The organism is Turicibacter sp. T129 (genome assembly GCF_025594975.1).
GTDB lineage: Bacteria > Bacillota_I > Bacilli_A > MOL361 > Turicibacteraceae > Turicibacter > Turicibacter bilis.
In genome coordinates this window covers 1-45,063 of sequence record NZ_JAMQUU010000076.1, presented here as the reverse complement: position 1 = coordinate 45,063, position 45,063 = coordinate 1, and the positions used below count along the sequence as shown (strand labels likewise).

The following is a 45,063-nucleotide window of genomic DNA, read 5'->3' as shown; positions in this document are numbered from 1 at the left end:
TGGTGGCTGAATAGTTACTTAGAAAATATTAATTTTTTAGCACAAAAATGGGTTGATATTGTAAATGAAAGTTACGAAAGTGATAAATCATTTTACACAGTTGATGAAGAGTCAAAAATTATTTATATTAATGTTGATGTACCAGAAATGAGAAGTGTAGTTGAAGCATTAGCTATGTATCCATCTCTATATGCAGAACAATGGAACGAAGTAGTTGTTGGAATGGGTGAAGTACCAACAATTGCTAAACAAACATTAGATGATTTGGGATTAAATTCCTGGTCTGTTGCTTATAATTACGGCGATGCTTCTGGTGACTGTTATTGGGTTTCATATTATAATGACGTATTAATTTATAATGCATATGATAAAATTGCAGAGTCTTTATAATATAAAGTAGAATGATAAATATGTAAAAAAGTTAAAAGTTTTTATGCGCTTTTTTTGGATTAGTTGTTGTCATTTTAACTGTTGTATGTTTATTAGTTTAGTATAAGAGCCATAAGGCTCTTTTTTAGGTTAAGTATATATTCACACAATCTAGGCAATTAACATACAATATCATATCTTTTGCGAACGAAGTGATTGATGTGAAAATGTCAAGCTTGGATAAATTTATGTGTGGCGTCTCTGCTTTGTTATTCTTAGCTTTAACTTTAGTTTGTTTATTCTATACGTCAGATACGAAAACATTTGATCACGATCAGTTGGAGCAATTGAAAACACATCTTGAAGAAAAAAATTATGATTGGAATGAAATCCTAGAATAGAATCTAGGATTTTTTTATTTGTCGCACTTAATATTACAATCTGCAAATAAAAAGGAAATAAACGGTGATTAACGTAAGTTAAAATGAGGTGATACTCATGAAAAAGCAAATAATCATTATTGGATTAGCTTCGTTAATCATGATGACGATTTTTTATTTGAATCCATCTCCTTCTTCTGTTGATTCAGTTTCATTAGATCGTTATGTAGAAAATGAACGCGAAGTCACTGAAATAGAAGAGATAGAAAACGTTGAAGAACAGGTCAACCATTATATTGTGGATGTTAAAGGTCAAGTTAAATTTCCAGGTGTGTATGAGGTTGAAGAGCATTTAAGAGTTCATGATGTGATTCAATTAGCTGGAGGCTTTTTAGAGATGGCTAATGAAACAGCCATTAATTTAGCACAAAAAATTAGTGATGAAATGGTCATCTATGTTCCACATCTAGATGAAGAAATAAATAATACTTCAACTGATGCATGGAGTCCTTCGCAAGACGAGAAAAAAGTCTCTCTTAATCAAGCAACTACAGGAGAACTTGAAACATTACCCGGAATTGGTCCCTCTAAAGCAGCAGCTATTATTAAATATCGGGAGGAAGTTGGCGCGTTTCAATCGATTGATGAGTTAACGAATGTGAGTGGAATTGGAGAAAAGACATTAGAAAAGTTGCGTGATTCGCTTGACCTTTAAATTTCGGCAACATGTGATTTATATTGTTTTAAGTATCATTGTCGGATTACTCATAAAGGAGGGCGTTTTTGTCCTACTTTTAATGGGTTTTGTCTACTTTAAACGATTTCCTAAGACATACTGGATTTATTTCCTTATCAGTCTCATATCTATGATTTACATTGATGTTGCGTTAACATCCGTCCAGGTCAAAAGTGATGATTTAATCTATATAGATAAAGCAAAAGTAATAGAAGTGAAAAAGCAAAATGAAGAAAAGCAAATAGCTAAAGTACAAACAGAAGCGGGTCTTTATTATTTAACACTTACCAACTCAACGCCACGATTAATGCCAGGTGATTGGATCGACGTCAATACGGAAGTCTCAGAAATCACTAATCCGACGGTTCCTCATGCCTTTAACTTTAAACAATATCTACAATCTAATGGAATGAAAGGAACCATTTATCTGTCTTCAACACGAGTGATTGATCAAGAGTGGTCGGTTAGAGCCTATCAGTTTGAATTGGTCAATTGGATCAAAGAACATTATCCCCCTTTAACAGCTACTTATCTTCAATCTTGGTTTTTAGGAGTCCGAAATGACTTATCTGAAGACATCAGTGACAGTTATGCGACCCTTGGCATTATTCATTTGTTTGCGGTCAGTGGATTACATGTTGGGTTATTAGCAGGGATTGTCAGTTATCTGCTCAAGCGTTTGGGAGTGATACAAGAATTAGCCGATTTAATGGTAGTGACGTTACTTTTTTGTTTCATGATGATTAGTGGAGCAAGTCCATCGATTGTCAGAGCAGCCAGTATGGCAATTCTAGCAAAGATTAATTCAAGATTTAAATGGAATCTTTCTTCACTCGATATTTTCTCTATCGTCTTTTTAATCAATTTCGTTGCTTTTCCACTACAAGTGTATCAAATCGGTTTTATTTATTCTTACTGGTTAACGTTTTGTTTAATTATATGCCAGTCATTTATTAACCCCCTTTCACCCAAGGTCACTTTTTTTATCATCCCCTTTTTAGCTCAACTTGCCATCTTACCGATTCAAATATCGCAAGATTATTCTATTAATCTGTTAAGTTACGTGTCTAATTTAGTTTTAATTCCAGTTGTGACGACTCTTTTGATTCCTTGTTTATTGATAACGTTATTGATTCAACCATTCGCTTTTATCACAGAGAAAATTCTAAGTGTCTTTGAACAGGTCATTCTCGTAGCGGGAAAGTCCTTGAATCTTCGTTGGGTGATTGGGAGTCTTAATTTATCAATGGTCATTTTAATGATTTTATTGCTCTTTTTAGCAGGTTGGTTCGTTGAAAAAAATAGTCAGTCTAAAAAATGGATGATTGTTTTGGTGTCAACCTTTGTTCTTTTAGAGATAGTCAGAGGTGCCAAACCGACAAGTAAAGTTACCTTTTTAGATGTTGGACAAGGCGACAGTACGATTATTCAGTCTCCCTATCAACGTTGTACGATTGTTGTTGACACAGGAGGAAAAGTTTCGTTCATAGGTGAGAAGACTTCCATTTTTAATCAAACATTAGAGCCGTATTTGTTAGGGGAAGGGATTAGAGCGATTGATTATTTAATCTTATCTCATGGTGATGTTGATCACATTGGAGAAGCTACTTCATTAATGGAAACGTTCAATGTTAAACATTTAGTCGTCTCTAAGTATTCAGAGAGTGAACAGTTAAAGGACGTCATTAAATTAGCTAAACAATTAAATGTGAATGTTTTAACACCCAAAACGAATGATACATTAACTTGTGGAAATCAAACATTAACCTTTTTACAACCTGATGAGAAGCAAGCTAATGAAAATGATCAATCACTCGTATTGACGGTTGACATTTCTGATTTAACTGTTTTATTAACAGGAGATATAAGTACAGAAGTGGAGACAGATATTCTTTCCCAGTATCCAGGATTAAAGCTAGATGTTTATAAAGCGGCACATCATGGTTCAAAGACATCGAATTCATTATTCTTTCTAGAACAACTCGCGCCCTCTATTAGTGTCGTTTCCAGTGGGAAAAATAATCGCTATGGCCATCCTAGCCAGGAAGTTTTATCGACCTTATCCACCTTAAACATTCCAGTCCTTAATACGCAGGTCGATGGAACCATTCAATTTGAAATGGTGAATGGCGAAACCCTAATTCATCGATTTCATTAATTCTTTTATTTAAAAATTAAAAAATTAGATAATACTCTAAATATTTCGTTTTATAAAAACGGTAGCTCCATAAATCCATAAAGAAGCAATCCATCGCGTCATGATTGAAAAGAACTTACGGTCATCTTGTTTGAAGAATTTGTTTTATGTTAAAATAAGAGTGAGGTGAAGCCATGGCGATTTATACAATCCTCGGCGAACAAACGGTTTTGTGCGAGAAAAAAATTAGTGATTTATTAACGAAACATCAAATTGAGTCATTCGATGTGGTGTCCTATGACATGAAAGAAGCGACCATTCAAGAAGCACTTTTTGATTTACAAACAGTCGCCTTCTTAAGTAATAAAAAAGCGGTGATCGTTCGTAACCCATCCTTTTTAACTGGTAAGGAGGGGAAGGGTGATCCCGCACATGATTTAAATGCTTTTATAAATTTTTTAGAACATCCCGTGACAGAAAATATCCTCATTATTTATGCTCCTTATGAAAAACTCGATGAGCGTAAAAAAGTGGTGAAGATTTTAAAGAAGCAATCAGAAGTGTTTACATTTGAAACTTATTCAGAGCAATCACTCAAACAGTGGGCAGAGAAGAAGTTAAAAGCTGAAGGAATTGAATGTCATCCAAAAGCCATAGAATTATTGATTAAATTGACCCATGCTAAAATTGATGTGCTGTACCATGAAATTGAGAAGATTTATCTTTATTTCATTGATCAACCATCAAAAATTTTATCAGTAGAAGTCGTTGAGTTGTTAGTGGCCCGTCAATTAGAAGATAACGTCTTTTTACTAACAGATGCACTGGTTCAACGTAAGATTAAAGAGGCTTATCTCATCTATGAAGATTTAATGACACAAAATGAAGAGCCATTTAAGTTACTCATTTTAATTGCGAATCAATTTCGATTAATGTCTCAAGTGATTGGGCTAAGTAAACAAGGCTATCGTGAGACTGATATTGCAAAAACACTTAATGTGCATCCGTATCGTGTGAAGTTAATTCATGGACAATCCCATCGTTTTGAACAAGAGACGATTGCAAAGTATTTATATCAATTAGCGGATATTGATTATAAGATTAAATCTGGTGTACTACAAAAAGAGTTAGCACTAGAGATGTTTATCCTAAATTTATAAGATGAGCGTATTAGCTCATCTTTTTTGGTTGTCTAGAGTTGGAAGTAAAGTTTATGGATATTCTAAGTGACAAGCGTCATGATAATAAAGGCGTTGATCATGTAGAAGTGACATCGATTTGAAAAGGCTTTTGAAAATTTTTCATAATTTTAAGTCAAATTTCGATACAGGAACTCTTATTTTGTTGTATAATATTTCAGTATGAAATTTTAAATTTACCAGACAGAGGTGCCTATATGAATATTAAAAATATTGCCATTATTGCCCACGTCGATCACGGTAAAACGACGTTAGTCGATCAGTTATTACGTCAAGCGGGAACATTCCGTGAAAATGAAGCAGTAGCTGACCGTGTCATGGACTCTAACGATTTAGAGCGTGAGCGTGGAATTACGATTTTAGCGAAAAATACTGCGATTGATTATAAAGATTATCGTATTAACATTTTAGATACACCAGGACATGCTGACTTCGCGGGAGAAGTTGAACGTATTATGAACATGGTAGATGGTGTTTTATTAGTTGTTGATGCTTACGAAGGAACAATGCCTCAGACTCGTTTCGTATTAAAGAAAGCATTAGAGCAAAAATTAACACCAATCGTGGTGGTTAATAAAATTGACCGTCCAGCTGCAAGACCTGAAGAAGTTGTTGATGAAGTATTAGAATTATTCATCGAATTAGGAGCTGACGACGATCAATTAGAATTCCCTGTTGTTTATTGTTCAGCATTAAACGGAACAGCAAGCTTAAGCTCTGATCCAGCTGATCAAGAAGAAAACATGGAAGCAATCTTCGAATCAATTTTAGAAAATATTCCAGATCCAGGAATGGATCCAAATGGAACATTACAATTCCAACCAGCTTTATTAGACTATAATGATTATGTTGGACGTATTGGGATTGGACGTATCGTTCGAGGAACAATCAATGTTAACCAAATGGTTTCAATCTGTCGTTTAGATGGATCAACGCAACAATTCCGTATCACAAAATTATTTGGATTCTTAGGATTAAAGCGTGTTGAAATTGAATCAGCACAAGCTGGAGATATCGTTGCAATCGCTGGTTTACCAGATATCAACGTTGGGGAAACGGTTTGTGAAATCGGTAAAGAAGAAGCGTTACCAATCTTACACATTGATGAACCAACATTAAAAATGACATTCTCAACAAACTCTTCTCCATTCTCAGGACAAGAAGGAAAACACGTGACAGCATCTAAAATTGATGAACGTTTATACAAAGAAATTCAACGTGACGTTTCATTATTAGTTGAACGTGTTGGAACAAAAGAAGAGTGGGTTGTTTCAGGACGTGGAGAACTTCACTTATCAATCTTACTTGAAAACATGCGCCGTGAAGGATTCGAATTAGAAGTTTCTAAACCAGAAGTTATCATTCGTGAAATCGATGGTGTATTATGTGAACCATATGAGTATGTTCAAATCGAAGCACCTGAAGAACATGTTGGAAGTGTCATTGAAGCGATGGGATACCGTAAAGGTCAATTACAAAATATGATTCATAACGAAAATGGACAAGTTCGTTTAATTTATGATGTACCATCTCGTGCTTTAATCGGATTCATGACAGAATTCTTAACATTAACAAAAGGTTACGGAATTATCAACCATACATTCTCTGAATACCGCCCAATGGAAAAAGGATCAGTTGGAGAACGTAAAAATGGTGCTTTAGTTTCTATGGAAAATGGAAAAGCAACAAACTACGGTTTAATGGGATTAGAAGATCGCGGAATCATGTTCATTGAACCAGGAGCTCCTGTTTACGAAGGAATGATCGTTGGTGAAAACAACAAAGATTTAGACTTAGCAGTCAATGTTACACGTGCAAAACAATTAACAAACTGCCGTTCAGCGGGTAAAGATAATACAGTTGTATTAAAGAAACCACGTCTAATCACATTAGAGTATGCCTTAGAATATATTAATGAAGACGAATTAGTAGAAATTACTCCTACATCAGTTCGCTTACGTAAGAAAATTTTAGATACAAATGAGCGTAAAAAATTCGATAAACGTAAAAAATACGCTGATCAATAATTATTTTTTAACTCAATCGATGAAGAAAATCCTTCTTCATTGATTGGGTTTTTTTATTTTTAACTTAAGTTAGAAATAGGTTTTGAATGTGACGAAGAATTAAATTAGAAAGGCACATAGCTTTATAGAAGAGGAAAAGAGGAGTCACTAAAAATGATTTTTCATTTTAAGTGAGGATTTGTATAAATTGTCGAGCATCTCAAACAATAAGGAATGAAGCTCACCTTAAAAAATGTAAAAATTGATTAAAAAAAGGTATATTTTTGACTGATATAATATTGACAAAATCACGAATCATATTATAATAGAAGAGGTTTATTATAAGTAAACAAATTGTTTATTTATTTAATAGAAATTTGAGGTGTAATTATGATTATAGGAGAAAAAATAAGGCGCCTAAGAATGGAACTTCAATTAACTCAAGAAGAGTTAGCTGATCGTACTGAATTAACTAAAGGATATATTTCTCAAGTAGAACGTGATTTAGCTTCTCCATCCATTGCAACACTTGTTGACATTTTAGAAGCTTTAGGAACAACATTGGGTGAATTTTTCTCAGATGAAAAATCAGATGAAAAGATTGTTTTTAAACAGGACGATGTTTTTATAAAAGAAGAACCAGATTATAATATGACCATTCGTTGGATTATTCCTAATGCCCAAAAAAATGAAATGGAGCCTATCATTATTGATCTCGAACCTGGAGGGATGTCTTACGATGATGAGCCACATCACGGAGAAGAGTTCGGTTATGTTTTAAAAGGTGAGGTAGAACTTGTTTTAGGTGCCAAAAGATATAAAGTTAAAAAAGGTGAGAGCTTTTATTATAAAGCGGATGTGGATCATAAATTAAAAAACAATTCAAAAGTGCCCGCATCTGTTCTTTGGGTTGCAACACCCCCAACATTCTAGCATTATTTAAGGAGGGTCAAGTATGACTAAAGTACCATTAATTGAAATCAAAAACTTAACTAAAGAATACGATGGGGATATCGTTTTAAAAGGGATTGACTTAACCATTCATGAGAATGAGTTTGTGACATTACTTGGGCCATCTGGGTGTGGGAAAACAACATTATTACGTATTATTGGTGGATTCGATACACCAACATCGGGTGAAGTTGAATTCAACGGAAAAGATTTAATTCAAATCCCATCGTATAAGCGCGAGATTAATACGGTCTTCCAAAAATATGCCCTTTTTCCGCATTTAAATGTGTTTGATAATATCGCGTTTGGTTTACGTATGAAAAACGTCCCTGAAGCAGAGGTGACAGAACGTGTAAACCGCATGTTAAAAATGATTAAACTTACTGATTATGCCAAACGAAGTATTGATTCATTATCAGGTGGACAACAACAACGTATTGCCATTGCTCGTGCATTAGTTAATCGCCCTAAAGTTTTATTATTAGATGAGCCTCTAGGTGCATTAGATTTAAAATTACGTCAAGATATGCAATATGAATTAAAAGAGATTCAACGTGAAATGGGAATTACATTCATCTTCGTTACTCATGATCAAGAAGAAGCTTTAACCATGTCAGATACGATTGTTGTTTTAAATGATGGATTAATTCAGCAAATTGGAACACCAGTTGATATTTACAATGAACCACGTAACCGATTTGTTGCTAACTTCATTGGTGAAAGTAATATTATAAATGCAACGATGATTGAAGATTATAAAGTTGAGTTTGAAGGACATATCTTTGATTGTGTGGATCGTGGATATAATGCCAATGAATCAGTTGAAGTTGTCATTCGTCCAGAAGATTTACAAATTGTTTCGAAAGAAAACGGAGCCTTTACTGGAATCGTTGATAGTGTTATTTTTAAAGGTGTTCACTATGAAATTATTGTCATGGTAGAAGGCCGTGAATATATTGTTCACAGTACACAAAGTGCTGAAGTCGGAGTAGAAGTAGGGATGACAGTTGCACCGACAGATATTCATGTAATGGAAGTTGGTGTTTAGTTATGCATGAATCAACAAAGCGTTTAAGTTATCCATATATCATCTGGATTTCTATTATGATCATTGTTCCAATGTTACTGATTTTCTTATATAGTATCATTGATCCAAGTGATGGAAATCCGCTGGCTTTTCGTTTTACATTAGATAATTATATTAATTTTTTCAATCCAATTTATATGGCGACCTTAGCACGTTCATTATGGATTGCATTAATCTCAACTATTTTTTGTTTAATTTTGGGATATCCGTTAGCATGGGTTATTTCACAATGCTCACCTAAACGTCAATCTTCATTGCTTTTATTATTCATTATGCCAATGTGGATTAATATGTTACTTCGTACATATGCATGGATTTCAATTTTAGGGAAAAATGGAATTTTAAATTCTATTTTAGAGTTCTTTAATATTGCACCAGTTGATATTATGTATACGGAATTTGCCATTGTGTTAGGGATGGTTTATAACTTCTTGCCATTCATGGTGTTACCAATTCATACAGCACTAACAAAAGTGGATAAAAATTTAATCTATGCTGCTCGTGATTTAGGAGCAAATAATCGACAAGTATTTACACGTGTCGTTTTCCCATTAACATTACCTGGTATTATTACAGGAGTGATTATGGTATTCTTACCTGCGGTAAGTACATTCGTCATCCCACAATTATTAGGGGGCGGACAGTATATGATGATTGGTAACTTGATTGAGAAACAATTCTTATTAACAGGGAATTGGTATTTTGGATCTGCGTTATCAATGATCTTAATGATCTTTATCTTACTTTCTATCTGGTTAATGAAACGATTTGATTCAGATGGACAAGCAGGAGGTGCACTACCTTGGTAAATAAATGGTTATCTAGATTTTATTTAGCAATCATGTTCTTATTCTTATATGCACCGATTGCTGTATTAATTGTTTTCTCGTTCAATGAATCGAAATCAAGTGGGAAATGGACAGGATTCTCTTTACAATGGTATGAAGAGTTATTCCAAGATAGTCAAATGCAAACGGCTGTCTTTTATACAGTAATCGTTGCTGTTTTAGCAACTGCTATTTCAACGGTTGTTGGAACATTCACTTCAATTGGTATTTATAAGTTAACAAAAAAAACAAAAGCATTTGTTTTAAATATTAATTATCTACCAGTTATTAGTCCGGATATTGTTTTAGCCGTAGCATTAATGATGTTATTTAAGACATTTAAAATGAACTTTGGATTTACAACCATGTTATTAGCTCATATTATGTTCTGTATTCCTTACGTGGTTTTATCAGTTTTACCACGTTTATATGCGATGAATCCCAATATGGCAGAAGCAGCGATGGACTTAGGGGCAACTCCAATGCAAGCAATCCGTAAGGTTGTGATTCCTGAAATTATGCCTGGGATTATGGCAGGGGCCTTAATGGCCTTTACGATGTCTATTGATGATTTTGTTATCAGTTATTTTACTGCCGGAAATGGAGTAACAAACTTATCTATTGAGGTTTATTCAATGGCTAAACGTGGGATTCGCCCAACGGTTAATGCGCTAGCAACGATTATGGTTAGTTTAATCCTAGTTTCCGTTTTAATTTCAAATAATTTAGCAATTAGAAAGAAAAAGGAGGTATAGTCATCTCATGAAAAAAATAATGATGATGTTTGTAGCCTCAGTTGTTTTACTTTTAACAGCATGTTCAGGTGATGCTCAAGAAAAGCTTTATGTTTATAATGTTGGTGAGTATATTGATCGTGAAGTATTAAAAATGTTTGAAGAAGAGTTTAATTGTAAAGTGGTCTATGAATTATACGATTCAAATGAAACGATGTATCAAAAAATTAAAGCAGGAGGAACAAACTACGATGTAGCCTTCCCTTCTGATTACATGGTTGAAAAAATGATTAAAGAAGAGTTAGTACTTCCTTTAGATTATAGTAAGATTCCTAACTTTAAATATATTAGTGATGAATATAAAAACCTTCCATATGATCCTCAAAATCTATACACAGTTCCATATTTCTGGGGAACTGTTGGGATTTTATATGATACAACGGTAGTAGATGAACCAGTGGATTCTTGGTCGATCTTATGGGATGAAAAATATAAAGGTAATATCTTTATGTATGATAGCCAACGTGATTCATTAATGGTGGCATTAAAGTTATTAGGGTACTCGATGAATACGCAAAATGTTGAGGAATTAGAAGAAGCGAAACAACTTTTAATTGAGCAACGTCCATTAGTATATGCTTATGTAACCGACCAAGTCATTGATAATATGATTGCAGGAAATGCAGCATTAGCTGTTGTTTATTCAGGAGACGCAACCTATATCATGGATGAGAATGAAGATATGGAGTATGTGATTCCTAAAGAAGGATCTAACATGTGGGTTGATGCAATGGTTATTCCATCAACCGCTCAAAATGTTGATCTAGCTCATGAATTTATTAACTTCATGCAACGTCCTGATATTGCTCAAATGAATACAGAATATGTCATGTATTCAACACCAAATACAGAAGTATTAGCAAATGTATCTGAAGATGAATGGACACAAAATGAAGCATATAGCCCATCACAAGAATTATTAGATTCTTTACCAATGGAGACCTTCCGCGATCCGGGAGAATTCATTAAAGAGTATGACGATATTTGGACACAAGTATTGGCTGCCTCTAAACGATAAATTTAAAATCCCTAAAACAATCTGTTTTAGGGATTTTTTGGGTTCTTTGTCAAATAGTGTTGCTGATTAAATAGTGACCTATTACTATGAATGACTAAGGTGAAATCTTAGTAGCTATGCTATTAGGATTTTTCTTTTTAGTTGAGTGAACTTAAACGACAATCTTCTATGATGTTAATAATCTATTTTATGTCAGCATCACAAAACATAAAAGACATAAGTTTCATTCTTACCGGTGGAGGAGACATCGCATTTTATCCTTTCCATTGTTTTCTTCATCGTTAACATTGTAATTTGCTCTCTCTTTTTACGTCATGAAAAAAGGCATTGCTTATTCAGCAACACCCAATATTATAGAATCTGAAATTAAAAGGAATAAGCCCTATTGGGAATAGAAGCTGATTTCTGAAACAAATTAATTAGAGTTACCTCTTTTAGGGATTATAAACGCTGCATTTATTAGCTTATTATTTTGACTTTTTATGTCAGCATCAGAGAGAGTTTTTTAGATATTTTTCTTGATGCTCCAAGTAATATTGATGATTAGATAAAAGTCTTGGATCATGTGGTGAAAGTATTAGTGCTTCATTTGAATAATTAATTGCTTGCTGATAGAGGCCCAGGTAATAGCAAGCGAGTGCACCTAAATCATAAGGCGTTGCGTCCCAAGCAAATCCTTCATTAACATAACCATAACTTTTTTCTTTAATTTTTAATGCTTCATGGATAAAGTAATAAACAGCAGGCCAATCTTGTTCTAAATAAGATAACTGTGCTCTTTCAACATAAGGTTCTCTCGCATTTGGCGTTTCAGCCATCGCCAAATAAAGCCATTTTTTTGATTTAGAATAATCCTTTTTTTCTCTGTATGCCCGAGCAATAAATCTCATAGAAGCTGATCGTTCTTCATCCCAAGTAGAGTTTGGATCGTCTAAATATCGCTTTAACATATCAATTGCTTTATCCCATTCTTGGTAAAATAGATATTCTCGACCTAGATAATGTAGATTTCGATTACTATTTGGATTTTCTTCTACAGCAAGCTCTAATAATGGTAAATTTAAACTGCGATCTTTTGCTCCATCAGGATAATGATTATAAACTACACCTGTAAGGAATACTGGTTTTTCTTCTCCTTCTCCAATATATTCTACAATTTCATGTGTTGGATAAATCCAATGATAACCGTGTCTCGCATGTATTCTATTATGTGTGTATTGAACAAGTGGTTGTCCCTCTTCATTGAACGACCAATTATATAGATAAAAGCCTCTAGTCGTATCCTTTTTCCACGCCTTCTCTAAGTTTTTTCTCCAACCATATTCAATGACATCATCAACATCTGCCGAAACACAAATATCAACATCTGTAGGAATATATTCGAGACACTCATTTCGTGCAGAATCGAATCTAAATTTATCTGCTTTCGATTGATAGACAAGAGCACCCCTAGATTTAAACTTTTCTATTGTATGGTCCGTTGACCCCGTATCAAGCACAACAACTAAATCAGCTTCACTTACATGATCCATCCAACGATCTACAAATTGTTCTTCATTTTTAGCTATTGCATAGACACATACTTTATATTTATTCATTTAATTAACTCCTTTATATGAATAGTTAGTAATACCCTTAATTTAGAAATTAAAAATAGGCATATGATGGAATTAAAAAGAAAAATTATGACTGAATAAAATAAAAGATGATTTAACGTCTACGATAACCTGAAAAAAATCATGCATTTAGTTGAATGATAGTAGTGTTAATCTATTTTAAGATAGGATGAGTGTAAAACTTGTGTTAATGTATGCTAGTATATAGAGTTAAATATTCTCTTATTTTTAGTATAATATATGCAATATATTAAAAAAGGTACAATTTTGTTTGAGTAGGTAAATCATTCATTATGCCTGTAGAGAAGAGTTGAAAAAATATAGTGGTGCACTTTTCAACCTATAAATAGGTGTCATCTTTTTTAGGAATTCATAGGATGAGCAGAGAAGTATCCATTCGACTGAAGTAGGGAATGGGAACGATATAGAATTTAGAAAAATATTAAGTTCCTGTATAGCTATAAAAATGAGGAGCCTGTCTTGCCCATAGTCTAAATCGTATCGTTAATATTGTCGCTATAGGATCAGACCAGAAAACGGTTAAAATCCCCGATACATTGCCAGGTACATGATTTTTCTGTGGAGCGAATAAGGCTGAAAGTTGTATGATTAATTTAAATCATGATTTGTTTAAAAACATAAAGGCTTTTACTATGGTGGTGCGATTTATGAGTAATTACAGTGCTGCATCAGTTGAAATAAGTGGGACATAAACAGTGTCTACTAGGGAACGGTATCAGTGAGTGAAAATGTTGGAATCTCAAGTGGCACCAATAAACTAATAAAACAGATAACAATTTACTCCAATACAGTCAGTTAGCACTTAAGATCCTAGCCATTAAAATACTTGGTGGATTAGTTGGCGTAACTGTATATTTGCAAGGACAATATCAATTAGTTGCTTTGTCTAACCAAGCCTTGTTAAGGCTTGGTTCTGTTATTTATGTTCTATCGAGACATAAATAAAAAAAGGAATATCCTCTTATTATTTCCTATGATACAATAGGATTAAAATGATATTGGTTTCAGGGGGATTGCTTCATGAATGAACAGAAAAAGACATTAGAATTTCTACCATCGTATTTATTAGATATACTCTGCTTTTTAGAGCTTTTATGCTCTGATGCACCTATTCAAACGACAAGTGATGATGAGCGAATCATTTATTATTTTGAGGAATGTTTGACACAAGACGCTAGGAATGAGATTAAACGCATTCAGAAGTTAATTCCTAAGGAAGAGACCCTAACTTCACTTGTTTTTCCATTAGTTTTAGCTGATCAAGATTTTGAAAACCTTCAAGTAGCAGAACTACTAGGCAGTCCAAAGTTTTTAATTTCTATGTATAAAAAGTCAGATGATTATCAAACAGCAACTAAAGGATACAAAAAATTTGTCAAGCGTGATGCACAGTTATTGCTAAGTTCCTTAGTTAAAATTGTAGCAGAATTAGAAAAAGTAAAGTTTAAAGTGTTCTGGATAGAAGAACGTTTACCACGAATTAAGCAAAGAATTAAGCAATATGAAAAAGAAATAGGGACGAATGTATTAATTGAAATGATTAATGAACGGCTAACTGAAACATATTTAACTGATCAAAAGGTTTATTTATTAAGCTTTAATCTCAATCATTCAGTTTCACGTGTCAATGAGCATCTGATTGGTTCACTTCAGTTAGATTCAAAAATGTTTATTCATTCATTAGTTGAGCAATTATTCAAGACACTTTCAATTGAACAGGCATTAAAACCATTATATCGTTCATTAAAGAAAAATAAAGAGCTTATGATGACGTATAAAGAGGTGAAATCAACGTATAAGTCATTACTTGCATATATTGATTTTAATGTTAAATTAGCATTTATCACTTCAATTTGTTCTCATTTAAAGGTGTTGTCACAACCCTATGAGTATTTGGGGCGTTATGAGTTTGAGACGTGTAAACCAGCTGTCTTATTTTATGATTACATGAACAGTTTCCCAAAACCTCAAGGACAACAGATTGAGGATTATTTATTAAATGTTGTTCAAGCCGTTGAATTAGACTCATTTGAGCAGCGTTCAATCGCTATTTTAAAACAACAAGGATAAGAAGGTGTTTGAACAATGCCATCACCGATTGTGCACTTAGAAATTTTATATCGATTATACGAGGAGTTACAGCAACCATTAAATTCGGAACTTGTTTTAGGTGTGATTAGTCCGGATGCCATTCACATGAGAGCAGGACAAACATGGGAAGATAAAGCGACTACCCACTTTTATCATGAAGCCGATCGAAGCTATGAGGAAGCCATTTTAACGGCACGTCAGGTCATTTCAACTCACTCTCAATGTTTTTTATTAGGATATCTCATTCATATCTATACGGATTATTTATGGCGAGACCAAATTTATGCTCCATATTTTCATCGAGAAAAAGAACGAATACCTCGGACACAACTATATTCGCTTTATTATAGCGATATGGGGATAATAGATGAGCAGGTTCTTCTTAGGGCAACTTGGATTCACGAAATTAGGGATTTACTAAGTGATCCGATGGCTATAGCTGCTCATCCCTTGTTAACTGAACATGAAATTACAGCGTGGAAAGAAAAAGTGTTGTGCGCTGATTTAATCAAGGGAACGGAAGAAAAAGGCGTCCAACCATTACAGGTCCTATCTGAACTCGAGATTAAAGAATTTATGAATCGAGCTTGCCAAGAACTTAAAAGGATTTTCTTTTAAACCTAGTGCTCATCACTAGGTTTTTTTCGATGAGTTGTTCTTGCAGACACGAGGGAAGAGTGATAAACTAAAAAGGCAAAAGACAGCAAGAGGATATGACTGTCTAATTAGATGAGGTCATAAAAGTCGGAGGATTGACATTTGAAAAAATATGATGTGATTATTATTGGTGGTGGACCAGCTGGGTTATTTGCTGCTATCATGTGTGCAAATAAAAAACAGCGCATTGCTATTTTAGAAAAAAATAAATCGTGTGGTCGTAAGTTATTAATGGCGGGTGCAGGAAAATGTAATATTACACAGGCAGGTGATATTCATCATTTTTTAACGTGCTATGGAGTAAATGCCAAATTTTTAAAACATGCTCTATTGTCTTTTCAAAATGAAGACTTATTAAACTTCTTTAAAAAACGTGGATTAGAGTTTATGACAACTGAGAAGGGGAAAATTTTCCCAAAGTCGTTAAAATCTCAAGATGTATTAAATGTTTTACTTGAGGAATGTCGACGACGTTCGATTGAGATTCATTATGAATCAGCGGTTGAATCATTAGTAAAAGAAGAGGAACTATTCCATTTAGAGACAGTAAAAGGGAGTTTTGAAAGCCCGGTTGTTGTTGTTGCAACCGGTGGTTTAAGCTACCCGCATACTGGATCAACGGGTGATGGATTCGTGTGGGCGAAAACGTTTGGGCATAAAATTGTTCCAACAAAGCCAGCGTTAACCCCATTAAAAATTAAGAATTATGAACTATCTGATATGTCAGGAACATCATTTGAGGAGCTACCTTATACGTTATGGCGTGGAGGGAAAAAAATTGGAGCTTATCAAGGTGATTTCTTATTAACACATACTGGTGTATCAGGACCTGGGATTATAAATAACTCACGTTATATGCAATCAGGTGATGTCATCAAATGTAATTTCGTAGCTGCTGAATCGATTGATGAGTTTAGAAGCCAATTAACGAAAAAATTAAATAGTGGTGGAAAGACCTTGGTAAAATCAGTGATTCGAGAGTTGAATTTAACGAAACGATTTGCAGATAAGCTATTAGAATTATGTGGAATTGATGAAAGCTTAAAGTGTGCCGAACTTAATAAAGCGACTCGACAAAAGTTATTAACCACTTTAACTGAATATGAGATGGAAGTGAAAGAACTGGGAGGTTATCATGTCGCGATGGTAACGACTGGAGGAGTTTCAATAAAAGAGATTTCTCCTAAGACGATGGAATCAAAAAAAGTAAGCAACCTTTATTTCATTGGAGAAGTTTTAGATATAGATGGAGACACAGGTGGATATAATATACAAGCAGCTATGTCAACGGCCTATATTGCCTCACAAGCTATCAATAAATAACCATTAGACACTGTATTAAACAGTGTCTTTTTTCTTTAGCACTAAATGATATTCATCTGATAGTAAATTTCGTTTTACTATCAATCAATTTATAAGTTTGTTTATTGACACTGAACAGCTCTCCTTATATACTAAATAATGGACAAAGTTTGACAAAAATTTCGAAGGTATAAACTAGATAACAGTATGAACAAATAACAATTAAGGAGATAGTTAAATGAATAAAAATCGATCAATTCAAACCATTGTAGCGATTGGTATTGGAGCAGCCATTTTTGTTGTTTTATCACGATTTGCTTCTATTCCAACAGGAATTCCAAATACAAGTCTAGAAACTTCTTATGCTGTATTAGCTTTAATTGCACTGTTATATGGTCCTTTAGCGGGATTTGCAACTGGATTAATCGGGCATTTCTTAAAAGATGTTTTAATTTTTGGTTCTCCTTGGATGAGTTGGATCATTGCATCAGCTATGATTGGACTTGTCATTGGACTTATTTCTAAAAGTATTAACATTGAAGATGGAGTATTTGGGGTTAAGGAGTTAATTAAATTTAATGTTGCACAAATTGTTGCTAACATTATTGGATGGTTTATCATCGCTCCTACACTAGATGTTTTTATTTATGCAGAACCTGTAGATAAAGTTTATTCACAAGGAATTGTTGCTGGATGTGTCAATATGGTGACAATTGGGATATTAGGCTCTTTATTAGTGACAACTTATGCAAAGACACGTACAGAAAAAGGAAGTTTAACAATGGAAGACTAAAATTGAGGGATGTTTCCCTCAATTTTTTTGAAACAGTTGTAAGATTTTTCAAACATTATTCGACAAAAAATATGTTATAATATAAAAGTTGGCCATTTTTGAGATGAGTTAAAATGAGTTTTATAAAAGAGATAAAGTTGATTTTAGTTCATCTCATGATTAAAGAGAGAGAGAAAGGATGAAGCGCATGCGAAAGCCAGTTATTGAATTCGAAAATTTTAGCTTTCAATATCGAGTTCAGTCAAGCCCAACTCTTAAAAATATTAATTTAACGATTTATGAGGGCGAGAAGGTTGTCATTGTCGGTCCTTCTGGATCAGGAAAAAGTACCATTGCACACTGTATTAATGGTTTAATTCCGAATATTTATAAAGGGACTACAAGTGGGACATTTAAAATTAAAGGTCAAAATGCTTTAAAACATAACATTTTTGAACGTTCAGCTCATGTTGGAACTGTTTTGCAAAATCCTGATGATCAGTTTATTGGATTAACGGTTGGTGAAGATATTGCTTTTAAATTAGAAAATTTAGTGGTGCCTCAACAGGAGATGTTGACAACTGTTAATCAAGTCGCACATTTAGTGGATATTAATTCTCATTTAACTCATTCACCACATGAACTTTCAGGTGGACAAAAGCAACGTGTAACACTTGCGGGTGTAATGGTTGATGAGATTGATATTTTATTGTTTGATGAACCATTGGCCAGTTTAGATCCAGCTGCTGGGTTGCATACGATGACATTAATTGATGACATTCATCAAAAGACTGGAAAAACAATCGTTATCATTGAACATCGTTTAGAGGATGTTTTATATAAAAAAGTTGATCGAATTGTTGTCGTTAATCAAGGTGAAATTATTGCTGATATGACACCAAATCAACTATTAGCTTCAACATTACTTGAAGAGGTCGGCATTCGTGAGCCTCTTTATGTGACAGCCTTAAAGTATGCAGGTTGTCAAATTACTGAAGACATGAATCCACAATCGTTAGAAGAGATGAATCTTACTTCTTGTATCGAACCTGTCATGACGTGGTTTAATGAATCTCAAGGATTAACGCCATATGAGAATCAAGAGGTAGCCTTGGAATTTAAAGATGTCACATTTGGCTATCAGGTAAATCTGCCAATTCTTAAAAATATGTCATTTAAAATTCATCAAGGTGAAATGGTAAGCATTGTTGGTAAAAACGGTGCTGGTAAATCAACCATTTCAAAACTTATTAGCGGCTTTTATAAACCGACATCAGGGACGATTGAATTTAAAGGTGTTGATTTATCATCACATACGATCAAAGAACGTGCTGAAAAAATTGGATTAGTCATGCAAAATCCAAACCAGATGATTTCAAAAACAATGATCTTTGATGAAGTCGCATTTGGCCTGCGAGTTCGTGGAATTGAGGAAGAGGAAGTGAAACGTCGTGTTCATGAGACTCTAACCATTTGTGGACTTTATCCTTTCCGTAATTGGCCTATTTCTGCTTTAAGTTTTGGACAGAAAAAACGAGTGACGATTGCTTCTATTTTAGTTTTAAATCCTGAAATTCTAATTTTGGATGAGCCGACAGCGGGACAAGATTTAAAGCATTATACAGAAATTATGGAGTTTTTAAAGTCATTAAATGAGCGTGGAATTACCATTTTGATGATCACACATGATATGCATTTAATGCTTGAGTATACAACACGTGCATTAGTGATTACAAATGGTGAGGTTATTGGCGATGACTCGACGTGGAATGTTTTAACAAATCATGAGTTAATTGAAAAAGCTCATTTGAAGAAAACTTCATTATATGATTTAGCTAATAAAATTGGAGATTTATCTCCAGTTGACTTTGTTTGTAAATTTATTGCAAGTGATAAGGTGGTGAGAACTTAGTGAGTACAAAGTTATTAGCTTATATTGATATCGATTCGCCGATTCATCGTTTAACAGGAAGTACGAAATTGATTTGTTTTTTACTATGGTCGATTACGGCAATGTTAAGTTATGATACCCGTGTTTTGGTGATCATGTTAATCTTGAGTTTTGTCATTTTTAAAATTTCAAAACTAGACTTTAAAGATATTGCTTTTGTGTTTTATTTCATTTTAGTCTTTTTATTAATTAATAATTTAGCTGTCTTTTTATTCGCGCCGCTAGAAGGTGTTTCCATTTATGGGACACAGCACAACTTAGTCAAGCTATTTGGACCTTATATTTTAACAAAAGAGCAATTATTTTATCAGTTTAATATGACGATTAAATATTTAACGATTATTCCGATTGGATTAATTTTCTTAGCGACAACAAATCCGAGTGAATTTGCGGCCTCTTTAAATAAGCTAGGTATTAGTTATCGAATTGCCTATTCAGTTTCAATTGCGATGCGTTATATTCCTGATATTCAACGTGATTTTATTGAGATTTCACAGGCTCAGCAAGCGCGTGGAATTGATTTATCTCATAAAGAAAAGTTAACCAAACGACTTAAAAATATGGGAGCTATTTTACTGCCACTTATCTTTACTAGTCTAGAACGTATCGAAACGATAAGTTATGCGATGGAATTACGTGCATTTGGAAAAAATAAAAAACGAACATTCTATAGTGAGCGTCCATTTGTGGTTCGTGATTGGATTGCCATTGTTAGTGTGACTGTTTGTATGATTATCTTTTTATGGATGACGTTTAATAATGGATCACGCTTTTATAATCCATTTATTTAAATAAAAAGCTGTATCAATCATGATACAGCTTTTTAATATGATGAAATTTTGGGTAAAACACCGGTTTTTTTCCAGGTATAAAATACACTTGGTTGAAAAATAGGTGTTTCTTTTGTTTTTTCTAGAAAAGTTGCAGCTTCTTCATCAGCAGTGAAGATGGCTTTAATAGCTGGACAAACTGCAAGAGCCTGATCGTAGCGATAAATATTTTCACACGGAGTATGTGGACCTGTATGCCAACGAATGAGCATAATCTCCTCTAGTGTGAGTTTAATATACTGCTGAGCAAGAATGACACTTTTTTCCCCATGTCCAAGTGGAATTTCATCCATACAGTCATACGTAAAGTAGCATTCTTTTTCGTTTTTCTGATTATATCGAAGTTTAAGCACGGGTTGAAAAATATTTGTTTTGCATAAGTCATGGAGATATCCAGCAAGATAAATACTTTCGATTGATAGCCCCAAATGAAATTTTTCGTTTTTTTCAATTAATAATTCTACGACATTATGGCTATGGATAGCTAAGCCATATGGATAGTTACAATGACCTTTAACACTAGCAGGTGCCGTGAAATAATCACTTTCTGATGTTAAGAAATAAATTAAATCACTCATGCCTTCGCGCTCGATTCGATGAAGGCGACTTAATATCGTTTGTTTTATACTCATTTTCATGTAACCCCTTTTATACTGCTTTTCTATAATATAGCTTAATTCTGTCTCTTTTTTCTAGTATATTTTGTCGAATAAATTTATGTTTTTGTTAAAATTATGTTTAAAAGATGAAAATGATATGAAAAAACCATCATCACAATTGTTGACAAAGCTCGACAGAGCGAGTAAACTGAATACAGTAGATTTGTAGGTATGGTCTATTATGATGGACCTAGAAGGAGGAGAAAAATGAACCCAAAAAAGAGTAAGGGAAATCCGTGGGCATTATTGCCATTAGGGATCTTTTTAATTTTATTCGTTGGAAGTGGAATAATGACAGGTGATTTTTATGCGATGCCTGTATTAGTTGCCTTTTTGTTAGCATCAGTTGCAGCGTTTATGTTTAATCGAAAAGAACGTTTTAATGATAAAGTAGCTATTTTCTGTAAGGGAGCAGGAAACGAAAATATTATCATGATGGTCATGATTTTTTTATTAGCAGGGGCTTTTTCTGGTGTAGCAAAAGCAATGGGTGGTGTTGATGCAACAGTAAATTTAAGTTTATCGATTTTACCACCTAATTTAGTAGTCGTTGGATTATTTATCATTGCGGGATTTATTTCAGTTTCAATGGGAACATCAGTTGGAACAATCACCGCATTAACCCCAGTTGGTCTTGGAGTTGCAGAAGCAACTGGAATTCCTGTCGCATTAGTTGTTGGAGCGATTGTTGGTGGAGGAATGTTTGGTGATAACTTATCAATCATTTCTGACACAACGATTGCTGCTGTGCGTACGCAAGGGTGTGAACTGAAAGATAAATTCAAAGTGAATTTTTTAATTGTTTTACCCGCTGCCATCCTGGCATTAATTATTTTATTTGTTATGACCTCACAATATCAAGTTGATTTAACTGCGGTTTATCAAGTAGAGTGGATGAAGGTTATTCCATATGTTGCAATTTTAGTTGGAGCCTTACTAGGAATAAATGTTTTTGTTTTACTTGGAGGCGGGATCGTATTAGCTGGGATCATCGGATTAGCGACTCACTCATTTAGTTTATTAAATTTAATTACTGCCACTTCAGATGGAATGGCTGGTATGCAAGAATTAGCAATGATTTGTATTGTAGTCGGTGGGGTATTAGAGTTAATTAAACATAATGGTGGAATTGATTATTTATTATATTTAATTAAATCTCGTATTAAATCAAAAAAAGGAGCAGAGTTTGGAATTGCGACTTTAGTTAGTGTCATTGATTTATGTACAGCTAATAATACCATTGCAATTGTAATGGCAGGTCCATTAGCTAAAGAAATCGCCGATGAATTTGATATTGATCCTCGTCGTTCAGCTAGTTTACTAGATATTTTCTCTTCATGTTGGCAAGGCCTAATTCCATATGGAGCCCAAGTATTAGGAGCTGCAGGGTTAGCCGCTATTTCTCCAATGGAAATTGTTAAATTTGTTCATTATCCGATGTTAATGGGGATATTCGGAATCCTTGCAATTATTATTGGATTCCCTAAATTGAAAAAATAATCATCTACTGTTAAGGAAGTAGAAGCATGTTAAACGGTATGGTATCTATTAAAGAGCCATGCCGTTTTATTTTTGAATAGGATGTTGAAAATTTCGCTAGAGTTTATTGCGAAAACTAAGTTAAAGAAATTAATCGTTTTAAATTAAGAAATTTGACTGTATCTGTGTAACGATCAGTTTCTTTTGTAGTCATTAATTAATCCATTGATGCTGTTCTAATCATGTATCGATAAGTAGAGATTATTGACGATTTCACTCATAATTGTAAGGTTTGTTTGCATATAATGTAAAAAAGGATGAGGAGGGGTTGAAATATGAGACGAACTCGATTGATTGAAAATCGAGAGGTCTTTTTAGCATATGTGTTAGCAAATTGTAAATTCTCAACCATTGAAGGGTTACATCGTCGATTTCCACTCGTTTGGAAACAACGGGATCAGTATAAATATTATAAGCATGTGTGTTTGGAGAGGCCCAGTTTAAAAGAAGAATATAAACTAAAATGTGCTTATTGTTTGTTTGAAGCCTCTAAAGAAGATTCAATTATTTTTAATGTTTTATTTGAAGAACTCTATAAGCAGTATGGGGCTCTTTACAAACAATTAAAAAAATATTATGGTCGTAGTAAATTAATTTCGGATACTGGGCTAGAGGTATTAATGAAGGATGAAGAATTGATCAATCAAAGTGATTTAATGGATGTATCTATTTTTGATTTTTTTCTAGAAAAATTAGAGGTTCAGTACGATGAGACAACATTTTTTAACCAATTAAAAGTCACTTATGACGGAATTCAACGAAAAATTTTAGACTTTGAACTCGACACCGATGAGCTGAATTATCAATATTTCAAGTATCAATTAACGAAACCTAATTCAATAACGTTTAAGAGAGTTAAGCACTTTTACCGGAGTTATTCTGACTATTTAGGACAAAATGTAGTCGATGTTTTAAATGATAAGCTAGAGAGGTGTTATCAGGAAGAAAAATTAAGTTCTCACATCCAGTGGATGAGAGATTTAGGATTAATTGATCAACACACGGTCTATCGGTTAACCATAACAGATGTCTACCAGTTAATGACTCTTTTATTATGTACCGATGGAGACAATCTAATTGAAGAAGAGGGAGCTAGTATTGAAATCGGAGATTTAGTTTTACCTATTTCAGAACTTGAAGCATTTGAGGAGTTGTTAAATGAATTATTACCGTATTTTGTAATGAGTCAAGTGATGAAAGAAAATCGAGAGTTCTTTTTCCGCTCTTATACGTTAAAGGATCAAATGATTTCGAAGCAGTTGGAAAAAGAAGTCGAGTTACTTAAACGCGATTTAAAATCAGTAAAAGAAACGAATAAGTTGTTAAAACTCTCCCTGAGTGAGGAAAAGTTGAATCAAGAGAAAATGTATAAACTTCAATTAAAACAGTTACGGTCTAACTTAATGACAACAATGCATGAAAAGGAACGGTTAGAAAAAGAGTTGGAGAATCTAAAAGAAAGATGTGCCCAATTAGAGTCAATAATAAAAGAGCCATCAGAAGCAGAGGAACAAGTGTACGAAATGACTTTGGAACAATCCGTGGATGTGAGTGAAATTAATAAGGCAGAAATTATGATTGTCGGAGGGGCAACACCTACGATTCAAAAATTAAAGCGAATTCTACCGAATTGTAAGTATTTTGAGGTAGATAAAAAATATAATGATCAATATTTTCAAGGCGTTAAATTCGCCATTTTGCTAACTAATATTTTAAATCATAGTATGACTAAAAAATTGGATAAGCATTGTCCCAAGGCTAAGAAAAAGTCAGTGACGGTTACAAATGTTGATTTGATTATTGAGGAAATTGTTAAGTTCATTTAAATAAAAAAAAGCTCACAGTATGGTGAGCTTTTTTCGAAGAAGAGACCTGGAAAGATGATCTCGTTTTGAAAAATTGTTTGGAATTTCGGAATGTGTGAAGTTAATTAGGGGATAACTTCACGAGTTAGGGTGGTTTGTGTCTTGCTGACTCTTATATTATGACAAAAAAAGTAACTTTTTTCAATAGTTTCTTGTCAAAAAACAAACTTTTGTTCGGTTTGTTTGGTGGGACTAATTATTTATGATTTTTAATAGATGTTTGTTATAATAAAAGAGACGAAAATAAAGTTTTGAGGTGTTAGAGTGTTTAAAACAATCGGATTATTTGCTCATGTTGATTCTGGGAAGACGTCACTGGCTGAACAAATTTTATATGAAACGAATGCAATTCGCACAAAAGGAAGAGTCGATCATCAAAATACATTTTTGGATCATCATTCAATTGAAAAACAAAGAGGGATCACTGTTTTTACTGAACAAGCGAGTTTTAAGTATAATGGATCCATCTATTATTTACTCGATACCCCTGGACATATTGATTTTTCCAGTGAGATGGAACGTGCAATTAAAGTTTTAGATTATGCAATTGTTATCATTAATGGATTTGAAGGCGTTCAAAGTCATACCGAGACGATTGTTGACTGCTTAAAACAGTATCATATCCCAATGGTTTTCTTTATTAATAAAGTGGATCGTGAAGGAGTTGATATTGAACGTGTTTTGACACAGTTACGATTGAATTTAGGGGTTAATCCTATTTATCTTCCAAATGAATTAGACTTAAGTGAGTTACCAATTGAAATTATCGAGCCATTAGCAGAGTTAAATGAAGACTTACTCGATTACTTCTTAGAAAATAAACGGGATTCACAATTTTGGTTAACAACTTTTAAACAGCAACTTCGAATGCAAAATGTTTGTCCAGTTTTTAGCGGATCAGCCTTAAAAAATATCGGAATTACCTCTTTTTTAAAACAGTTTGATGAGTTAACAGAAACGACATATGATCGTACAGCTCCTTTTAAAGGAAGCGTTTATAAAATTCGCTATGATGAAAAAGGGGATCGAATTACTTATCTAAAAGTGTTGAGTGGGAATTTAGCCGTAAAAGATTCAATTAAAACATCCGCGACTGAAGAAGGAGAGAAAGTAAATCAAATACGTTATTATCAAGGAAAGAAATTTGAAACGACACCGATTGCACAGGCAGGTGAACTGATTGGGGTAACCGGATTAACACATACTATGGCAGGTCAAATAATTGGTCATGAAGTTAAGAGGGAAGAGGGATTATTACAACCTGTCATGCGTGTGTCTGTACTCTATTCTCAATCATTAAATGCCAAAGATGTATTAGCTATTTTTAAAAAATTAGAAGATGAAGATCCGATGCTGTTGGTTTTATGGAATGAAGTCACACAGTCTATTGATGTTTCCGTGATGGGAAGTATTCAGCTAGAAGTCTTAAAAGAAATCGTCCAAAAACGATTTGATCTTTCAATTGAATTTAGTCCGCGAAAAGTTATTTATCAAGAAACTATTACAAATCAAGTCATTGGAAGCGGGCATTATGAGCCATTGAAGCATTATGCGGAAGTTCACCTACAATTAGAGCCTGGTCAAAGAGGAAGTGGGGTGACCTTTGAATCCGTGTGTTCAACAGAAGAATTAGAATTAAGCTATCAAAAATTAATCGAAACACATATCTTTGAGAAAACACATCTTGGGATTTTAACAGGATCATCTTTAACTGATGTTCATATTAAACTCATCACAGGGCGTGCCCATCAGAAACATACGTCAGGTGGAGATTTTAGAGAGGCGACGTATCGTGCCATTCGTCAAGGATTAGAACAAGCTAAGAATCTCTTGTTGGAACCATATTATACCGTTAAATTCGAAGTAGAGATGGATTTAATGGGACGAATCTTAACCGATTTAAAAAAGATGTCTGGAAAATTTGACAACCCAATCGTTCAAGAAAATAAATGTTTGATTACTGGAACTGTTCCAGTGGCTACTTTTATGGATTATCCGAGTGAATTTTTATCCTATACGAAAGGAGCCGGAAGAATCTCATTAAATGTTGCGGGATATGATATTTGTCATAATCCAGAAGAGGTTATTTCAGAAATAGCTTATGATAAAGTTGCTGATCGCTTAAACCCTTCGGGATCGGTTTTTTGTGCCAAAGGAAGTGGATTTATCGTTCCTTGGGATGAAGTGGATGACTATATGCACTGTAAGATTAAATAAGAAAAGATTAATGTAAAGGCGACGTAAGCTTGATAAAAGTTTACGTCGTTTTTTGTTTTTATTATTGTATTTGTATGAAACTTCAGTAACAAGCGAATAAAGATGTCAAAAAAGTACATATGAAAGCCCTACACCCTATATTGTAACCGCTTATAATTTGTGATATTTTATACTTAAGCGTTTCCATACGAATGGTATTCGTATATACGAACGATATTCGTATATACGAACGATAATCAGGGGTATCGTCAAGTATGGAATCACTAAAAAGGAAGTAATGATTAAATTTTTAATTTTTAGGGAGGGTTTTTAGTGAAAAAAGTTTTATCATTAGCAACAGTTATTGCTTGTGCAACATCATTAGTTGCTTGTTCAGGAAATGAAGGTTCAAATAGTGACAAATCAGTAACATTATCTGAATCAACAGAAGATAACAATAATTCTGGAACACAAGATCCCGTATCATTTCGTTTTTCATGGTGGGGAGGTGACTCACGTCATGAAGCAACACTTGAGGTAATTAATTTATACATGGAGAAAAATCCTCATGTCACGATCGTCCCTGAGTATTATGCATGGTCGGGATATCAGGATAAATACACGGCAGAATATTCAGGGGGAATGAATGCTGATTTAATGCAAGTGAATTATAACTGGTTATGGATCTATTCACCAGATGGAGAAGGTTACTATGACTTAAATGAATTATCAGACACGATTGACTTAAGTAACTATAGTACTTCGTTATTAGATGCAATGAGTATTGAAGGAAATCTTTTAGCTTTACCAACAAGTATTACAGCACGTGTTCCATTTATTAATACAACGTTGTATGAATCAGCAGGAATTGAAGTACCCTCAACATGGAATGACTTAATGGCAGCAGGAAATACCATTCAGGAACAACTTGGTGATAACTACTATGCCTTAAGTAAATTAGGAAAAGCTGGAATGATGTATCTTGTATTTAGTTACTTAGAGCAAGAAACCGGTCAAACATTCTTTGATGCAGAGGGAAACATCAACTATTCAGTTGAAGAGTTAGCTAAAGGATATCAATTACTAGCAGATATGGTTGAAAATCACGTGATGCCAGCCGGAAGTGTTGATTCAAATGATTTAGATGAGAAAAATCCGAAATGGATCACAGGGGAATACGGTGGAATTAACGAATGGGATTCGAGTGTTACAAAATATATCGATACCTTAGAAGATGGACAAGAAGTAGCTCCATTTGAACAATTTACAATGGATGGAGCGAAGTTAACAGGTAACATTCAAAAACCTGCGATGGGATTTGCAATTAGTAAAAATGCAAAGAATCCTGAAGAAGTCGCTAAATTCTTAGAGTTTATGTTAACGGATCCAGAAGCCGTTGAAATCATGGGAACACAACGTGGGATTCCTGCCAACCAAGCAGCTTATGATCTTCTAGTTGAAAAAGGGTTATTAACTGGTGCAGCAGTTGAAGCGTATAACTTACATGCAAATGTGGAAGCAACAATTATGCATCCATTTTATGAGTATACAACAGTAAAAGATTTATATGAGGGGGCTGGAGAAGCCGTTGTCTTTGGTACAATGACTCCAGAGGAAGCGGCACAAAAGGTTATCAAAGAGATGCCAAGAATTATGGATGAAGCAATGGGGCGATAGAAAGTGGAAAATGTAAAGAAGTCTACACATATCATTGAGAAACAAGAGAAAGTCAAAAAAAAGTTTAAATTTAATAGTGCATACTTGTATATTTTACCGTGGTTCATCGGATTTTTAGTGTTTAAACTCAATCCATTTTTTAATGCATTACTTTTAAGTTTTCAACAAAATAACTTGATTCGTGAACCGAAATGGGTAAAATTACAAAATTATCAACAATTATTATTTGAAGATGAATTATTTAAAACATCGTTAATCGTAACGTTTAAGTATGTATTTTTAACCGTACCATTAGTACTTGTCTTTGCATTATTTATTGCATATATCTTAAACTTCAAAATTAAGGGGGTTAACTTCTTCCGTACCGCGTATTATATTCCTTCAATTTTAGGAGGAAGTGTTGCCGTTTCGATCGTTTGGAAATTTATTTTTGGAAATGATGGAGTCATTAATGCCATGTTAGAAATGGTGGGACTTGAACCAGTAATGTGGTTAACAGATACAAGATACGCACTGATTGTATTAAGCTTACTGAAAGCTTGGCAGTTTGGATCAGTCATGGTAATCTTCTTATCGGCTTTACAAAATGTCCCACAATCGCTTTATGAAGCAGCATCAATTGATGGGGCAGGAAAATGGCGTTCATTTTTCACGATTACGGTGCCTATGATTACACCAGTTATCTTATTCAATGCCGTCCAATTGCTTGTTAAATCATTCCAAGAATTTAACTCAGCTTACTTAATCTCAGATGGAGGCCCATTAAATTCAACTTATTTATTAAACCTTTTCATCTACAAAAATGCGTTTAGTAGTTTCAAAATGGGATATGCCTCTGCAGCTTCATGGATTATGTTTATTATTATCATGGCATTAACAGCAGTTGTATTTAGAAGTTCAAATTATTGGGTACATTATAACGATTAAGGAGGTTGAGTCATCATGACAAGTAGTTTAAAACGAAAAGTTAATGTTTATACGCGCTATACAATCCTTGCAGTCGTTGGATTATTTATGATGTACCCGCTTCTATGGCTTGTTGGCGCTTGTTTCAAAGAAAATTCAGAAATTTTTACATCAGCGGCCTTTTGGCCGAAAAATCCAGTCAATGGATTGGAATCTTTTATGAATGGATGGAAAACGAATACCCCGTTCTCATTAGGCCATTATTTTTTAAATTCATTATATTTCTTAATTCCAAGAACGATCTTTACAGTTATTTCAAGTATTTTAACTGCTTATGTCTTAACAAGACGTTCATTTAAATTTAAAAAGATTGTGTTTGCGCTTGTTATTGGGACACTATTAATGCCAGATGTTGTCTTCCGTATTCCATTATACTTATTCTGGCGTGACTTAAGTTTATTAGATACACATATCCCACTCTGGTTAGATAGTGCATTTGCAACCAATTCATTCTTTGTCTTTATGCTCATTCAGTTTATGCGAACGATTCCGAAAGAGTTAGATGAAGCAGCTAAAATGGATGGATGTAACTCATTCCAAACTTTGGTTCATATCTTAATTCCAGTTATGAAACCATCAATTATTACTGTGGCATTGTTAACGTTTATGTGGGGAATGAATGATTTCCAAGGACCATTAATTTATATCTCAACTATTGAAAAATATCCATTATCGATTGCGATGCGTTTAGCAATGGATAATACAGATTCTTCAGTTCAATATCGTAATATTTTTGCCATGTCATTAATGTCGATTATCCCATGTATTCTTTTATTCTATTGTGCACAAAGTTACTTCATTGATGGAATTGCAACAACAGGATCAAAAGAATAGAATCCAGATGAAATAACTAATGGCTTTAGCCATTAGTTATTTAACTATATATGAAAATCACGAGGTGGAGGGTTGGTAGAAGGTGCAGCAGTTAGAACCATATTTTAAAACATACTTAAAGCAGTTCAAACCTTATAAAGGATTTTGGTGCTATGAGGATGGTGTTATCTTAAAAGGAGCCGTCGATTTATACCGTGCAACAAACGACGACGAGTATTGGAGTTTTGTCGAGAGGTATTTAAATGAGTTTGTTGACGCAAAGGGGACATTAAAAGGTTACAAAGCCTCAGAATATAATATTGATCATGTCAATGCAGGAAAAGTTTTATTTGATGCTTATCAAAAAACGAAAGATGAGCGTTACAGAGTCGCGATTGAACATCAGATGGATCAGTTACGAACACATCCACGAACAAAATCAGGGAACTTTTGGCATAAGAATCGATATCCATATCAAGTATGGTTAGATGGGCTTTATATGGCGTTACCTTTTTATACTCAATATGAAACGGTCTTTAATGGACTTCAAAACTATGAGGATATCTATCATCAATTTATGGAGGTTTATCAAACACACCGCAACTCTGATAATGGTTTATACTATCACGCATTTGATGAATCAAAAAGTCTATTTTGGTGTGATAAAGAAACGGGGTTATCACCAAATTATTGGTTGCGTGCTGAGGGATGGCTACTAATGGCCCTAATTGACTCGATTGATCAAATGAGTGAAACCATCTTTGAGTATTATAAAGGTCTAATTGATATGTTTATTGAGAGTATTGATGCCATCCTCCCATTTCAAGATCAACAGAGTGGATTATGGTATCAAGTGATTGATCAAATCGATCGTGAAGGGAATTATCTAGAAGTCTCAGGTAGTGCGATGGTGATTTACTCGATTCTCAAAGGAATCCGTTTAGATATTTTAGATAAAAGTTATGCCAAAAAAGCGTTAAAAGGATTACAAGGGATTCTTGATATTTATGGTTATGAAGATTCCACAGGTTATCACATTGGAGGAATTTGTGAAGTTGCTGGGCTAGGAAGCTTTAATGGAGTGGTGCGTGATGGAAGTTTTGATTATTATATTTCAGAAAAAGTTGTTCCAGATGAAGCGAAAGGAATTGGCCCACTGATGATGGCATACGCTGAATATTTAATGGGTGGTTATTCTCATGAAAATTAATTTACTGTTTACTTCTTCAACGAGTGCCTTATTTGAACTTGAAAATGATGAGATTGTTCAAACCCTCACACCGTATACTATCCTTATTAATGATAAGATTTATAAAAAACATGGTCACGATAATGTATTTAGCATCTATGATTTAACACCTAATACGACGTATCAATTAACTTTAATTGAAGAATCTTCAAATCAATCGACTCAATTAAACTTTACAACAAATGAAGAGTATGTCTGTTTAAATGTTACACGATTTAATGCCAAAGGTGATGGAATAGCCGATGATACCTTAGCGATTCAAACAGCGATTATGTCGTGTCCAGTTAATGGACGGGTTTTGATTCCGAAAGGAACATATCGAGTTAAAACCATTTTCTTGAAATCTAATTTAACGCTTGAATTTGAAAAAGGAGCTAGACTTCTTTATGATGTCACACCAGAAAGTGGTGCGATTTTACCAGGCTATCTCACGACTCAAAATCATGACGAGTATTACTTAGGTTCTTGGGAAGGGAATCCGTTAGATACTTTTACTGCTTTAATTCAAGGGATCAATGTTTCAAATGTCAAGATTATTGGAGAAGGTATTTTAGATGGGAACGCTAATAGCGATTGGTGGAAATATCCAAAAAACAAACGAGGTGCATGGCGTCCACGATTATTTCAACTAATAAATTGTGAACAGATATCCGTTCAGGGAATGACATTTACCAACTCACCATCTTGGACCATTCATCCACTCTGGTCAAAAGATTTAATATTTGCTGACTTAAAGATTATCAATCCTAAAGATTCTCCTAATACTGATGGATTAGATCCTGAATCGTGTGAAAACGTCTTAATTGTAGGTGTGTATTTTTCAGTGGGAGATGATTGTATTGCGATTAAATCTGGAAAGATTTATTTAGGACGCCGGTTAAAACGAGCATCAAAAAATATTTGTATTCGAAATTGTAGCATGAATTTTGGCCATGGAGCTGTCGTGATTGGAAGTGAGATGGCAGGCGGAGTCAATAATATTTTAGTTGAACGTTGTTTATTTAATGAAACCGATCGTGGATTACGAATTAAAACACGACGTGGGCGTGGGCGTGATGCAGTTATTGAAAAAATTAAGTTTAGCAAAATTAAAATGACGAAAGTGATTTCGCCATTAGTTATTAATAGTTTCTATTTCTGTGATCCAGATGGACATAGTGACTATGTTAAAACAAAAGAAACTTTAGTCGTTGATGACCGAACGCCATTGATTCGAGATTGTGATTTCGAAAAACTTTATTGCATGGATTGTGAAGCGGTTGCTGGTTATTTCTACGGATTACCCGAACAACCCATTGAAAAAATTAAACTGACAGATTGTCATTTTTCCTTTAATAAAGAGGCCTTGCCAAGCTACCCTGCCATGATGGATGATATTCGAATGTATTGTAAAGAAGGGTTAATAATGACCAATGTAAACGAAGTAGAGTTAAAACATCTGACATTTGAAGGGATTAAAGGAGAGGAGCTCGTGCTCAAACAGATTAAAAAGGTGGTGACAGAGGATGTTATTAAGAAGATTGATTGCTGAATTAATTGATATTGCCGTCTTAGTTGGGGGAAGTGCTATTGGAATTTTTCTAGCCGGGCAACTAAATGGAATGTTTGAGGAACCTTTCTTTTTGCTGACAATAAGTGAAGTCTGTCTGATTGCACTCATCCCCATTATGCTCCAATCATTATTTTGGCTCGATCATACTACGATTGGAAAAACGATGGTGTTTTGTACCGTTGAAACAATGGATGAAACTGAATTAACTTATTTTGCAATGATGACACGCGAATATGTTTCTAAAGTCTTTTCATGCTATTTAGTTTGTTTACCTGTTTTATTTGGAAAAAAAGGATTGCATGAAATTGTGACCAATTCAGAAGTGAAGTTAAAATTAAAACGAGGATAGAGAGGAATTGAAATGAGAGAGTTTTTGAATGAAGATTTTCTGCTATATAACGAAACAGCTCAAACGTTATATCACAACTATGCCAAACAAATGCCAATTATTGATTTTCATAGTCATTTAAGTGCAAAGGAGATTTATGAAAATAAACAGTTTAATAATATTACCGAAGTTTGGCTTGGGGGCGATCACTATAAATGGCGTGCGATGCGTACGTTAGGTGTCTCAGAAGATGCTATTACAGGGACCGTTGATAGCGAAGAAAAATTTAATGAATGGGCAAAATCTATGCCCTATTTAATTGGAAATCCATTATATCACTGGACGCATTTAGAACTTCAACGCTACTTCAATATTAAAACCTCATTAAGTGCTAAAACAGCAAAAGACATTTATGAAGAGTGCAATCGATTATTAGCGACACCAGAGTATCGTGTACGTGGCTTGATTGATCAAATGAACGTGGATGTCATTTGTACAACAGATGATCCTTGTGATGATTTAAAATATCATCAATTAATACGCAAAGAAGGAACTTTTAAAACGAAGATCTTACCAACATTTAGACCGGATAAAGCAGCAAATATTGAATTAAGTTGGTTTAATGACTGGGTTTCACAGTTAGGAACTGTCGTTGGTTATAACATTGAGAATTTAGACGATTTGTTTAATGCATTAGAAGCACGTATGGATTTCTTTATCAGCTGCGGATGTAAAGCATCTGATAATGGGGTCGATGTTTTAGCCTTTACTGAGTCAACTAAAGAGGAAGCCGATGTTATTTTGAAAAAAGCCCTCGCTCATGAGCCATTAACTAAAGAAGAAGTTGAGAAATATAAAACTCAAATGTATCTATTCCTTGGAGAACAATATCACAAACGTGGGTGGGTGATGCAATTTCATATCGGAGCGATGCGTAACAATAATACGACCATGCTTGAAAAATTAGGACCAGATACGGGATATGACTCAATTAATAATTCATTAGATACACAAAAATTATCGAAATTCTTAAATGCCTTAAATGTAAATGGAAACTTACCAAAAACGATCATTTACGATTTAAATCCAAGTGATAATCACAAAATTGTGACGTTAATGCAATGTTTCCAAGATGGAATGACACCAGGTAAAATTCAATTTGGTTCAGCTTGGTGGTTCAATGATCATAAAGATGGGATGAATGATCAAATGCGTGCATTAGCAGCTAATGGAGTGTTATCAAAATTTGTTGGGATGTTAACAGACTCAAGAAGTTTCTTATCGTTCCCACGTCATGAGTACTTTAGACGGTTATTATGTCAGTTACTTGGAGAGTATGTTGAATTAGGGGAATATCCAGCCGATATGGACCTTTTAGGACAAATTGTTCAAGATATTTGTTATTACAACTCAAAACAATTCTTTAATTTAATAGATTAATTAGAACAGTGGGGGGCTTTATGAATATTTTAAATGAGTCAATGATTCAACGACCAAATCGTCCGATCAAAGTAGTTCAATTTGGAGAAGGAAATTTCTTACGAGCTTTTGTTGATTGGATGTTACAAGAATTAAATAATGCAGGTCTGTTTAACGGTGATATTGCTGTTGTTCAACCGTTAGAATTTGGACGTGTTAAAGAATTGGAAAAACAAGATGGATTATACACGTTGATTCAAGAAGGAGTTCAAAATAATGAGTTTATCTCAAAATCACAAATTATTGATAGTTTAAAAATGTTTGTGAATCCTTATGAGTCATACGAAGATTACTTAAAACTAGCTGAGATTGATACATTAGAGTTATTAATTTCAAATACAACCGAATCAGGAATTGTTTTAGATGAAAATGATTCAATTGATGCTACACCTCCTAAAACATTTCCTGGTAAAGTGTTAGCTTTTCTATATCATCGTTATCAAATTTTCAATGGAGATCCATCAAAAGGATTATATATTGTTCCATGCGAGTTAATTGATAATAATGGGGATGAACTATACCGCTGTGTGAAAGCTTTAGCTAAAATTCATGGATTAAGCGAAGATTTCATGACATGGTTAGAGGAAGCAAATACCTTTACCAATACATTAGTAGATCGTATTGTTCCAGGTTATCCAGCGACTCGAATTGAAGAGTTGACCGACCAACTAGGATATATTGATCATAATTTAGTACTCGGTGAAGTATTCCATTTATGGGTTATTGAGGATCGTAATGGCATCTCTGAGGTGTTAAATGGAGCAGAAGCGGGATTAAATATTTTATTCGTTAAAGATATTAAACCTTATAAAATTCGAAAAGTGCGTATTTTAAATGGACTTCATACATTAATGGTGCCAGTGGCTTACTTAAGTGGAATTGATACTGTCGGAGAAACAATGGCGGATAAAACATTATTGAAATACCTTCATCAAACAGTGGAACATGAAATGGTTCCAGCCACTGAAAAGTACTTAACTAGTGAGGAGTTACATCAATTTGCGAAAGAAGTCTATGATCGTTTTAATAATCCACGTGTAAGACATGAATTAATGTCAATCGCTTTAAATTCTAGTGCTAAATTTAAAAGTCGTTTGTTGCCAACAGCCTTAGATTATGTGGAGAGATTTGGTCAATTCCCGAAAAATATGGCGTTCTCATTAGCAAGTGCTTTTGTTTTTTATCGTGGTATTCGTGGAAATGATCCGATTGCACTTCAAGATGAGCCTGAATTATTGAATTACTATCATGAATTATGGTCTAAATACGAATCAAATGAGATGAGTTTAGAGGAAATCGTTTCAGCCTTTTTAGGTATGAAAAATCATTGGGGGCTTGATTTAAATGCAATCCCACAATTAACAAAAGAAATAGTTAGTATGACCTCTAGTATTTTAAGCCATGGGGTGAAAGAGGCTTTAACAGATATGGTGGTGGGAGCATGAGACACTATATCAAGTTACATGAAGATGATAACGTTATCGTTGCTTTAACTGACTTAGAAAGTGGTAGTACTTTAACGATTAATGGAGAACCATTAATCGTTAAAGAAAACATCAAACAAGGACATAAGATAGCGATCTCTAAAATTTCAAACAATGATTTTATTATTAAATATGGATATCCGATTGGTCATGCGCTAAAAGAGATTGAACCTGGAACACATGTTCATACTCATAATATTAAAACAAATTTAAATGATTGTTTGTCGTATGAATATCAACCCAACTTAAAGCCAGACATTAAACCGCTGATGGATCGAGAGATTCGTGCTTATTATCGAAAAAATTGGGAGATTGGAATTCGAAATGAACTTTGGATTATCCCAACCGTTGGATGTGTCAATAAAACGGCCGAAATCATTAAAAATGAGTTTTTAGCTCAGACTGAAAACTTAGCTATTGATGGGGTGTTTGCATTTTCTCATCCATTTGGGTGTTCACAAATGGGGGATGATCACGAAACAACACGTGCTATTTTACAAAATATCGTAAAGCATCCAAATGCGGGAGGCGTTTTAGTTTTAGGTCTCGGCTGTGAAAATAATCAAGTGGAGGTCTTTAAAGAAACGCTTGGTGATTATGATGAGGAACGCGTTCGCTTTTTAGTATCACAAGAGGTTGAGGATGAAGTTGAAGCAGGTGTGACGATTCTAAAAGAGTTGTATGATCTAATGAAACAAGATTATCGGGCAACAGCGTTACTTCGTAATCTGAAGATTGGGTTAAAATGTGGAGGAAGTGATGGATTCTCAGGAATTACAGCTAACCCGCTACTTGGCTATTTATCAGATTATATCGTTAGAAGTGGGGGAACGACCGTTTTAACAGAAGTTCCAGAAATGTTTGGAGCAGAAACAATCTTAATGAATCGTGCAAAAGATGAAGAGACATTTAATAAAATTGTTCATTTAATTAATGACTTTAAAGGCTACTATGAACGCAATCATCAAGTGTGTTATGAAAATCCAAGCCCAGGAAATAAGGCTGGGGGAATTACAACCCTTGAAGATAAATCATTAGGATGTACACAAAAAGCTGGAACCTCAAATGTGATTGATGTGTTAAGCTATACAGACCGTGTGACACAACGGGGATTAAATTTATTACAAGGTCCAGGAAATGATTTAGTGGCAGTCACTGCTTTAGGAAGCGCGGGATGTCATTTAGTCTTATTTACCACGGGACGAGGAACGCCGTTTGGAGGATTTGTTCCAACGATTAAGGTAGCAACTAATCATGAATTAGCGATTAAAAAGAAACATTGGATCGATTATGATGCGAGTACTCTATTAACAGCTTCAACAACAGAAGAAGTAGTCGAAGATTTTATTAATTATGTTTGTGATGTTTGTAGTGGAAAATGGACAAATAACGAACGAAATGGTCATCGTGAAATCGATATTTGGAAATCAGGTGTGACGTTATAAACTGAATTTTTATATATTTTTCACAGTTGATACAAATGAGTTTGATATAATTAGGAGGTTATCTTTTATATGAAATTAGGAATTCGTGCTCATGATTTAGGACGATCACCAACACAACAACTCATTCAATCTTTAAAAAATCATCACTTTCCTTTTATTCAATTAGTGTTGGCTAAAGCTATTGAAGCCGATCAACCTCAGTTATTGATTGATGATGAAAGTTTTATCAATGAGTTGAGTCAACAGTTACAAATGAATCACATTGAGGTGGGCATGTTAGGTGCTTACTTTAACCCCATTCATAGTAATAAGGATAAGGTAGCGCAAGCGGTTGAATATTTTAAAAAACATTTAAAAGTAGCGAAACAATTTAACACGAATTTAGTGGGGACTGAGACAGGATCTTATAACGATGATCAATGGACCTTTCACGAACAAAATAGTAGTGAAGAAGCATTTTTAGAAGTGAAGCGCATTTTCTCACAGTTACTAGAAGTCGCTCAAACAGAAGGTGTTTATGTGGCCATTGAACCAGCTTATCATCACGTCATTTCATCACCTAAACGCTTGAGACGATTAATGGATGAGTTGGCTCATGATCATATTCGTGTCACCTTTGACTTGTTTAACTTACTTTCCATTCACAATTATAAGAATCAACGGGCTATTATTGATGAAATGATTGAACTCTTCCGACAAGATATTCGAATCATTCATGCTAAAGACTTTATTATTGAAAATGGTGAGTTAAAGCAGGTCGCTCCTGGTCAAGGATTACTTGATTATGCCTACCTATTAGAAAGAATTAAAGAGTTACCAATAGAACCTATCATGATATTTGAAGGAGTAGTTGGAGACGACATCGTCAAGAGTGCAACGTTCTTAAAAACATTTAACTAAGAGATGACAACTCGTCATGAAGGAATGAAATTAATATGAAAATTAATCGAACGACACAACGAACGATTGAAATCTTAGATTTAATTGCCTCTAGTCAAGATGGGCTAACTTTGAATGAGATCGCAAAAGCATTGAATATGCCTAAAACGAGTGCATTTGATATTTTAGAAACGCTCGTGCAGTTAAATATGCTGTATATTAAGGAACAACGCTTGAAAACGTATGCGATCGGTGTGAAGGCATATGCCATTGGAAATATGTACTCCAAGACCTCATTATTACTCAATAGTGCAGGTCCAATCATGAAGCGGCTATCTCAAGAAATTAGAACTACCACTTTGTTAGCAAAAGAGAATAATGGAAGTTTACTTTATACATTAAAACATGAGCCCGCAAAAAAGATTATTGCAACACCAGAAGTGGGAGAGGTTGCTTATTTACATTCGACCAGTATCGGAAAGGCCATCTTAGCTTTTTCTAAACATCAATTGGAGTTAATTGATAAATTGGATTTATATCCGATGACGAAACGGACGATTACATCAAAAAAGGCGTTAACTCAAGAGTTATTGATAATCAAAGAACGTGGTTATGCGATTGGAAATCGTGAAAATGAAGAATACACCTACGCCATTGCTGCTCCGATTTTTGATTATCATGGTGTTGTTTCATCAGCCATTGGTGTGGTTAATCTATATAAAGAGGAATATCAAGCCGAAGAGGATATTAAAAAAGTGGTTGAAGCGGCAAAAGAAATTTCGAGGTTATTAGGATATCGAGAATAAACAAGTGAGAGGGGAATCATAAAAATGAAATTAAATACACGTTATTCAAATCATCCAAATGATGTGAAACATTATACAACTGAGGAGCTTCGTGAGCATTTCTTAATTGAAGACGTCTTCGTAAAAGATGAAGCAAACTTAACATATTCACATAATGATCGGATTATTGCTGGAGGGATTCAACCTGTTGAGGAGATTTTAACACTAGAAGCCGGCAAAGAAATGGGGGTTGAAACATTCTTTGAACGTCGTGAAGGTGGAATTATTAATATCGGTGGAAAAGGAATCATTACACTAGATGGTGAAGCGTATGAACTTGATTATCAAGATGGACTCTATATTGGAATGGGCGTTAAAGAAATCACTTTTAAATCAGTAGATGCAAGCCAGCCTGCTAAATTTTATTTCAATAGTGCGCCAGCTCATCAGTCTTATCCACATACTTTGATTACACTTGAAAAAGCAAATAAAGTTCACTTAGGATCGGATGCGGAATCAAATAAGCGTACGATTAATCAATACGTTCACCCCGCGGTATGCAAGTCATGTCAATTAGTGATGGGAATGACGATTTTAGCACCAAATAATATGTGGAATACGATGCCATGTCATACACATGAACGTCGAATGGAAGTTTATTTCTATTTTGATTTAGATGAAACTAGCAACGTTTTTCACTTTATGGGGCAACCACAAGAGACTCGTCATTTAGTCGTTCGTAATGAACAAGCGGTTATTTCTCCAAGTTGGTCGATTCATTCAGGGGTTGGAACAAGTCGTTATACATTTATATGGGGAATGTGTGGAGAAAATATTACATTTGATGACATGGATCATGTCGCTATGAAAGATTTAAAATAAAAATACACTAGGTAAAAAAGTAGAAGAGGTGTCTTATGAAAAAATATGAAGTCATTAAGGAAATTTGTGAAACAGGTGTCGTAGCTGTTGTTCGTGCTGAAAACGAAGAGCAAGGAATTGAAATCTCAAAAGCCTGTTTAGCAGGTGGAATTAAAGCGATTGAGTTAACTTTCACCGCACCTTTTGCTGATGAAGTGATTAAATCATTAGTCAAAGAGTTTGGATCAAGCATGTTAATTGGTGCTGGAACCGTATTAGATAGTGAAACAGCTCGTATTGCGATTTTAGCAGGTGCTAAATATATCGTCTCTCCAGGATTTGATTTAGAAACAGCTAAATTATGTAATCGATATCAAGTTCCTTACATGGCAGGATGTATGACGATTACAGAAGTCATCACAGCGATGGAAGCAGGAGTAGATATTGTTAAATTATTCCCTGGAAGTGCATTTGGACCAAGCTTCGTTAAAGCAGTGAAAGGACCTCTTCCACAAGCGAATATTATGCCAACAGGTGGCGTTAGCTTAGAGAATGTCGATCAATGGATTAAAAATGGATGTGTGGCCGTCGGTGTAGGTGGAGATTTAACAGCTCCAGCTAAATCCGGTGACTATGCAGCTGTAACAGAATTAGCTAGACAATTTGTTGAAAAAGTAGCAAATGCTAGAAAGAACTAGGTGATGAAAATGAAGAAGTTTGTAACCTTGGGGGAGGTTATGCAACGTCTAACTCCACCGGCTCATGATAAATTAGAACAATGCCGAAGTTTAAATGTCACGTATGGGGGGAGCGAAGTAAATATCGCGATTGCTTTAGCGAATTTTGGCCATGATGTTAGATTTGCGACAGTATTACCTGATAATCCATTAGGAATTGCTGCTTATCGATCACTCAGACAATATGGAATCGATTTAACACCAACTAAACTTAAAGGTGACATATTAGGAAGCTATTACGTTGAGGTAGGTTATTCGTTACGCGCTTCGAATGTTATTTATAACCGAAAATATTCAGCCATTGCCCAGATGGAGGCAAATACGCTTGATATAGACGAAGTTTTATCGGATCGTACTCATTTGCATGTCAGTGGAATTACCCTAGCTTTAGGAAAAGAGATTAGAGAATTTACACTTGAGTTAGTTAAAGTGGCGTTTGAACGTGGATTAACGATTAGTTTTGATTTTAATTATCGTGCAAAATTATGGACTGTTGAAGAAGCGTCTACGGTGATTCGTGAAATCTTACCATATGTTCATATTGTTTTTGGAAGCTTATATGATATTGAAACCATTGGTGGATACCGCTTAGAGCAAGCCTTTGAATCAGTAGATGCTAAGCGTAAAGCTGTATTTCATTACTTCATGGCTAACAGTCACTGTCAAGCAGTTTTTGGAACGGTTCGTGAACAACAATCCACTCATCAAAATTGTTTAAGTGCGTACTGTTATACCAAAACGGGTGATGTGTATACCACCAATCAAACGTACCAATTTGAAATTATTGACCGTGTCGGAGCGGGAGATGCATTTGTGGCAGGCGTGTTAAATGAATTAGATTTAAACCGTCAAACATATCAGGAAGCATTAAATTACGGATTAGCATGTGGGGTTCTAAAACATACGATGAATGGAGATGTTTTATTAACTCACGATCAAGAAGTCAAAGACTTAATGAGCCAAACGGGTTCAGTTGGAATGAAACGATAAAAAAGAAAAGGGGAATAGTATGATTTTAGAACAATTTAAGTTAGATGGAAAAGTAGCAATCGTTACAGGAGCAGCTGTTGGACTAGGACAAGGAATGGCAGTCGGATTAGCTGAAGCAGGTGCTGATATTGTCGCTGTAGGAATTAGTTCAATGGATGAAGTTAAGGCAGCCGTTGAAGCAGTTGGACGCCGTTGTTTAACGATTGAAGCAAATTTAATGTCAACAGATCCAATTCAATCGATTATTGATCAAGCTATTGCTGAGTTTGGACATATCGACATTTTAGTCAATAATGCAGGAATTATTCGTCGTGAGGATTCAGTTAAGTTTTCAGAAAAAGATTGGGATGACGTTATTAATTTAAACTTAAAATCTGTTTTCTTCTTCTGTCAAGCAGCAGCCAATCAATTTATGAAACAAGGAACAGGTGGAAAAATTATTAATATTGCATCAATGTTATCATTTCAAGGTGGAATTCGTGTGCCATCTTATACAGCGAGTAAGTCAGGGGTAAAAGGGATTACGATGTTAATGGCCAATGAATGGGCAAAACATGGGATTAATATTAATGCGATTGCTCCAGGATATATGGCAACCGCTAATACAGCACAACTTCGTGCTGACGAACAACGTAGTTCAGAAATTTTAGGACGTATTCCAGCTGATCGTTGGGGGACACCAGAAGATTTAAAAGGACCTGTTGTCTTTTTAGCAAGCTCAGCAAGTGATTATGTCAATGGATATACAATAGCTGTCGATGGTGGTTGGTTAGCACGATAAGTAACAGTAAAACCAAAAAGAGCATCAACTCATGGTGCTCTTTTTTTGTATCGAAGAAACATGGTAAACTGTCATTTAATTAATTTTTAATGTGGCATAAGCTCATATCGTTTTGATGTGAATCAACCTATAATAGGTGTTGAAAAGGTCTAAATGAGGGGTGGGAAAAATTGAAAGAATTGAAACGGTTGAAGAAAGAAATTATGGTGCTTGGAATTCCTATTTTAATAGAGCAGATCCTTACAACAACGATGGGAATGATGAACACCATGCTATCTTCTAATTTGGAAGGAGATGTTGGGATTCATGTTGTTTCTGCTATCTCTATGATTGATTCCTTTAGCTATTTATTTATTTCAGTATTTACAGCATTTGCTATGGGGGGAACGGTTGTGGTCGCACAATATGTTGGGCGTAACGATTACGCAAAAGCAAATGAGGCTACGATGCAAGGTATTATATCAACAACCTTTATTTCCATTTTTATTATGATATTGTTACTCGTATTTAATCGACCCTTAATTCAACTTGTTTATCACGGAGTAGAACCTCAAGTGATGGAGTATGGAATTACTTATTTTAGTATTGTATTATTTAGCTTTCCATTTATGGCCTTAACTTTAATGGCTAATGGAATTTTAAGAGGTGCTGGGGATACAAAGATAGCAGCGATTAGTAATGTCGTCGCTAATATCTTTAATATTCTTTTAACTTATCTTTTCTTATATGTGTTTAAATGGGAGATTGTCGGTGCAGCCTTAGGAATTTCTTTAGCTCGTGTGATTGGAACCCTTTATGTGATGTGGATTTTAATAAAGGGGAAGAAGGCCATTCAGTTTGGAAAAATCCAATTGTATCGTCCACAATTTAATTATTTACGTCAGATCTTTTATGTAGGGGTACCTGCGGGAATCGAATCTATTATTTTCCACTTAGGTAAATTACTGACACAAGTGTTTATTGGGGGGATAGGGGCCATTGCCATGTCTTCGAACTCAATCGCTAATTCTATTATTAATTTGATTAACATTCCAGAAAATTCATTAACGACTGTGACAACCACAATTGTAGGGCAAGAAATTGGTCGTAAAGAAACGGCTTTAGCAAGAGATCCTCTTCGTTTTATTACCCGCTTCGGGGTTGTTTGTTTAGTTATTTTGGGCGCTTTTTCTATTCCGACTGTCTGGTATTTTGTTGCGCTTTATACGGATAATTCAGAGGTGTTAAGTTATGCCACTCGCTTGATTCAACTTAACGCACTAGCTATACCAATCTGGGCTTTTTCTTTTGTTTTACCTGGTGGCTTAAAAGGAGCAGGCGATGGAAAGTATACGATGATGACGGCCATCATTGGAATGTGGATGTTTCGAGTAGGATTGGGTTACTTATTTGGAGTGGTACTAGGTTGGGGAGTGGCAGGAATTTTTATTGCGATGTTCGTTGATTGGGCCGTTCGAAGCATCCTTTATGTGATTCGTTTACGTGGCGATCAATGGCTCAATCATCGTTTTATGGATGAAGAGGAAACAAAATTAAACATAACAGTTACATAAAAAGTCAAACAATCGCGATTGTTTGACTTTTTATGTAAAGTTTAGAGGGATTTAATCATATGATTTATTAGTTATCGGTATTTTTAACGATAAGATTCATAGTTAAGAAAGGAAGGTTGCTATGAATAAAGAATTAACATCCATGATGGAGTTAACTAGTTTTTTAGATTTACATGACGGGGATCATCTACTGGAGTTAACAACAGGACATGACTTAATAGCACCGATTTTAAAAAGTTTAAATCCTAATTTAAATTATACGATTGATCTGTGTCAATTAGAAAATGTGATGATTAACTGTGAAGCGATAGGATATTATCATCGTATTTTTTTTATGAATGGATTAGATAGTTTAGCATTTGAATATGATACGATTTTTATTTCAATGATATTTAACACGTTCAGTAAAGAGGAAGGATTAGCCTTATTAAATAAATTAGTCAAACAAATGAAAAAAAATCGTAACTATTCAGCCACCAAG

At 34.5% G+C, this 45,063-nt stretch carries 39 protein-coding genes; 37 read left to right on the top strand and 2 right to left on the bottom strand.

Features of this window, described 5'->3' with window-relative positions; all coding sequences use genetic code 11:
• The 11 genes from NEH75_RS11660 to NEH75_RS11610 form a co-directional block, all read left to right on the top strand.
• Window positions 1-390 (top strand): hypothetical protein (locus tag NEH75_RS11660; RefSeq protein ID WP_262948913.1); only part of this gene is annotated, 390 nt, incomplete at its 5' end.
• 206 nt (window positions 391-596) lie between these two features.
• Window positions 597-770 carry a hypothetical protein gene (locus tag NEH75_RS11655; RefSeq protein ID WP_262948912.1) on the top strand — a complete coding sequence of 58 codons (174 nt, stop codon included), beginning with the start codon at window positions 597-599 and terminating at the stop codon, window positions 768-770.
• 97 nt (window positions 771-867) lie between these two features.
• Window positions 868-1,464 carry a helix-hairpin-helix domain-containing protein gene (locus NEH75_RS11650; protein ID WP_262948910.1) on the top strand — a complete coding sequence of 199 codons (597 nt, stop codon included), beginning with the start codon at window positions 868-870 and terminating at the stop codon, window positions 1,462-1,464.
• The gene (locus NEH75_RS11645; RefSeq protein ID WP_317452427.1) at window positions 1,445-3,643 is read left to right on the top strand and encodes a DNA internalization-related competence protein ComEC/Rec2; all 2,199 of its coding nucleotides are present in this window, start codon (window positions 1,445-1,447) and stop codon (window positions 3,641-3,643) included. The genes NEH75_RS11650 and NEH75_RS11645 overlap by 20 nt, the downstream gene beginning before the upstream one ends.
• A gap of 173 nt (window positions 3,644-3,816) precedes the next feature.
• Window positions 3,817-4,782 carry a DNA polymerase III subunit delta gene (gene holA / locus NEH75_RS11640; protein WP_262948908.1) on the top strand — a complete coding sequence of 322 codons (966 nt, stop codon included), beginning with the start codon at window positions 3,817-3,819 and terminating at the stop codon, window positions 4,780-4,782.
• A 236-nt stretch (window positions 4,783-5,018) separates the two neighbouring features.
• Complete coding sequence (typA, locus tag NEH75_RS11635) at window positions 5,019-6,848, top strand: translational GTPase TypA (RefSeq protein ID WP_055276491.1); 1,830 nt, start codon at window positions 5,019-5,021, stop codon at window positions 6,846-6,848.
• Between the two features lie 369 nt (window positions 6,849-7,217).
• On the top strand, window positions 7,218-7,760 hold the full coding sequence (locus NEH75_RS11630; protein ID WP_055276489.1) for a helix-turn-helix domain-containing protein: 543 nt from the start codon (window positions 7,218-7,220) through the stop codon (window positions 7,758-7,760).
• Window positions 7,761-7,782: 22 nt separating this feature from the next.
• Window positions 7,783-8,826: a spermidine/putrescine ABC transporter ATP-binding protein gene (potA, locus tag NEH75_RS11625; RefSeq protein ID WP_262948907.1), complete on the top strand. Its 1,044-nt coding sequence runs from the start codon at window positions 7,783-7,785 to the stop codon at window positions 8,824-8,826.
• 2 nt (window positions 8,827-8,828) lie between these two features.
• Window positions 8,829-9,674: an ABC transporter permease gene (locus NEH75_RS11620; RefSeq protein WP_262948906.1), complete on the top strand. Its 846-nt coding sequence runs from the start codon at window positions 8,829-8,831 to the stop codon at window positions 9,672-9,674.
• A complete protein-coding gene (locus NEH75_RS11615; RefSeq protein WP_144436929.1) occupies window positions 9,668-10,447 on the top strand; it encodes an ABC transporter permease in 780 nt (259 codons plus the stop codon). Before NEH75_RS11620 ends, NEH75_RS11615 begins: the two co-directional genes overlap by 7 nt.
• 7 nt (window positions 10,448-10,454) lie before the next feature.
• Window positions 10,455-11,504: an ABC transporter substrate-binding protein gene (locus tag NEH75_RS11610; protein WP_262948905.1), complete on the top strand. Its 1,050-nt coding sequence runs from the start codon at window positions 10,455-10,457 to the stop codon at window positions 11,502-11,504.
• A gap of 491 nt (window positions 11,505-11,995) precedes the next feature.
• On the opposite strand, the gene NEH75_RS11605 is transcribed toward NEH75_RS11610, so the two are convergent.
• Window positions 11,996-13,102: a glycosyltransferase gene (locus NEH75_RS11605; RefSeq protein ID WP_212724197.1), complete on the bottom strand. Its 1,107-nt coding sequence runs from the start codon at window positions 13,100-13,102 to the stop codon at window positions 11,996-11,998.
• A 1,059-nt stretch (window positions 13,103-14,161) separates the two neighbouring features.
• Between NEH75_RS11605 and NEH75_RS11600 the strand changes: the two genes are divergently transcribed.
• The 6 genes from NEH75_RS11600 to NEH75_RS11575 all read left to right on the top strand — a co-directional run bounded on the left by NEH75_RS11600 (window position 14,162) and on the right by NEH75_RS11575 (window position 20,705).
• On the top strand, window positions 14,162-15,211 hold the full coding sequence (locus NEH75_RS11600) for a hypothetical protein (protein ID WP_055304744.1): 1,050 nt from the start codon (window positions 14,162-14,164) through the stop codon (window positions 15,209-15,211).
• A gap of 15 nt (window positions 15,212-15,226) precedes the next feature.
• Window positions 15,227-15,850: a zinc dependent phospholipase C family protein gene (locus tag NEH75_RS11595; RefSeq protein WP_055304746.1), complete on the top strand. Its 624-nt coding sequence runs from the start codon at window positions 15,227-15,229 to the stop codon at window positions 15,848-15,850.
• 141 nt (window positions 15,851-15,991) lie between these two features.
• Window positions 15,992-17,212 carry an NAD(P)/FAD-dependent oxidoreductase gene (locus NEH75_RS11590; RefSeq protein WP_262948904.1) on the top strand — a complete coding sequence of 407 codons (1,221 nt, stop codon included), beginning with the start codon at window positions 15,992-15,994 and terminating at the stop codon, window positions 17,210-17,212.
• Window positions 17,213-17,429: 217 nt separating this feature from the next.
• A complete protein-coding gene (locus NEH75_RS11585; protein ID WP_055304750.1) occupies window positions 17,430-17,984 on the top strand; it encodes an ECF-type riboflavin transporter substrate-binding protein in 555 nt (184 codons plus the stop codon).
• 178 nt (window positions 17,985-18,162) lie between these two features.
• A complete protein-coding gene (locus NEH75_RS11580; RefSeq protein ID WP_262941328.1) occupies window positions 18,163-19,875 on the top strand; it encodes an ABC transporter ATP-binding protein in 1,713 nt (570 codons plus the stop codon).
• Window positions 19,875-20,705 (top strand): energy-coupling factor transporter transmembrane component T family protein, encoded by an 831-nt coding sequence (locus NEH75_RS11575; RefSeq protein ID WP_055304754.1) that lies wholly within the window; start codon window positions 19,875-19,877, stop codon window positions 20,703-20,705. The genes NEH75_RS11580 and NEH75_RS11575 overlap by 1 nt, the downstream gene beginning before the upstream one ends.
• A 32-nt stretch (window positions 20,706-20,737) precedes the next feature.
• Here the strand turns inward: NEH75_RS11575 and NEH75_RS11570 are convergent, their stop codons facing one another.
• Window positions 20,738-21,376, bottom strand: coding sequence for an HD domain-containing protein (locus NEH75_RS11570; protein WP_262941329.1), 639 nt, complete (start codon window positions 21,374-21,376; stop codon window positions 20,738-20,740).
• Between the two features lie 234 nt (window positions 21,377-21,610).
• Between NEH75_RS11570 and NEH75_RS11565 the strand changes: the two genes are divergently transcribed.
• The 20 genes from NEH75_RS11565 to NEH75_RS11470 all read left to right on the top strand — a co-directional run.
• A complete protein-coding gene (locus NEH75_RS11565; protein WP_262941330.1) occupies window positions 21,611-22,903 on the top strand; it encodes a Na+/H+ antiporter NhaC family protein in 1,293 nt (430 codons plus the stop codon).
• A 314-nt stretch (window positions 22,904-23,217) separates the two neighbouring features.
• A complete protein-coding gene (locus NEH75_RS11560) occupies window positions 23,218-24,768 on the top strand; it encodes a hypothetical protein (RefSeq protein WP_262941331.1) in 1,551 nt (516 codons plus the stop codon).
• A gap of 303 nt (window positions 24,769-25,071) precedes the next feature.
• A complete protein-coding gene (locus NEH75_RS11555) occupies window positions 25,072-27,024 on the top strand; it encodes an elongation factor G (RefSeq protein WP_262948903.1) in 1,953 nt (650 codons plus the stop codon).
• A gap of 312 nt (window positions 27,025-27,336) precedes the next feature.
• Entirely contained in the window at window positions 27,337-28,680 is a 1,344-nt protein-coding gene (locus tag NEH75_RS11550) for an ABC transporter substrate-binding protein (RefSeq protein WP_055304764.1), read from the top strand.
• A gap of 3 nt (window positions 28,681-28,683) precedes the next feature.
• Window positions 28,684-29,607 (top strand): carbohydrate ABC transporter permease, encoded by a 924-nt coding sequence (locus NEH75_RS11545; protein WP_262948901.1) that lies wholly within the window; start codon window positions 28,684-28,686, stop codon window positions 29,605-29,607.
• A gap of 15 nt (window positions 29,608-29,622) precedes the next feature.
• Window positions 29,623-30,480: a carbohydrate ABC transporter permease gene (locus NEH75_RS11540; protein WP_055276766.1), complete on the top strand. Its 858-nt coding sequence runs from the start codon at window positions 29,623-29,625 to the stop codon at window positions 30,478-30,480.
• A gap of 82 nt (window positions 30,481-30,562) precedes the next feature.
• Window positions 30,563-31,669, top strand: coding sequence for a glycoside hydrolase family 105 protein (locus tag NEH75_RS11535; RefSeq protein ID WP_055304769.1), 1,107 nt, complete (start codon window positions 30,563-30,565; stop codon window positions 31,667-31,669).
• On the top strand, window positions 31,659-33,239 hold the full coding sequence (locus tag NEH75_RS11530; RefSeq protein WP_055304771.1) for a glycoside hydrolase family 28 protein: 1,581 nt from the start codon (window positions 31,659-31,661) through the stop codon (window positions 33,237-33,239). The genes NEH75_RS11535 and NEH75_RS11530 overlap by 11 nt, the downstream gene beginning before the upstream one ends.
• Complete coding sequence (locus NEH75_RS11525; RefSeq protein ID WP_055276760.1) at window positions 33,214-33,609, top strand: RDD family protein; 396 nt, start codon at window positions 33,214-33,216, stop codon at window positions 33,607-33,609. The genes NEH75_RS11530 and NEH75_RS11525 overlap by 26 nt, the downstream gene beginning before the upstream one ends.
• A 12-nt stretch (window positions 33,610-33,621) precedes the next feature.
• On the top strand, window positions 33,622-35,028 hold the full coding sequence (uxaC, locus tag NEH75_RS11520) for a glucuronate isomerase (RefSeq protein ID WP_055304773.1): 1,407 nt from the start codon (window positions 33,622-33,624) through the stop codon (window positions 35,026-35,028).
• Window positions 35,029-35,048: 20 nt separating this feature from the next.
• Complete coding sequence (locus tag NEH75_RS11515; protein WP_055304775.1) at window positions 35,049-36,512, top strand: tagaturonate reductase; 1,464 nt, start codon at window positions 35,049-35,051, stop codon at window positions 36,510-36,512.
• Window positions 36,509-37,996 (top strand): UxaA family hydrolase, encoded by a 1,488-nt coding sequence (locus NEH75_RS11510; protein WP_262948899.1) that lies wholly within the window; start codon window positions 36,509-36,511, stop codon window positions 37,994-37,996. The genes NEH75_RS11515 and NEH75_RS11510 overlap by 4 nt, the downstream gene beginning before the upstream one ends.
• A gap of 69 nt (window positions 37,997-38,065) precedes the next feature.
• A complete protein-coding gene (locus tag NEH75_RS11505; RefSeq protein ID WP_262948898.1) occupies window positions 38,066-38,896 on the top strand; it encodes a sugar phosphate isomerase/epimerase family protein in 831 nt (276 codons plus the stop codon).
• Window positions 38,897-38,931: 35 nt separating this feature from the next.
• A complete protein-coding gene (locus NEH75_RS11500) occupies window positions 38,932-39,681 on the top strand; it encodes an IclR family transcriptional regulator (RefSeq protein ID WP_262948897.1) in 750 nt (249 codons plus the stop codon).
• Between the two features lie 24 nt (window positions 39,682-39,705).
• Window positions 39,706-40,542: a 5-dehydro-4-deoxy-D-glucuronate isomerase gene (gene kduI, locus NEH75_RS11495; protein ID WP_262948895.1), complete on the top strand. Its 837-nt coding sequence runs from the start codon at window positions 39,706-39,708 to the stop codon at window positions 40,540-40,542.
• A 35-nt stretch (window positions 40,543-40,577) separates the two neighbouring features.
• A complete protein-coding gene (locus NEH75_RS11490; protein WP_262948893.1) occupies window positions 40,578-41,219 on the top strand; it encodes a bifunctional 4-hydroxy-2-oxoglutarate aldolase/2-dehydro-3-deoxy-phosphogluconate aldolase in 642 nt (213 codons plus the stop codon).
• A 3-nt stretch (window positions 41,220-41,222) separates the two neighbouring features.
• Entirely contained in the window at window positions 41,223-42,248 is a 1,026-nt protein-coding gene (locus NEH75_RS11485) for a sugar kinase (protein ID WP_317452426.1), read from the top strand.
• 19 nt (window positions 42,249-42,267) lie between these two features.
• The gene (kduD, locus tag NEH75_RS11480) at window positions 42,268-43,029 is read left to right on the top strand and encodes a 2-dehydro-3-deoxy-D-gluconate 5-dehydrogenase KduD (RefSeq protein ID WP_055304784.1); all 762 of its coding nucleotides are present in this window, start codon (window positions 42,268-42,270) and stop codon (window positions 43,027-43,029) included.
• A gap of 170 nt (window positions 43,030-43,199) precedes the next feature.
• Window positions 43,200-44,582, top strand: a complete 1,383-nt coding sequence (locus NEH75_RS11475) for an MATE family efflux transporter (RefSeq protein ID WP_262948890.1) — start codon at window positions 43,200-43,202, stop codon at window positions 44,580-44,582.
• Window positions 44,583-44,703: 121 nt separating this feature from the next.
• Window positions 44,704-45,063: hypothetical protein (locus NEH75_RS11470; RefSeq protein ID WP_262948889.1), on the top strand; the 360-nt coding region annotated here is incomplete at its 3' end.

What these genes read in the sequence shown, in the direction of transcription:
- NEH75_RS11655 (WP_262948912.1), top strand. Translation starts at nt 597, where the DNA reads ATGTCAAGCTTGGATAAATTTATGTGTGGCGTCTCTGCTTTGTTATTC.
- NEH75_RS11650 (WP_262948910.1), top strand. Translation starts at nt 868, where the DNA reads ATGAAAAAGCAAATAATCATTATTGGATTAGCTTCGTTAATCATGATG.
- holA (WP_262948908.1), top strand. Translation starts at nt 3,817, where the DNA reads ATGGCGATTTATACAATCCTCGGCGAACAAACGGTTTTGTGCGAGAAA.
- typA (WP_055276491.1), top strand. Translation starts at nt 5,019, where the DNA reads ATGAATATTAAAAATATTGCCATTATTGCCCACGTCGATCACGGTAAA.
- NEH75_RS11630 (WP_055276489.1), top strand. Translation starts at nt 7,218, where the DNA reads ATGATTATAGGAGAAAAAATAAGGCGCCTAAGAATGGAACTTCAATTA.
- potA (WP_262948907.1), top strand. Translation starts at nt 7,783, where the DNA reads ATGACTAAAGTACCATTAATTGAAATCAAAAACTTAACTAAAGAATAC.
- NEH75_RS11620 (WP_262948906.1), top strand. Translation starts at nt 8,829, where the DNA reads ATGCATGAATCAACAAAGCGTTTAAGTTATCCATATATCATCTGGATT.
- NEH75_RS11610 (WP_262948905.1), top strand. Translation starts at nt 10,455, where the DNA reads ATGAAAAAAATAATGATGATGTTTGTAGCCTCAGTTGTTTTACTTTTA.
- NEH75_RS11605 (WP_212724197.1), bottom strand. Translation starts at nt 13,102, where the DNA reads ATGAATAAATATAAAGTATGTGTCTATGCAATAGCTAAAAATGAAGAA.
- NEH75_RS11600 (WP_055304744.1), top strand. Translation starts at nt 14,162, where the DNA reads ATGAATGAACAGAAAAAGACATTAGAATTTCTACCATCGTATTTATTA.
- NEH75_RS11595 (WP_055304746.1), top strand. Translation starts at nt 15,227, where the DNA reads ATGCCATCACCGATTGTGCACTTAGAAATTTTATATCGATTATACGAG.
- NEH75_RS11585 (WP_055304750.1), top strand. Translation starts at nt 17,430, where the DNA reads ATGAATAAAAATCGATCAATTCAAACCATTGTAGCGATTGGTATTGGA.
- NEH75_RS11580 (WP_262941328.1), top strand. Translation starts at nt 18,163, where the DNA reads ATGAAGCGCATGCGAAAGCCAGTTATTGAATTCGAAAATTTTAGCTTT.
- NEH75_RS11570 (WP_262941329.1), bottom strand. Translation starts at nt 21,376, where the DNA reads ATGAGTATAAAACAAACGATATTAAGTCGCCTTCATCGAATCGAGCGC.
- NEH75_RS11565 (WP_262941330.1), top strand. Translation starts at nt 21,611, where the DNA reads ATGAACCCAAAAAAGAGTAAGGGAAATCCGTGGGCATTATTGCCATTA.
- NEH75_RS11560 (WP_262941331.1), top strand. Translation starts at nt 23,218, where the DNA reads ATGAGACGAACTCGATTGATTGAAAATCGAGAGGTCTTTTTAGCATAT.
- NEH75_RS11540 (WP_055276766.1), top strand. Translation starts at nt 29,623, where the DNA reads ATGACAAGTAGTTTAAAACGAAAAGTTAATGTTTATACGCGCTATACA.
- NEH75_RS11530 (WP_055304771.1), top strand. Translation starts at nt 31,659, where the DNA reads ATGAAAATTAATTTACTGTTTACTTCTTCAACGAGTGCCTTATTTGAA.
- NEH75_RS11525 (WP_055276760.1), top strand. Translation starts at nt 33,214, where the DNA reads ATGTTATTAAGAAGATTGATTGCTGAATTAATTGATATTGCCGTCTTA.
- uxaC (WP_055304773.1), top strand. Translation starts at nt 33,622, where the DNA reads ATGAGAGAGTTTTTGAATGAAGATTTTCTGCTATATAACGAAACAGCT.
- NEH75_RS11515 (WP_055304775.1), top strand. Translation starts at nt 35,049, where the DNA reads ATGAATATTTTAAATGAGTCAATGATTCAACGACCAAATCGTCCGATC.
- NEH75_RS11510 (WP_262948899.1), top strand. Translation starts at nt 36,509, where the DNA reads ATGAGACACTATATCAAGTTACATGAAGATGATAACGTTATCGTTGCT.
- NEH75_RS11505 (WP_262948898.1), top strand. Translation starts at nt 38,066, where the DNA reads ATGAAATTAGGAATTCGTGCTCATGATTTAGGACGATCACCAACACAA.
- NEH75_RS11500 (WP_262948897.1), top strand. Translation starts at nt 38,932, where the DNA reads ATGAAAATTAATCGAACGACACAACGAACGATTGAAATCTTAGATTTA.
- kduI (WP_262948895.1), top strand. Translation starts at nt 39,706, where the DNA reads ATGAAATTAAATACACGTTATTCAAATCATCCAAATGATGTGAAACAT.
- NEH75_RS11490 (WP_262948893.1), top strand. Translation starts at nt 40,578, where the DNA reads ATGAAAAAATATGAAGTCATTAAGGAAATTTGTGAAACAGGTGTCGTA.
- NEH75_RS11485 (WP_317452426.1), top strand. Translation starts at nt 41,223, where the DNA reads ATGAAAATGAAGAAGTTTGTAACCTTGGGGGAGGTTATGCAACGTCTA.
- kduD (WP_055304784.1), top strand. Translation starts at nt 42,268, where the DNA reads ATGATTTTAGAACAATTTAAGTTAGATGGAAAAGTAGCAATCGTTACA.